The organism is Actinosynnema sp. NPDC049800, assembly GCF_040656635.1.
GTDB lineage: Bacteria > Actinomycetota > Actinomycetes > Mycobacteriales > Pseudonocardiaceae > Actinosynnema.
This window is the reverse complement of sequence record NZ_JBFAMT010000008.1, coordinates 169278-226485: the sequence shown is the minus strand read 5'-3', so window position 1 is coordinate 226485 and position 57208 is coordinate 169278. Positions and strand designations below refer to the sequence as shown.

Annotated in this window: 49 protein-coding genes, 1 pseudogene and 1 riboswitch (2 of these 51 only partly in view); of the genes and pseudogenes, 30 read left to right on the top strand and 20 right to left on the bottom strand. The window is 73.5% G+C overall.

Features of this window, described 5'->3' with window-relative positions:
• Positions 1–450 carry the 3' portion of a neutral/alkaline ceramidase gene (locus AB0I91_RS13185; protein ID WP_499618003.1) on the top strand. It extends 1557 nt beyond the left edge of the window, so only the last 450 of its 2007 coding nucleotides appear in the window; its start codon lies off the left edge, out of view; it ends in the stop codon at positions 448–450.
• Here AB0I91_RS13185 and AB0I91_RS13180 read toward each other — a convergent pair.
• Positions 447–884 carry a DUF6098 family protein gene (locus tag AB0I91_RS13180; RefSeq protein ID WP_499636884.1) on the bottom strand — a complete coding sequence of 146 codons (438 nt, stop codon included), beginning with the start codon at positions 882–884 and terminating at the stop codon, positions 447–449. The two genes, AB0I91_RS13185 and AB0I91_RS13180, sit on opposite strands and share 4 nt — an antisense overlap.
• 61 nt (positions 885–945) lie before the next feature.
• Between AB0I91_RS13180 and AB0I91_RS13175 the strand changes: the two genes are divergently transcribed.
• From AB0I91_RS13175 to AB0I91_RS13165, 3 genes are read left to right on the top strand one after another with little or no spacing between them, the layout of a single operon-like run.
• The gene (locus AB0I91_RS13175; protein ID WP_498779006.1) at positions 946–2454 is read left to right on the top strand and encodes an FAD-dependent oxidoreductase; all 1509 of its coding nucleotides are present in this window, start codon (positions 946–948) and stop codon (positions 2452–2454) included.
• The gene (locus AB0I91_RS13170; protein ID WP_499636882.1) at positions 2454–3527 is read left to right on the top strand and encodes a carboxylate-amine ligase; all 1074 of its coding nucleotides are present in this window, start codon (positions 2454–2456) and stop codon (positions 3525–3527) included. Before AB0I91_RS13175 ends, AB0I91_RS13170 begins: the two co-directional genes overlap by 1 nt.
• Positions 3524–4522, top strand: coding sequence for an iron-containing redox enzyme family protein (locus AB0I91_RS13165; protein WP_499636880.1), 999 nt, complete (start codon positions 3524–3526; stop codon positions 4520–4522). The genes AB0I91_RS13170 and AB0I91_RS13165 overlap by 4 nt, the downstream gene beginning before the upstream one ends.
• Before the next feature lie 10 nt (positions 4523–4532).
• Here AB0I91_RS13165 and AB0I91_RS13160 read toward each other — a convergent pair whose 3' ends face one another.
• Positions 4533–4724, bottom strand: coding sequence for a CDGSH iron-sulfur domain-containing protein (locus AB0I91_RS13160; RefSeq protein ID WP_498779001.1), 192 nt, complete (start codon positions 4722–4724; stop codon positions 4533–4535).
• Positions 4708–5355, bottom strand: a complete 648-nt coding sequence (locus tag AB0I91_RS13155) for a HemK2/MTQ2 family protein methyltransferase (RefSeq protein WP_499636878.1) — start codon at positions 5353–5355, stop codon at positions 4708–4710. Before AB0I91_RS13155 ends, AB0I91_RS13160 begins: the two co-directional genes overlap by 17 nt.
• 98 nt (positions 5356–5453) lie before the next feature.
• On the opposite strand from AB0I91_RS13155, the gene AB0I91_RS13150 reads away from it, so the two are divergent.
• The 4 genes from AB0I91_RS13150 to AB0I91_RS13135 all read left to right on the top strand — a co-directional run bounded on the left by AB0I91_RS13150 (position 5454) and on the right by AB0I91_RS13135 (position 9191).
• Positions 5454–6215: an alpha/beta fold hydrolase gene (locus AB0I91_RS13150; protein WP_499618006.1), complete on the top strand. Its 762-nt coding sequence runs from the start codon at positions 5454–5456 to the stop codon at positions 6213–6215.
• A gap of 169 nt (positions 6216–6384) precedes the next feature.
• Positions 6385–6837, top strand: a complete 453-nt coding sequence (locus tag AB0I91_RS13145; RefSeq protein WP_499618007.1) for a hemerythrin domain-containing protein — start codon at positions 6385–6387, stop codon at positions 6835–6837.
• Positions 6838–6983: 146 nt separating this feature from the next.
• Positions 6984–8159, top strand: a complete 1176-nt coding sequence (locus AB0I91_RS13140) for an endonuclease (RefSeq protein ID WP_499636876.1) — start codon at positions 6984–6986, stop codon at positions 8157–8159.
• Positions 8160–8315: 156 nt separating this feature from the next.
• Complete coding sequence (locus AB0I91_RS13135; RefSeq protein ID WP_498778995.1) at positions 8316–9191, top strand: LLM class flavin-dependent oxidoreductase; 876 nt, start codon at positions 8316–8318, stop codon at positions 9189–9191.
• 724 nt (positions 9192–9915) lie between these two features.
• Here the strand turns inward: AB0I91_RS13135 and AB0I91_RS13130 are convergent.
• Complete coding sequence (locus tag AB0I91_RS13130; RefSeq protein ID WP_499636874.1) at positions 9916–11331, bottom strand: pyridoxal phosphate-dependent decarboxylase family protein; 1416 nt, start codon at positions 11329–11331, stop codon at positions 9916–9918.
• Between the two features lie 636 nt (positions 11332–11967).
• Here AB0I91_RS13130 and AB0I91_RS13125 point away from each other — a divergent pair.
• From AB0I91_RS13125 to AB0I91_RS13115, 3 genes are all read left to right on the top strand, one after another.
• Positions 11968–12273: a hypothetical protein gene (locus AB0I91_RS13125; protein WP_498778992.1), complete on the top strand. Its 306-nt coding sequence runs from the start codon at positions 11968–11970 to the stop codon at positions 12271–12273.
• A gap of 42 nt (positions 12274–12315) precedes the next feature.
• Positions 12316–13563, top strand: a complete 1248-nt coding sequence (locus AB0I91_RS13120) for a nucleotide sugar dehydrogenase (protein WP_499636872.1) — start codon at positions 12316–12318, stop codon at positions 13561–13563.
• Between the two features lie 78 nt (positions 13564–13641).
• Positions 13642–14184, top strand: a complete 543-nt coding sequence (locus AB0I91_RS13115) for an EF-hand domain-containing protein (protein WP_499618010.1) — start codon at positions 13642–13644, stop codon at positions 14182–14184.
• Between the two features lie 55 nt (positions 14185–14239).
• Here the strand turns inward: AB0I91_RS13115 and AB0I91_RS13110 are convergent, their stop codons facing one another.
• The 6 genes from AB0I91_RS13110 to AB0I91_RS13085 form a co-directional block, all read right to left on the bottom strand.
• Positions 14240–14659: a DUF6917 domain-containing protein gene (locus AB0I91_RS13110; RefSeq protein WP_498778988.1), complete on the bottom strand. Its 420-nt coding sequence runs from the start codon at positions 14657–14659 to the stop codon at positions 14240–14242.
• On the bottom strand, positions 14659–15690 hold the full coding sequence (locus tag AB0I91_RS13105; protein ID WP_499636870.1) for a Gfo/Idh/MocA family protein: 1032 nt from the start codon (positions 15688–15690) through the stop codon (positions 14659–14661). The genes AB0I91_RS13110 and AB0I91_RS13105 overlap by 1 nt, the downstream gene beginning before the upstream one ends.
• The gene (locus AB0I91_RS13100) at positions 15687–16739 is read right to left on the bottom strand and encodes an Ldh family oxidoreductase (protein WP_499610271.1); all 1053 of its coding nucleotides are present in this window, start codon (positions 16737–16739) and stop codon (positions 15687–15689) included. Before AB0I91_RS13100 ends, AB0I91_RS13105 begins: the two co-directional genes overlap by 4 nt.
• Before the next feature lie 99 nt (positions 16740–16838).
• A complete protein-coding gene (locus AB0I91_RS13095) occupies positions 16839–18077 on the bottom strand; it encodes a M20/M25/M40 family metallo-hydrolase (RefSeq protein WP_499610274.1) in 1239 nt (412 codons plus the stop codon).
• A 31-nt stretch (positions 18078–18108) separates the two neighbouring features.
• Positions 18109–18927: a sugar phosphate isomerase/epimerase family protein gene (locus tag AB0I91_RS13090; protein ID WP_498778981.1), complete on the bottom strand. Its 819-nt coding sequence runs from the start codon at positions 18925–18927 to the stop codon at positions 18109–18111.
• On the bottom strand, positions 18917–19939 hold the full coding sequence (locus AB0I91_RS13085; protein WP_498778980.1) for a Gfo/Idh/MocA family protein: 1023 nt from the start codon (positions 19937–19939) through the stop codon (positions 18917–18919). Before AB0I91_RS13085 ends, AB0I91_RS13090 begins: the two co-directional genes overlap by 11 nt.
• A gap of 298 nt (positions 19940–20237) precedes the next feature.
• Here AB0I91_RS13085 and AB0I91_RS13080 point away from each other — a divergent pair, with 298 nt between their 5' ends.
• The 8 genes from AB0I91_RS13080 (at position 20238) to AB0I91_RS13045 (ending at position 29769) form a co-directional block, all read left to right on the top strand.
• On the top strand, positions 20238–21326 hold the full coding sequence (locus tag AB0I91_RS13080) for a DegT/DnrJ/EryC1/StrS family aminotransferase (RefSeq protein ID WP_499636896.1): 1089 nt from the start codon (positions 20238–20240) through the stop codon (positions 21324–21326).
• Positions 21323–22450 carry a DegT/DnrJ/EryC1/StrS family aminotransferase gene (locus AB0I91_RS13075; RefSeq protein WP_499636868.1) on the top strand — a complete coding sequence of 376 codons (1128 nt, stop codon included), beginning with the start codon at positions 21323–21325 and terminating at the stop codon, positions 22448–22450. Before AB0I91_RS13080 ends, AB0I91_RS13075 begins: the two co-directional genes overlap by 4 nt.
• A gap of 11 nt (positions 22451–22461) precedes the next feature.
• Positions 22462–23385 carry a UbiA family prenyltransferase gene (locus AB0I91_RS13070; protein ID WP_499636866.1) on the top strand — a complete coding sequence of 308 codons (924 nt, stop codon included), beginning with the start codon at positions 22462–22464 and terminating at the stop codon, positions 23383–23385.
• Positions 23385–24704, top strand: coding sequence for a protoporphyrinogen/coproporphyrinogen oxidase (locus AB0I91_RS13065; RefSeq protein ID WP_499636864.1), 1320 nt, complete (start codon positions 23385–23387; stop codon positions 24702–24704). The genes AB0I91_RS13070 and AB0I91_RS13065 overlap by 1 nt, the downstream gene beginning before the upstream one ends.
• Positions 24701–26254, top strand: coding sequence for a class I adenylate-forming enzyme family protein (locus tag AB0I91_RS13060; RefSeq protein WP_499636862.1), 1554 nt, complete (start codon positions 24701–24703; stop codon positions 26252–26254). Before AB0I91_RS13065 ends, AB0I91_RS13060 begins: the two co-directional genes overlap by 4 nt.
• 130 nt (positions 26255–26384) lie before the next feature.
• The gene (locus AB0I91_RS13055) at positions 26385–27776 is read left to right on the top strand and encodes a CoA transferase (protein WP_498778973.1); all 1392 of its coding nucleotides are present in this window, start codon (positions 26385–26387) and stop codon (positions 27774–27776) included.
• Positions 27773–29290, top strand: a complete 1518-nt coding sequence (locus AB0I91_RS13050; protein ID WP_499636860.1) for a class I adenylate-forming enzyme family protein — start codon at positions 27773–27775, stop codon at positions 29288–29290. The genes AB0I91_RS13055 and AB0I91_RS13050 overlap by 4 nt, the downstream gene beginning before the upstream one ends.
• Before the next feature lie 71 nt (positions 29291–29361).
• The gene (locus AB0I91_RS13045) at positions 29362–29769 is read left to right on the top strand and encodes a carboxymuconolactone decarboxylase family protein (RefSeq protein WP_499636858.1); all 408 of its coding nucleotides are present in this window, start codon (positions 29362–29364) and stop codon (positions 29767–29769) included.
• Between the two features lie 174 nt (positions 29770–29943).
• Here AB0I91_RS13045 and AB0I91_RS13040 read toward each other — a convergent pair whose 3' ends face one another.
• Positions 29944–31746, bottom strand: coding sequence for an outer membrane protein assembly factor BamB family protein (locus AB0I91_RS13040; RefSeq protein ID WP_499636856.1), 1803 nt, complete (start codon positions 31744–31746; stop codon positions 29944–29946).
• A 170-nt stretch (positions 31747–31916) separates the two neighbouring features.
• Here AB0I91_RS13040 and AB0I91_RS13035 point away from each other — a divergent pair, with 170 nt between their 5' ends.
• A complete protein-coding gene (locus AB0I91_RS13035) occupies positions 31917–33140 on the top strand; it encodes an FAD-binding protein (protein ID WP_499636854.1) in 1224 nt (407 codons plus the stop codon).
• Between the two features lie 7 nt (positions 33141–33147).
• On the opposite strand, the gene AB0I91_RS13030 is transcribed toward AB0I91_RS13035, so the two are convergent.
• Complete coding sequence (locus AB0I91_RS13030; RefSeq protein WP_499610305.1) at positions 33148–34950, bottom strand: Crp/Fnr family transcriptional regulator; 1803 nt, start codon at positions 34948–34950, stop codon at positions 33148–33150.
• A gap of 384 nt (positions 34951–35334) precedes the next feature.
• Here AB0I91_RS13030 and AB0I91_RS13025 point away from each other — a divergent pair, with 384 nt between their 5' ends.
• Positions 35335–38418 carry an ATP-binding protein gene (locus AB0I91_RS13025; RefSeq protein ID WP_499610308.1) on the top strand — a complete coding sequence of 1028 codons (3084 nt, stop codon included), beginning with the start codon at positions 35335–35337 and terminating at the stop codon, positions 38416–38418.
• Between the two features lie 144 nt (positions 38419–38562).
• Here the strand turns inward: AB0I91_RS13025 and AB0I91_RS13020 are convergent, their stop codons facing one another.
• Both AB0I91_RS13020 and AB0I91_RS13015 read right to left on the bottom strand, forming a co-directional pair.
• Positions 38563–39375, bottom strand: a complete 813-nt coding sequence (locus tag AB0I91_RS13020) for an ABC transporter permease (protein ID WP_499636852.1) — start codon at positions 39373–39375, stop codon at positions 38563–38565.
• Positions 39372–40316, bottom strand: a complete 945-nt coding sequence (locus AB0I91_RS13015) for an ATP-binding cassette domain-containing protein (protein WP_499636850.1) — start codon at positions 40314–40316, stop codon at positions 39372–39374. Before AB0I91_RS13015 ends, AB0I91_RS13020 begins: the two co-directional genes overlap by 4 nt.
• Positions 40317–40714: 398 nt before the next feature.
• On the opposite strand from AB0I91_RS13015, the gene AB0I91_RS13010 reads away from it, so the two are divergent.
• The 6 genes from AB0I91_RS13010 (at position 40715) to AB0I91_RS12985 (ending at position 47440) form a co-directional block, all read left to right on the top strand.
• Positions 40715–41782, top strand: a complete 1068-nt coding sequence (locus AB0I91_RS13010) for an acyl-CoA reductase (RefSeq protein ID WP_499636848.1) — start codon at positions 40715–40717, stop codon at positions 41780–41782.
• Positions 41779–43155, top strand: coding sequence for an acyl-CoA reductase (locus tag AB0I91_RS13005; protein WP_499636846.1), 1377 nt, complete (start codon positions 41779–41781; stop codon positions 43153–43155). Before AB0I91_RS13010 ends, AB0I91_RS13005 begins: the two co-directional genes overlap by 4 nt.
• A gap of 73 nt (positions 43156–43228) precedes the next feature.
• A complete protein-coding gene (locus AB0I91_RS13000; RefSeq protein ID WP_499636844.1) occupies positions 43229–44848 on the top strand; it encodes a methyltransferase in 1620 nt (539 codons plus the stop codon).
• 127 nt (positions 44849–44975) lie between these two features.
• Positions 44976–46112: a sugar efflux transporter gene (locus AB0I91_RS12995; protein WP_499610510.1), complete on the top strand. Its 1137-nt coding sequence runs from the start codon at positions 44976–44978 to the stop codon at positions 46110–46112.
• Positions 46109–46675 (top strand): hypothetical protein, encoded by a 567-nt coding sequence (locus tag AB0I91_RS12990; protein WP_499636842.1) that lies wholly within the window; start codon positions 46109–46111, stop codon positions 46673–46675. The genes AB0I91_RS12995 and AB0I91_RS12990 overlap by 4 nt, the downstream gene beginning before the upstream one ends.
• 99 nt (positions 46676–46774) lie before the next feature.
• Positions 46775–47440 carry a hypothetical protein gene (locus AB0I91_RS12985; RefSeq protein WP_498778953.1) on the top strand — a complete coding sequence of 222 codons (666 nt, stop codon included), beginning with the start codon at positions 46775–46777 and terminating at the stop codon, positions 47438–47440.
• Here the strand turns inward: AB0I91_RS12985 and AB0I91_RS12980 are convergent.
• The 5 genes from AB0I91_RS12980 to AB0I91_RS12960 are packed head-to-tail and all read right to left on the bottom strand — an operon-like array spanning position 47385 to position 53049.
• Positions 47385–48218, bottom strand: coding sequence for an ECF transporter S component (locus AB0I91_RS12980; protein ID WP_498778952.1), 834 nt, complete (start codon positions 48216–48218; stop codon positions 47385–47387). The two genes, AB0I91_RS12985 and AB0I91_RS12980, sit on opposite strands and share 56 nt — an antisense overlap.
• Positions 48215–49816 (bottom strand): ABC transporter ATP-binding protein, encoded by a 1602-nt coding sequence (locus AB0I91_RS12975; RefSeq protein ID WP_499636840.1) that lies wholly within the window; start codon positions 49814–49816, stop codon positions 48215–48217. Before AB0I91_RS12975 ends, AB0I91_RS12980 begins: the two co-directional genes overlap by 4 nt.
• Entirely contained in the window at positions 49813–50889 is a 1077-nt protein-coding gene (locus AB0I91_RS12970; RefSeq protein ID WP_498778950.1) for a CbiQ family ECF transporter T component, read from the bottom strand. The genes AB0I91_RS12975 and AB0I91_RS12970 overlap by 4 nt, the downstream gene beginning before the upstream one ends.
• Positions 50886–51710: a hypothetical protein gene (locus tag AB0I91_RS12965; protein WP_499610320.1), complete on the bottom strand. Its 825-nt coding sequence runs from the start codon at positions 51708–51710 to the stop codon at positions 50886–50888. The genes AB0I91_RS12970 and AB0I91_RS12965 overlap by 4 nt, the downstream gene beginning before the upstream one ends.
• A 37-nt stretch (positions 51711–51747) precedes the next feature.
• Positions 51748–53049, bottom strand: a complete 1302-nt coding sequence (locus AB0I91_RS12960) for a peptidase (protein ID WP_499610322.1) — start codon at positions 53047–53049, stop codon at positions 51748–51750.
• 91 nt (positions 53050–53140) lie between these two features.
• Positions 53141–53253, bottom strand: a riboswitch (cobalamin riboswitch).
• Positions 53254–53356: 103 nt separating this feature from the next.
• Between AB0I91_RS12960 and AB0I91_RS12955 the strand changes: the two genes are divergently transcribed.
• From AB0I91_RS12955 to AB0I91_RS12945, 3 genes and pseudogenes are all read left to right on the top strand, one after another.
• Entirely contained in the window at positions 53357–54616 is a 1260-nt protein-coding gene (locus AB0I91_RS12955; protein ID WP_498778946.1) for a cytochrome P450, read from the top strand.
• A gap of 162 nt (positions 54617–54778) precedes the next feature.
• Positions 54779–55727 (top strand): annotated as a pseudogene (locus AB0I91_RS12950) (DMT family transporter).
• A 114-nt stretch (positions 55728–55841) separates the two neighbouring features.
• Positions 55842–57023, top strand: coding sequence for a S8 family peptidase (locus tag AB0I91_RS12945; RefSeq protein ID WP_498778942.1), 1182 nt, complete (start codon positions 55842–55844; stop codon positions 57021–57023).
• Positions 57024–57075: 52 nt separating this feature from the next.
• Here the strand turns inward: AB0I91_RS12945 and AB0I91_RS12940 are convergent, their stop codons facing one another.
• A protein-coding gene (locus AB0I91_RS12940; RefSeq protein ID WP_499636838.1) for a type I polyketide synthase crosses the window boundary here: on the bottom strand, positions 57076–57208 show its 3' portion. The gene runs 5960 nt beyond the window's last position; 133 of the gene's 6093 nt are visible here — the last part of the coding sequence; its start codon lies off the right edge, out of view — the gene reads right to left on this strand; its stop codon occupies positions 57076–57078.

Sequence of the window (57208 nt, the reverse complement as noted above, 5' to 3'; positions counted from 1 at the left end):
CCGCTCGCGCCCGGCCCCACGCCCACCAAGCCGCCGTTCACCGAGCTCAACCTCCAGACCGGAGTGGTGTTCGACGACAAGGCCCCGTGGCACTCCTTCGGCCAGGTGCTGACCCAACCCGCCACCGCCTACGCCCCCGGCCAGACCGCCACGGCGGTGTTCGTGACCGGGCACCCGAAGAACAACCTCCGCCGCAACGGCACGTTCCTGGAGGTGCAGCGCCTCGTCGACGGCACCTGGACCAGGCACGCGGACGACGGCGACTGGTCCACCCGCTACCGCTGGCAGCGTGACGGCGTGGCCAACTCGAACGCCACGGTCACGTGGACGATCCCGGCCGACACCCCCTCGGGCACTTACCGCATCGTCCACCACGGCGACTGGAAGAGCGGCTGGACCGGCGCGATCACCCCGTTCAGCGGCGCCACGAGGACGTTCACCGTCAGCTAGCCCTCGCGGTCCAGGGGGCCCCACGTCGTGGCGGCATGCTCCTCGACCAGGCGCTCGCACTCCGTGAGCACGTCATCCGTGATCCACCCGATCGGGTGGCGGCATTCCACCAGGGGCTCGTTGTCCGGGCCGCGACCGACCTCGGTGCCCTCCAGGATCCACGGTCGGGTGCCCGGCCCGCGGCGTTCCCGCAGGTGGCGGTAGTCGTGCAGGCGCCGGGCCACCCAGAGCCGCAGGGGTCTGTCGCCCCACCAGGGTTCGACCGCCAGCGCGTTGGCGGACAGGCCGGGCAGCCGCACGCCGCTCAACCCGTCCCGGCTGCGCCGGTCGCTGTCCGCCTCCGGGCCGCGCGACCAGCGCACGTACAGCTCGCGGGCGGGCGCGCGGTCCTCGACCAGGGCGACCAGGTCGGCGAGATCGGTGAAGGTGCGCATGCGCCGGGGTTACCGCGGGGACGGAGGTTCGAACACGGAATGCCCGGGTATCAGCTAGAGCATGACGGAAGCGACCACGACCGCCCGCCACTCGCTGTGGTCCGAGGCGATACCGCACGGCCGGTTCCCGGCGCTCACCGGCGAGACGGCGGTGGACGTGGCGGTGGTCGGCGGTGGCATCACGGGTATCACCACGGCGTTGCTGCTCAAGCGCGCGGGCCTGCGGGTCGTGGTGGTGGAGGCCGACCGGGTCGGCAGCGGCGTCAGCGGCAACAACACCGCCAAGGTGACCGCCCTGCAGTCCACTGTGTACTCGACCATCGAGCGCAAGCACAACGCCGAGGCCGCGGCCGACTACGCCTCCGGCAACGCCGCCGCCGTCGACCGGGTCGCCGCGCTGGTGTCCGAGGTGGGGATCGACTGCGACCTGCGCCGGATGCCCGCCTACACGTTCGCGTTCGACGAGCAGGGCCTCGACGCGGTCGAGAAGGAGGCCGAGGCCGCCGTGAAGGCGGGATTGCCGGTGTCGCGCGACCGCGGCGAGCTGATGGGCGTGCCGTTCCCGGTCGCGGGCGCGGTGCGGCTGGACGACCAGCTGGCGATCCACCCGGTGAAGTACGTGCGCGGCCTCGCGAAGGCCGTGGACGGCGACGGGTCGCGGGTCTACGAGGCGAGCCGGGTGCTCCGCATCGAGGACGGCACGCCGTGCCGCGTCCACACCGAGGAGGGCACCGTCGTCGCCGAGCGCGTGGTGATCGCCACGCACTACCCGATCCTGGACCGCGGCCTGTACTTCGCGCGGCTGGAGCCGGTGCGCTCCTACTGCGTCGCGATCCGGTTGGCGTCGGGCACACCGCCGACGGGCCTGGGCATCAGCGCGGGCGGCACCACGTGGTCGCTGGCGAGGTCCGGCGACCTGCTGATCGTCGCCGGGCGCAGCCACGCCGCCGGGACGTCGCCGGGCGAGCCGTACGAGGAGCTGACCAAGTTCGCCGCCGAGCACTGGGACATCGCCGAGGTCACCCACCGCTGGTCCGCGCAGGACCCGACGTCCTACGACAACCTGCCGATGATCGGCCCCTACGTCCCGGGCTCGTCCACCTTGTACGGCGCGACCGGGTTCATGAAGTGGGGCCTGAGCAACGGCACCATGGCCGCGGAACTGCTGACCGACCTGATCGTGGGCCGGGAGAACCCGCTGGCGTCGCGGTTCAGCCCGCACCGGCTGACCCTGGGCGCCACGCCGAAGCTGGCGGCGCTGAACGCGAAGGTGGCCGTCGACCTGGTCGGCGACCGGCTGAAGTCCGCCGAGGTCGACTCGGTCGCGGACGTGCCGGTCGGCGAGGCGCGGGTGGTGCGCGACGGCACGGGCAAGGCCGGGGTGTACCGCGACGAGGCGGGCGGCGTGCACGGCGTGTCCCTGCGCTGCACGCACCTGGGCTGCCTGGTGCGGTTCAACCCCGCCGAACGCAGCTGGGACTGCCCGTGCCACGGGTCCCGGTTCGACGTGGACGGCGCCGTGCTGGAAGGCCCGGCGACCAAGCCGCTGCCGCGCCGCGATCCCGCCTGATGACGGTGGGCGTCGAGGAGGAGTTCCTCCTCGTGGACCCGTCGACGCGCCGTCCCGCGGCACGGGCGGCGGACGTGCTGGCACGCGTGCGCGACCTGCCGCCGGGCGCGAAGGCCCACCTGGAACTCAGCGCCGTGCAGGTGGAGTTCGCCACCGGTGTGTGCGGCGACCTGGACGAGCTGCGCGAGCAGCTGGCGGCCGGTCGGCGTGAGTTGGCCGACGCGGCTCACGCCGAGGGGTTGTGGCTGGTCGCGTCGGGGTCGCCGCCGTTGGCCGACCCACGGCCGGCGTTGAGCGCGGGGGAGAGGTTCGAGCGGGTCGGGTCGACCTACCGCGCCCAGGTGGAGGGCTACCAGTGCTGCGGCTGTCACGTGCACGTCGGCGTGCCGGACCGGGAAACGGCCGTGCACGTGGTCAACCACCTGCGGCGATGGCTGCCGACGCTGCTGGCGCTCGGCGGCAACTCGCCGTTCGACCGGGATCGCGACACCGGCTACGCGAGTTGGCGGATGATGGACCAGGCGCGGTTCCCCGGCTCGGGCGTGCCGCCGTTCTGCCGCACGGCCGCCGAGCACGACGCGAGCGTGGCCCGACTGGTGGCCAGTGGCGCGCTGGTGGACGCGAGCCAGACGTTCTGGCTGGCCAGGCCGTCACCGCGGTACCCGACCGTCGAGGTCCGGGCCGCCGACACCGCGGCCACGGTGGACGACGCCGTGCTCCAAGCGGGCCTGACCAGGGCACTCGTCGACACGGCCCGCACCGCGGGAGCCGCGCCCGAGCTGGACGACCAGGTGCTGGCGGCGGCCGTGTGGTCGGCGGCGCGGCACGGGCTGTCCGGCCCGGGGGTCGACCCGGTCACCGCACGTCAGGTGCCCGCCGTCGAGCTGGTGGAGGCGTTGCTGGAGCACGTGTCCGACGCGCTGGGCGACGACCGCGACCTCGTCCGCGCACTGGTGCGCGACGTGCTCGACCGGGGAACGGGCGCGCAACGGCAGCTGAGGGCGGGATCACCCGAGGCCGCCGTGGAGATGCTCGCGTGCACCCCGACCGGAGCGGGTAGTCCACGGTCATGACCACTGTGGACCCTGCCCTCGACCGAGCGGTGCTGCCCGCGCCGCGCGGCCCCCTGTCCGCCGCCGTCCTGGACGCCCTGCGCGGCGACCCGCCGGCGGCCGGCCTGCCGTCGCGCGTGTCGGCCGAACCGTACGGCGAAGACCTGCAACTGGCCCTGCACGTGTGCTACGAGCTGCACTACCAGGGCTTCGCGGACGTGTCGGACGCCTGGGAGTGGGACCCGGGGCTGTTGGGCTTCCGCGCCGTGTTGGAACAGGTGTTCCTGGATGCGCTGCGGGCCGACGTGCCCGGTGGCGAGGACATCGGCGGTGTGCTGGACGAGCTGCTGGTGGAGCCGGTCGACGGCGCGGGCGTGAGCCACTTCCTCAAGGACGAGGGGGAGTGGTGGCACATGCGCGAGTACCTGGCGTTGCGCTCGATCTACCACCTGAAGGAGGCGGACCCGCACGCGTGGGTGATCCCGCGCCTGCGCGGTGCGGCGAAGGCGGCGCTGGTGGCCGTCGAGTTCGACGAGTTCGGTGGCGGGCGCGGCGACCGCATGCACTCGCGGTTGTTCGCCGACCTGCTCGCGGGCGCCGGGCTGGACAACGGCTACCTGCGGTACCTGGAGCACGCTCCCGCGGTGATGCTGGCGACGGTCAACCTGATGTCGTTGTGCGGGCTGCACCGGTCGTTGCGCGGCGCGCTGGTGGGGCACTTCGCCGCCGCCGAGATCACCACCGCGCCCAGCGCCACCCGCATGGCGAAGGCGTTGGCACGGCTGGACGCGCACCCGGACTGCGTGGAGTTCTTCACCGAGCACATCGAGGCGGACGCGGTGCACGAGCAGGTGATGCGGCGGGACGTGATCGGCGACCTGCTGGCCCGCGAGCCCGAGCTGACCGCGTCGGTGGTGTTCGGCGTGCAGGCCACGGAACTGCTCGAACAACGGCTCGGCGACCACCTGCTCGGCGCGTGGGAAGAGGGGCAGACGGCGTTGCGCCTGCCCCTCTGAAGCACCTCGGTCAACGTCGTTTGCGGTGGCTCGTGTCGCACAGCGGGTAACGCTTGCTGCGGCGGCACGCGCACACCGCGACGACGAACCGGTCCGAGCACACCACCTCGCCGTCCTCCAGCCGCAGTTCGACCGGTCCCTCCACCAGGATCGGCCCACCGGGCACGACCGTCACCACCCGGGCGTCACGCGGCGTCGGCACGGATCACCACCAGTTCCTCGTGCTCCTGGCCGTGGTCGATGAGCCCGCGCCGGGCCAACCACTCCGCCCGCCCGCGCATCACCGGCCCGAACGCGACCGTGCGGCGGGCCACCACCGACGCCTTCAGGCCACCGCCGCGCAACTGCCTCAGGGTGACGTCCGGATCGCACAGCCCGGAGTGCACCACGAGCCCCATGCCCTTGTCCGCCAACAACAACGGCATCACCGCGCACAGCCGGTCGAGCACGGAACGGCCGTTCGCACCGGCGTCCCAGGCACGCGCGGGCCCGCGGTCCGGCAAGCCCTCGCTGGGGACGTACGGCGGGTTGGCCGTGATCACGTCGTACTCGCCGTGCCCGACCAGGTCGCCGAAGTCGCCGTGCCGCACGCGCACCGACGTGCCGCGCAACCGGGCGTTGACCCAGGCGGCGAGCAAGGCGCGTCTGCTCACGTCCACCACCGTGATCTCACGTGCGCCCGCCAGTTTCGACGCGACCGCGAGCGCGCCGGTGCCGGTGCACACGTCGAGCACCCGGCCGCCACTCGGTATGCCGGCCTCCGCCAAGGCCTCGGCCATCAACCACGTGTCTTCCTGGGGCCGGTAGACGCCCGGCGGCCTCAACAACCACATAGGACTGTTATTCCCGGCCCCTGCGTCGACAAACGGGGAGGTATGGACCGCTCGAAACGGGGAATCCCAGTGACCCGGCGACGACGCAGGGAGGTCGGATGGGCGCGGTGAAGGTGACCCGTGCGGTGGCCCGCGAACAGGTGCTCGTGGCGCTGCTCGGCATCCCGCGCCTGCTGGCCCACCCGGCGTGGCGCGCCGTCGACCGCGACGAGGGACGCGGGCTCGGCGTGCTGCTCGTGCCGGGCTTCGGCTTCGGCGACTGGAGCCTGCGACTGGCCAGGACCTGGCTGAGCAAGCGGGGTTACGCGCCGATCGGCGCCCGGATCGGGATGAACGTCGGCTGCACGTCGGAGTTGGTCGACCGGTTGGAGCGCAGGCTGGAGAAGCACGCCGAGGCGACCGGCGGGCGGGTGGTGCTGCTCGGGCAGAGCCGCGGCGGTGGCCTGGCCAGGCTGGTGTCGGTGCGCAGGCCGGAACTCGTGCGCGGGCTCGTCATGCTCGCCAGCCCGGTGCTGGACCAACTCGGCGCGCACCCCAGCGTGATGCGGGTGGCGCGGACGATGGCGCGGTTGTCGAGTGCCGGCGTTCCGGGCCTGCTGGACCAGGACTGCTTCGCGGGCACGTGCTACGACACCAACTCCGCGGCCATGGCGCAGCCGTTGAAGGTGCCCGCCATCGCCGTGTTCTCCCGCAACGACCTCATCGCGCCCTGGGAGCTGTGCGCCGACCCGTGCGCGGACTGCGTCGAGGTGAACAGCACGCACACCGGCATGGGCCTCGACCCCGAGGTGTACCGGCTCCTCGCGCCGCGACTGGCCGAGTGGGCGCGGAGCCGGGAGCGGGTGTCGGCGGCGAGCTGACCGCGAACCCCCGCCCGGCGATCGGGTGCGCCGGGGACCGTGAGAAGATCGAAAAGGCGGGTGGGGGTGACGGCGGCGCGGTTCTCCGGCGGAGACGGTCTGGTGGTCCCGGTGCCCGCGATCATGGTCCCCGTCCGAAGGTGAGCACGTCATCGAACCGTCGTCGCGCTTGGAGGCGTTCGGGAACCAGCTCGTGCAGGCGCACATCGCGCTGCGCGAGCGGCTGGAGGCGTTGAGCAACGGCCTGGCCGACGGCGCGCAGGTCACCGACCTGTGGTCGCACTGCCTGTCGTTCTGCGCCGCGCTGGAGCGGCACCACACCGCGGAGGACGACGGCGTGTTCCCCGTGCTGGCCCGGGAGCACCCGGAGCTGCGGCCGGTGCTCGACGAGCTGGGCCGCGACCACCGGATCGTGTCGGACGCGTTGGCCGCGCTGGGGAAGCTCGGCGACGTCGAGCCCGAGGTGTTGCAGCGCGAGCTGGCCGGCGTGGCCGCGTTGATGGAAACGCACTTCACCTACGAAGAGCGCAAGATCGCGGACGTGCTGTCGGCGTTGACCGGGCGGCTCGGTGAGGCCGACGCGGAGCTGATCACGCGCGCCACCACCGGCTATGACGCGTAAGTGCCCTTAATAGCTTCAGTGTTGACTGAAAGGTCACTCGTCCCGTGACGAATGTTTCGTGATCATTCACTCGGACGTGTGATCTTTCGTGCGATCCTGCCTGCGCGCGGCAACCCTGCGCCGCGCTCGGGAGGAGACATCCAATCGTGCGACCACGACCCCTGCTGAACCCCCTCGCCGTTGTCGTTTCCGTCGTCGCCGTCGCGGCGGCCCTGCTGATTCCCACCGCTGCCGCTGGCGCCACGCCGATCACCGTCGCCCAGGCCGTCGGCCGGCAGGACGGCGCCTCCGCGACCGTGCGCGGCTACGTCGTCGGGCAGCCCACCGCCACCAACACCGTGGTGCGGTCGAACTTCCCGTCCGACTACGCGTTGGCGCTGGCCGACTCGCCGACCCAGACGAGCACGAGCCAGATGCTGTACGTGCAGATCACGTCGGCGTTCCGGGCCCAGTGGGGCCTGCGGACCAACCCCGGCCTGCTCGGCGCGCGGATCGACGTCACCGGTCCGCTGACCGCGTACTTCTCGCACGCGGGCCTCACGTCGCCGACCGCGTTCGCCCACGCCGGCACCTCGCCGACGTCCACCACCACCCAGCCGACCACCACGTCCACGACGGCTCCCGGCGGCGGCTACGACGACACGTACTACCGCAACGCGCTCGGCAAGACCGGCTCGTCGTTGAAGACGGCGTTGAACGGGATCATCCGGACCAACACCAAGCTGTCCTACGACCAGGTGTGGGAGGCGTTGAAGGTCACCGACCAGGACCCCGGCAACAGCGCCAACGTGATCCTGCTCTACACCGGGCGTTCGCAGAGCAAGACCGCCAACGGCGGTGACCCCGACGACTGGAACCGCGAGCACGTCTGGGCCAAGTCCCACGGCGACTTCGGCACCGCGACCGGTCCGGGCACCGACATCCACCACCTGCGGCCGACGGACGTGTCGGTGAACGCCGAGCGGGGCAACAAGGACTTCGACCTGGGCGGTTCGGCGGTCGGCGAGGCTCCCGGCAACTACACCGACGCCGACTCGTGGGAGCCGCGCAACGCGGTGAAGGGCGACGTCGCGCGGATGTTGTTCTACATGGCGGTGCGGTACGAGGGCGGCGACGGCTACCCGAACCTGGAGATGAACGACAACGTCAACAACGGCACCGCGCCGTACCACGGCAGGTTGTCGGTCCTCCTGCGGTGGCACGCGCAGGACCCGCCGGACGCGTTCGAGAAGCGTCGCAACCAGGTGATCTACGACCGCTACCAGCGCAACCGCAACCCGTTCATCGACCACCCCGAGTGGGCGACGTCGATCTGGGGCTAGGTCCGCGCCCGATGAACGCCCGGTCCCGACTCCTCGGTGGAGGTCGGGGCCGGGCGTTCGCGCGTCGGCGGCCGGTAGATCACCCGATCCGGTGTTGACCACTCACGCCTCCTCTGTTCGAATGAACGCATCGCTTGTTCGATCAGAGGGGGAGTCATGCGTGCCGGGATCACGATCCTGCCGGAGTACCGCTGGGCCGAGGCGAAGCCGCGGTGGTTGGCGGCGGAGGCGTACGGGTTCGCCCACGCGTGGACGTTCGACCACCTGGGCTGGGGTCCGCTGGTCGACCACACGTGGTTCGGCTCGGTGCCCACGTTGAGCGCGGCGGCGGTGGCGACGTCGCGGATCGAGCTGGGGTTCATGGTCGCGTCGCCGAACTTCCGCCACCCGCTGCCGTTCGCGCGTGACGTGATGGCGTTGGACGACCTGTCGGACGGCAGGCTCGCCGTGGGCGTCGGCGCGGGCGGGGTGGGCGGCTACGACGTCGAGGTGTTCGGCGGCACGACCAAGGCCGCGAGCCCGGCGCGCCGGTACGAGGAGTTCGTCGAGTTGTTGGACGCCTTGCTGACCAAGGATCGGGTCGACTACTCGGGCGAGTACTACAGGGCCGTGGGTGCCCGGAACGCTCCCGGCTGCGTGCAACGGCCTCGTACGCCGTTCATCCTGGCGGCGAACGGTCCGAGAGCGCTGGCGTTGGCCGCGAAGCACGGCGAGGGGTGGGTGACCGTGGGTTCGGCTCGGGATTCGCTGGACTCGTGGTGGAAGTCGTTGGCCGAGCTGTCGGCGCGGTTCGACGAGGCGCTGGCCGCCGAGTCGCGGGACCGGGCGTCGGTCCGCCGCTTCCTCCAGACCGACGCCGCGCCGGTGTTCTCGCTGTCGAGCGTCGAGTGCTACCGCGACTTCCTGGGCCGTGCGGACGACCTGGGCTTCACCGACGTGCTGGTGCCGTGGCCGAGAGCGGACGGCCCGTTCGCCGGCGACGAGGCGATCGTGGAAACGGTGGCCGCCGAGGTGCTGCCGACGTTGTCCTGACGGGCCGGCGGGTCGGACTCTCGCTCGGCGCGGAAGCCGCCAGTTCGCGGGAGCTGTGACCCTCGTCGGCGATGCTCGGCAGCCCTGGCCGTCCGTCGGCAGCTCGGTTCCGCCTAACCGGGCTTCGCCGATGTGCTGGCGCCGTGGCCGGAAGCGGACGGCCGTTCTCCAGTCAGGATCCTGGACACCGTGGCCGCCGACGTGCTGCCCACGTTGTCCCGACGTGCCAGCCGGCGGGATCGGAGTCGCGTTCGGTGCGGAAGCCGCCAGTTCGCGGGAGCTGTGACCGCGTTGGCGACGATCAGCAGCCCTGGCCGTCGGTCGACAGGTCGGTTCCGCCTAACCGGGCTTCACCGATGTGTTGGTGCCGACGTTGTCCTGACGTGCTGGCAGGTGGGATCGGAGCCTGGTTCGGTGCGGAAGCCCGCCAGTTCGTGGGAGCCGTGGCCTTGGCGATGATCAGCAGCCTTGGTCGTCCGTCGACAGCTCGGTTCCGCCGCCCCGAACCGCAGCACCCGCTCGACCACCGGCGTCACTGTCGAAGGCGGCGACAGTCCCCGGCCAACCAGGCGAGTGCCGCGTCTGAACGCCGAGCCAAAAGGTCGTGCCCGAAGCCTCCGGGCAGCCGGAGCGAAGTCGAGGACCCTGCGGTAGCAGGTGTGCGTGCCTTCGAGTCGGCCTGCCGCAGAGGTCGGCTGCGTTGTCCGGGCCGTGGGCAAGCCGTTCAGAGGTCCGTGCACGCGTCGGCGATCGCGGTGTGGATCGTGGTCAGGTCGGACGGCTCCGTGCGCCAGTTGCTGAAGGCCGCACGGAGGGCGGGCTGTCCCTTGTAGACGGTGGGGGTGAGGAAGGTCGCGCCGCTCGACGCGATGCGGCGGGCGACTTCGGCGACGCGGTCCGGGGTCGGTGAGTCGGTGAGAGTGAAGCACACGACGTTGAGCCGGACCGGCGCCAGGAGGCGTACGCCGGGGGTGTCCGCGAGCAGGTCGCCGAGGCGGTGGGCGAGGTCGACGGTGCGTTCGACGATCCGGCGGTGGCCGTCCTGCCCGTAGGCGGTGAGGGTGAACCAGGTCGCCAGGGCGCGCAGGCGGCGGGAGTTCTCCGGGGTGAGGTGGACGAAGTCCGGGTCCTCCGTCGGCAGGCCGAGGTACGCGGCGGAGTTGCGGAAGACCTCGACCTGGAGGTCGCGGCGGCGGGTGAACTGGACGGCCGCGTCGTAGGGCACGTTGAGCCACTTGTGGAGGTCGACGCAGATCGAGTCGGCGTCGGCGAGGCCGTCGACGAGGTGGGTGAAGGCGGGGGAGAGGGCCGCGAAGCCGCCGAACGCGGCGTCGACGTGCAGCCAGAACGGTGTGCGCGACCGCAGTTCGACCAGTGCGCGGAGGTCGTCGAAGTCGGCGGTGTTCACGGTTCCGGCGTTCGCGACCACGATGGCGGGCGTGCCGTCGAGTTCGGCGGCCAGCTGCGCGACGTCGATCGCCTCGCGGTCGGGCAGGGTGGGGATCAGGCGCAGGCTGTCCCGGCCCAGTCCGAGCATCGACAGCGCCTTGTAGGTGCTGGAGTGCGGCGCACCCGAGTACACCTTGACGGGGCCGAGCGCGGTGACGCCCGACTCGGCCACCGACACCCCGGCCCGCTCACCCAGCCATTCCCGACCGAGGGCGAGCCCGACGAAGTTCGACATCGTCGCCCCGGTGACGAAAGCCCCGGTGTGGACGTCGCCGAGCCCGAACATCGACGCCAACCACCGCACGGTCTCCCGTTCCAACGCGGACGCGGAGGACCCGTCCGACGCGGCCGGGTTCTGGTCGAACACCGCCGCCAACCAGTCACCCGCGATGCCCGCCGGCGTACTGCCGCCAGTGACGAACCCCAGGTAACGGGGCCCGGCGGACGCGGAGAACCCGGGCGCCCACCGGCGGGCGAACAGGTCCAGCGCGCCCGCGAACCCCGTCCCCGACACCGGCAGCGGATCGCTCGCGGGCGTCACCTCGCCTACGGGCACGACGGGTCGGTCGGGCAGGGCGGCCAGGATCGACGCCGCGTAACGGGTCGTCGCGTCGAGCACGTCCGCCGTGACCGCCGCGTCCGGCAGGTCGGCCGGCTCCGGTGATCCGGGCCCGGCCGTCACGTCCTCCACCACGCAAACCTCCAGTCGACGAAAGGGGCAGCCCGAAGCTTAAGGACCGGCCACCGCCGACGTCCCAGTCCACTTCGCCGAAACTGGACGTCCCGCCCGGTCGCGAAGCGCTTCCGTCGAGCCGTCAGCCGTGGGACTCGCCAGGTCACGGTCCCGTCGGCCCGTTCGCCATCCCTGACCCCACCCTGAAGCCGTCCCCTGGGTGGCTGGTCCGGTTACTCGCCGTAGGTCCACTGTGGACCGCACTCAGGCGCCACCCCGGCAGCATCTCACCGTCCGTAGTCGGCTGTCTGTTGCCGTTCGAGCTCCGCCGGATCTGCCGTCGGCGGGCGCGGGCGGGCGCTCGTCCGTGCGGTGGTGTGCCTGCCGTGGCCGCCCTGTTGCGGGTTCGTCACGGACTGCGTCTGAAATTTCTCTTAACTCATAGGAAAGTCCGGTGAGCGTCGCTCGAACTCGTGAATTCGGACGGTGGTCGGATCACCGACACCCACTCGTTCCGCCCGTCCGATGACCGTCCGGATGAACTACCGCCGAAGATCGCAACCTGCCCGAGTGGTGTTCGGTTCAACTACTGCTCGGTGCTCTGGGTGACTGTTAGCTTCCGGACAGCGATTACGTCTAGTGAGGAGGCAATGGGTGAAGCGCTTGTTCGGCGTGGTGCTCAGCGCGCTCGCCGCGGCCGTCGTGCTGGTCCCGGTGAGCCCGGCCGCGCAGGCGGCCACCGGTCGGGTGGTCGTGTTCTCCGTCGAGGTCACTCCACTGAAGACCTACGACGACCCCGAAGGCTGCCAGTCGCTGCCGGCAGGAGCGCACGTGCTCGCCAACCTGACCGACGGCGCCGTCACGATCTACGGCGATCCGACGTGCTTCGCGCCCCTGGTCACGGTGGAAAAGGGTTACGGCACGCACGTGCCCGTGCACGGCGCGAGCTTCAAGGCCTGACCGCCGTGGTGGTCAACCCCAACCGATGTGGAGAGGGCGCAGGTGTCCTTCGATCTGGTCGTGGTCGGAGTCGGCTACGTAGGGCTGCCGCTGGCGGCGGCGGCGACCGCCGCGGGTCTGACGGTGGCGGGCTACGACACCGACCCGGACGTGGTGCGCACGCTCACCGAGGGCCGTTCGCACGTGCTGGACGTGTCGCACACCGAGTTGGGCGCCATGCGCGCCGGCGGCTTCACCCCCACCACCGATCCGGCCGTGATCACGGGCGCCGACACCGTGGTGATCTGCGTGCCCACCGGTCTGGCGCCTGACGGGCGACCCGACCTCGACGCGGTCCGCGCCGCCGCCGAGACCGTCTCCGACCACCTGCGCCCCGGCACCCTCGTGATCCTGGAGTCCACGAGCTTCCCCGGCACCACCGACGAGGTGGTGCGGCCGATCCTGGAGCGGCACGGCCTCGTGGCCGGTGAGGACTTCCCGCTCGGCTACTCGCCGGAACGCATCGACCCCGGCAACCGCACGTTCGGCATCAGCAACACGCCCAAGGTCGTCAGCGGTCACACCCCGTTGTGCACCAAGCACTGCGCCACCTTCTACAGCCGGTTCGTCGACTCCGTCGTGGTGGCCCGCGGCACCCGCGAGGCCGAGATGGCGAAGCTGCTGGAGAACACCTACCGGTACGTGAACATCGCGCTGGTCAACGAGATCGCGGTGTTCTGCGACCAGCTCGGGGTGGACGTGTGGGACGTGCTGCACTGCGCGGCCACCAAGCCGTTCGGCTTCCAGCCGTTCACCCCCGGACCTGGCGTCGGCGGTCACTGCATCCCCGTCGACCCCCGCTACCTGCTGGACAAGGCCCGTCGTGAGGGCGCGCGGCTGGGCGTGGTGGAAGCGGCCCGGCGGGTCGACTCGGCGATGCCGTCCTACGTCGTCGAACGGGCGGTGCGGCTGCTGAACCGCGCGGGCGTGCCCGTCGCCGGTGCGCGGATACTCCTGCTGGGCGTGTCGTACAAGGCGGACGTGCCGGACACCAGGGAGTCCGCCGCGTTCCGGATCGCCGACGAGCTCAGGGCGCTCGGCGTCGACGTGACCTACCACGACCCGGTCGCGGGTGAGGTGCCCGCGCTCGGGCCGTCCGCCGCCGACCTGGACTCCGCGCTGCGCGCGAGCGACGCCACCGTGCTGCTCGTCGCGCACAGCGGTTACGACCTCGGCCACCTGGCCAGGAACTCGCGGCGGCTGCTGGACGTCACGGGCAGCGTGCCGGGAGGGGAGGTCATGCGCCTTTGAGCGCCCCGTGATCGGGGAGCCGGTCCGCGGACCGGGAGCAGCACGTCAGGTTTCGCAGAATCTTTGAGGAGTGTCCGAATGGTCATGTCCACGGCGGTCAAGAGCGATCGGCTCAAGAAGCGCTTCGAGAAGTGGGACGTCAACGGCAACGGCAGCATCGAGAAGTCCGATTACGAGGCCGAGGCCAGTCGCATCATCGAGGCGTTCGGCGAGGACAAGTCGTCACCGCAGGCGCGGGCGCTGATCGACGCCTACATCTCCATGTACGAGTTCCTGGCTACCAAGGCCGGTGTGGGCGCGGACGGCTCGATGACCGAGGAGCAGTTCCTCAGCGTGGTCGAGGCGCAGGTGTTCGCCGAGGGTGACGCCGGGTTCAACCGGGTGATCCGGCCGACGGTCGCGGCCATGGTGGGCCTGTGCGACACCGACGGCGACGGCGAGGTGAGCCCGCCGGAGTTCCACAAGTGGCTGGACGCCATCGGGGTGGACCCCGCGTCGGCGGTCGAGGCCTTCCGGACCATCGACTCCAACGGCAACGGGACGCTGACCGTGGACGAGCTGGTGGCCGCGGTGCGCGCCTACCACTTCGGCACCTTGGACGTGCCGCTCCTCGGTCACTGAGCCGACGAGCACGACGGCGCCCCGGGAGGATCTCCCGGGGCGCCGTCGTCGTCGGTCAGAACGCGGGGACCGCGACGACCGCCGGGCTGAACAGGACGTCCACCTCGGGGCGCAGGCCGAGTTCCGGCCCGGTGCGCGGCACGGGGGTGGTGATGAGGATGTTGTAGTGGTTCGGGTGGTGGCAGGCGTCGAAACCGAGCACCTCGCCGACGAGCTCGCCGTCGCACCACACCTCGTCGCCGCGGTCGATCACGCCCGCGTTGACGATCTCCACGAACCCGAGGAAGGCCACCCGGTCGATCCGCGCGCCCGCCGCCGTGTCCTCGTGGTCGGTGGTCACCAGCTCGTGCACCTCGCCCCGGCGCACGCAGCGGCTCGCGAACGGCTCCAGGCTCATCCCGCGGTCGTCGCGGCGGTGCGCCAGCACCTTGACGACCCGGCTGCCGACCGCCCGCTTCTCGCCGTCCTCCAGCATCACTCACCCTCTCGTCGGTACACTTCGTCCACCAGGTCCAGCGCGGCCAACCCGCCGTCGCGCCACGCCGACCGCGCCGCCACGGCCGACGCGAAGTCACGCAGCACGGCCTCGTACTCGTGCCACAGCGAGCCCTTGAACTCCTCGAAGCCCTCGAGCACGTCCGCCCGCAGCACGGTCCCGTCGGCGAGCCTCGCGGTCACGTCCTTGGTCTCGCCGGGGTGCGACCAGTCCAACTCCACCACCGCCGGCGCGGAGCCCCGCACGTGCAGCACCGCCTGCCGGTCGATGCCGTCCACCCGGGTGACCCGCGCGGACTCCAGGGTCAGCTCGCCGAGGAACAGCCGTGCCAGGTCCAGCGCGTTGGGCCCGTTGTCGGCCACGCACCCGCCGCCGGACCGCGCCGGGTCCAGGTACCAGCGGTCCTCGCCCACGTGCTCCTCGATCCGCTCCAGGTAGCGCACGGTGAGCTCCACGATCGGGGCGGCGCCCGTGAGCTTGTCGCGCAACGCCAGCACGTTCGCGTTGTACCGGCGGTGGAAGGCGGTGAACAACGCCACTCCGCGCGCCCGTGCCGCCTCGGCCACCGCCAACCCGTCACGCAGCGTCGTGGCCAGCGGTTTCTCCACGCACACCGGCAGGCCACGCTCGACGGCGTCCGACGCGACCGCGGCGTGCACGTCGTTGGGCGCCGTCACCACCACCGCGTCCAACCCGCCCGCGTCGAGCATCGCCCGGTGGGACCGGTAGGCGGGCACGTGGTGACCCGCCAACGCCCGCTCGTCGAGGTCGCACACGGCGGCCAGCTCGAAGCGCGGCGAGGCCGCGATCGCGGCCAGGTAGAACCGCGAGATCACCCCCAACCCGACCACACCGACCCGAATCGCCGCCCGCTCACCCTCCGGCGAACCGCCTGATCCCGGCTCACCCTCCTGCGAACCGCCCGCCGCCCCCTCGGCCGCCCTCGAACCGCTCGATCCCGGCTCGTCCGCCCGCGAACCGCTCGACTCCGGCGCCTGTGGCCCGGTCATCCGGCGGCCCGCAGGGCAGGTGCGATCGAGCGCAGCTCCTCGTACAGCTCGTCCGGCAGGGGGACGCCGTGCACCTGCCGCCACCGGGCGCGCTCGCCCTCGTGCCAACCGGGGTAGCTGACCGGCTTGCGCGGATCGACCGGTTTGGCGCCCGCGACCGCGCCGAACAACGCCGCCGCGTCCTCCCAGAACCCCGGCCGCAGCGCCGACGGCGCGAACACCAGCGCCATCACGCCGATGTCGTCATCCCGCGACACCGACGACAACGGCCCCATGGCCGCACCCGGCACCAGCGCCGCCAGCACCTCCACCAGCAGACCCAGCCCGAAACCCTTGTACGCGCCCGTCTCCGGCGTCCCGCCCAGCCACAGCAGGCGCCCGTCACCCCGGTCGAACGCCGCCGGGTCGGTCACCGACGTGCCGTCGTCCGCCGCCAGCCACCCCGGCGGGATCGGCTCACCGGCCCTCGCCGCCGCCCGCACCCGGCCCGTCGGCACCACGGTCGTGCTCATGTCCAGCACGAACGGCGGCCGGTCGCCCGCCGGGCAGGCCAGCGCCAGCGGGTTCGTGCCCAGCAACGGCTCCCGGCCGTCCGGCGCGGGTGCGATGCGCTGCCCACCGCAGTTCGACGCGATCAGCCCCACCATGCCGTGCGCCGCCGCACGTGCCGCGTGGTACCCGGCGCAGCCGATGTGCGTCGCACCGCGCAACGTCACCATCCCGATCCCGTACCGCGCCGCCCGCGCCGAGGCCAGCTCCACCGCCTGGGACGCCGACCACAACCCGAGCGCCCGACGCGCGTCGGCCAGCACGGACGCGCCGAGGTCGGCGATCACCGCCATGTCGGCCGCCGGTTCCGTCCGCCCGGAGTCGAACAGCGGCAGGTACAGCCGGGTCAGGTTCACCAGCCCGTGCGTGCTCGACCCGGTCAGGTCGCCGTGGCACAGCGCCTCCGCCGCGACCGCCGCCCGGTCCGGCGGCACACCCCGCGCCCGGAAGACACCCGTGACGGTGTCGAGCAGGGTCGGATACGGCACCAGGACGGTCATGTTCCAGCTTCCTGTTCCTTGTTCGGAGTTGACGGGGTTCGCGTGGCCCTCACTGCGGAGCGGTGACCGCGCCACCGGACGACGGCCGGCGAACGGGCACTAGGCCGCTCCTGCGTTCCGCGCGAACCTCACGACGATGTCCCGCACCACGTCGGCGAACCGGTCGAGGTCGGCGACGTCGGCGTGCTCGCCGCGCGCGTGGGCCTGGTTGCCCTCCAGCGTTCCGGGGCCGAGGACGGCGGTGTGCGCGCCCGGCACGTCGGCCAGCCAGATCGCGTCGCAGGTGAACGCGGGCTCGTGCGCGGGCCAGCGCGGCACGATGCCGTCCAGCAGCGGCAGGTCCTGCGGCGGCAGCGCGGGCAGCCCGCGCTTGCGCCACACCAGCCGGGTGATCAGGGCCGCGTCGACGGCCGTGCGGTGGAACGGCGGCACGCCGCGGAAGCGGGCGGTGAACTCGGCCAGCCCTTCCCGCAGCGCGGCGTCCAGCGCCACGGCCAGCACCCGCGCGGACGCCGTGCTGCCGTAGGAGAGGTTCAGCAGCAGCTCGCCGCCGCCGTACACGCGGTTGTGCATCCGGCCCGTGTGCAGCCCGGCCACGCACACCTGGCCGTCCGGCACCCGCCCGGCCAGCGCGCCCGCCAGGTGCTGGGCGAGGAACCCGAGCAGCACGGACGCGTTGTGCCCCGCCTGCGGCTGGTCGTCGATCGCGTCCTCGCCGCGCACCTGCACGCACGCCGTCATCGCGGCCGTCGAGCGGGGCAGGTAGCGCAGGCCGGTCGGCTCGCAGAACACGTTCAGGCTGCCGTGGTACCCGGCCTCGACCAGCGGACGGGTGCCGAACACGCCCATCGCGCCGCCCTCCTCGCCGGACACCGCCTGGATCAGCACGCTCACGTCCCGCCCGACCGCCGGATCGGTCATCGCGGCACGGACACCGGCCAGCAGCGCCACCGCGGGCCCCTTGGCGTCGATCGCGCCGCGGCCGTGGAACCGGACGCCGTCGAACCCGGCCGGCTCGAACGGCGCGACCGTGTCCAGGTGCACGTTGAACATCACCACCGGCTCGGCCTGGCCGACCCGCAGCACCAGGTTCGGCTGCCGCGCCAGGAAGTCCGGGTCCTCGGCGATCGCCTCCCGCACCACGGAGGGCACGTCGTGCCGCAGCACGTCGGCCTCCCGCGCCGGACCCAGGTGCACGGTGCGCATCCCGAAGCACTCGGCCGCCTCCGAGTACGCGTGCACCGCGTCCCACAGGCACACCTCGTCGGTGGTCTCCAGCGGACCCGCGGTCGGCATCGCCAGCAGCCGCAGCAACAGGTCGCGGTCCTCGCCGATCACCGCACGGCTCCCCTCGCCGCCCAGGGTCCGATCACCGCACCAGCCCGGCCATCGCCCGACCGGCCGCCACGAACGCGGGCGCCGCGTCCGGTGCGAGCGCGCCCGACTCGTGCGGGCGCAGCGAGACGTGCGGCTCCAACGACCACGCGCCCCGATAACCACTGGCGCGCAACAACTCCACGCAGTCGGCCACCCGAGCGTCACCCGAACCGGGTAGCACGAACCGGTCACCCGACGCGTCCTTCACGTGCACGTGCTCGACGTGCGCGACCACCTCGCACAACATCGCGTACCCGTCGTAGCCGTGCGCGACGCCGTTGCCCGTGTCGAACAGCAGCCTCAACGCGGGGTTGTCCACCGCGTCGAGCAGGTCCAGCGCCCGCGCCGCGCTCGCGCCCGCCCAGCCGGAGCAGTTCTCGTGCAGCAGCACGACCCCCGCCGCCCCGGCGAGCTCGGCGAGCATCGACACCCGCGTGATCACCCGGTCGCGCCACCGCCGCTCGGACAGGCCCGCGTTCGGGTAGGACATGATCCGCACGTACCGGGTGCCCAGCGCGGCGCAGCGGCGCAGCAGCACGTCCAGCTCGGCCAGGTCGTCCTCGAACGGCGTGCTGATCGGCCGCGCCCACCCGCCGATCCGCGAGGCCAGGCACACCACCCCCACACCCCGCGCCGCCAGCTCCTTCGCCACCACCGCGAACTCGTCGTCGTCCAGGTCCGCCACCGCCCGCCCGTCCACGGTGCGCAGCTCCAGGTGCGTCCAGCCCAGCTCGGCGAGCACCGCCAACTGGCCCGCCAGGTCCGGCGCGGCCTCGTCCGCGATGCCCGCCAGCACCGGCTCAGCGGACATGCGCGGCCACCGGGCCGGGTGAGACCTCGCCGCGCGCGGCGGGGATCACCGGCTCGGCGCAGATGTTCTTGGCCACCGACAGCAGCTGCACCACGTCCGTGGCGAACGAGAACCCCCGCGCGTGCTGGTCGCCCGCCGCGTGGAACAGCCGGTAGGCGCGCAGCACCCACTCGGTGAGCGAGTCGTCGCGCAGCACCTCGTGCTCGCGCCGCCCGTTGAGCGTGACGGTGAGCTGCGCGTGGTCGTCGTCGTCGCTCACCGCGTAGTGGCCGACCGCGCTGCCCTTCTCGAACTCCACCGTGATGCGGCGCTCCCGCACCGGCGAGGTGAGGTCCGAGCTGATCTCCGTGCGCACGCCGCTGTTGTGCCGCAGCCCTATCCGGGCGCCGCCCATCCGCGGCACCACCACGTCGCCCACGGTCAGGTCGTAGCCGGCCGCGTGCGTGACCCGCGCGCTGCCCGCCAGCCGCAGCGCCAGGGCCACGCCGTGCGGCAGCTCCACGTCGAACGCGGTCAGGTGGCTCGGCCTGGTCAGCGACCGGCGGAAGCGCGGCTTGTTCTGCACGATCGAGATCGACTTCGGCTCGCCGAGCGTGCCGCCGCGCACCAGCTCCATCAGCCGCGAGGTCAGCGAGCTGGTCAGCCACGGCTCGACCACGGCGATCCGCAGGCCGTACTTGCGGCGCAGCCGGATCACCCTGGCCAGGTCGTCGGTGTCGGCGGCGAGCGGCTTCTCCGCGACGAGGTTGCGGAACCCGCGTTCGGCGAGCTCGGTCATCACCTCGGCGCGCACGGACGGCGGTGTGCACACGTGCGCCACCGTGTCGCCCGGGTCCAGCAGGGTGGCGGCCTCGGCCAGGCTGCCCACCATCGCCAGGCCGGGTCGTTCCGCGGGCAGCCGCCGCGGGTCGCACGCCACGATGGGTCGGTCGTCGAACAGCTGTCGGACCGAGGTCCGCGCCCTGGCCAGCACCGGCAGGTGCAGTTCCGCACCGGCTCGGCCCAGTCCCACGACGAGTGTGCGCACTATTGAGCCCCGTCTTGTCTCGTCCGGTCTCGAAGGCATCGGGAATGAGCGATGTCAGCTCGCAATTGATGGCCCCGACGTTGTCCCAATCGCGAAGGTATGTCAACTCCACGAGGGCGAGTTGACCAGGAAGAGTGAACTGGCCGGTGGTCGGCCGCCGGCCCGGTGACCTGCCATACGCTCACCCCCGGAAGCGGTGACCGCGGAGGTGAGTGCGCTGACCGTGCCATTCTTCACGCAATCGGCGACATTTTCCGGATTGTGGCCGATAACGCGACGGCACATTGTGGAAGTCATCAGTAACGGCAAGTACTCGCACGGGCGGAAAGTGCTGGAGCTGGAAAGGGCGCTGGCCGCGTACACCGGGGCCGCGCACGTCGTCGGCGTGAACAGCGGCACGGACGCGCTGGTGTTGTTGTTGAGGGCGTGCGGGCTGCGTCCCGGCGACGAGGTGGTCGTGCCCGCGTTCTCGTTCATCGCGTCGGCGTCCTCAGTGGTGCTCGCGGGCGGCGAACCCGTGTTCGCCGACATCGAGCCGGACGGCTACGGGCTCGACCCGGCGTCGGTCGCCGCCGTCGCCGGTCCGCGCGCCCGGTTCGTCATGCCGGTGCACCTGTTCCACCACCTCGCCGACCTGACCGGTCTGGCCGAGGTGGCCCGCCGGCTGGACCTCACCGTCGTGGAGGACAGCGCCGAGGCGATCGGCATGCGTCACGACGGGGTGCACGCGGGCCTGTTCGGCGCCGGGGGAGTGCTGTCGTTCTTCCCGACCAAGACCCTCGGGGCGCTCGGCGACGCGGGCGCGGTGATCACCAACGACCCGGTGGTCGCCGAGACCGCGGGCGCCCTGCGCCACCACGGCCGGTTCGGCCGCACGATCGACAACTTCCCCGGCATCTCCACCGGCGCCGGCGCGGTCGGGGTGAACAGCAAGATGGACGACGTCCAGGCCGCCGTGCTGCTGGCCAAGCTGGACCGGCTGGAAGCCGACATCCGCCGCCGCGCGGTGCTGGCGCGCCGGTACGCCGACGGCCTGGCCGGCGTGCCGGGCGTGCGGAAGCTGCCGTCCGTGCTGCCGCGGCGGGGGAGCGTGCGCGGCGTCTTCTACGTGTACGCGGTCGAGGTGGACCGGCGCGACGAACTGGCCGCGCACCTGGCCGGGCGCGGCATCGGCACGGAGACCTACTACCCGACGCCGCTGCACCTGCAACCGTGCTTCGCGCACCTCGGCCACCGGCCCGGCGACTTCCCCCGCGCGGAGGAGGCCTGCCGCCGCACCCTCGCGCTGCCGCTGTACCCGGACCTGCCGCTCGGCGACGTCGACCGGGTGTGCGCCGCGATCCGCTCCTTCTACCTCGGGGAGCGCGCGTGACGATCCCGTTCTTCCCGCCCGACCTGTTCGACGGCGACCTGCTGCTGGAGGTGGTGGAGGAAGTCGGCCTCACGCCGGACCAGCGGTTCATCCTCGGCACGCGCACCGCGGAGTTCGAGGCGGTGCTGCGCGACTCGCTCGGCGTCGCCGACGCGGTGGCGTGCGGCAGCGGCACGGCGGCGTTGACGCTGGTGCTGCACGCGATGGGCGTCGGTCCGGGCGACGAGGTGATCGTGCCCGCCTACGGGTGCGCGCCGCTGGCGTCCGCGCCGTCGGTCCTGGGCGCGACGCCGGTCTACGCCGACGTCGACCCGTGGACGATGGTCGTCGACCCGGCCGAGGTGGACAAGCTCGTCACCGGGCGCACCAAGGTGATCATGCCCGCGCACGTGTTCTCGGTGATGGCGGACATGCCCGCGTTGCGGCGGATCGCCACCGACGCGGGCGCGCGGCTGCTGGAGGACTCCGCGGTCGGGCAGGGCGGTGTGCTCGCCGGCCGCGCCGCCGGCACCTGGGGCGACGCGGGCGTGTTCTCGTTCGTGCAGGTCAAGACGTTCGGGATGCCCGGCGAGGGCGGGATGGTCGTCACCGGCGACCCGGCGCTGGCCCGCGAGGTCCGGATGCTGCGCAACCACGGCCAGGACGGCACGCACCGGTTCGTGCACCACCGGATCGGCTACAACAGCCGGTTCGACGAGGTGATGGCCGCCTTCCAGCTGCGCCGCCTCGCCACCCTGCCCGACCGGCTGGCACGGCGGGCGCGGATCGGCGAGTACTACACCTCGCGGTTCGCCGACCTCGCCGGCCGCGGCGTGCTCGCCCCTCCGCCGGGACGGGACGGGCGCTGCTTCTACGTCTACTCGCTGCTGGCCGACCGGCGTGACGCGCTGCGCGACCACCTGGCCGCGCACGGCATCGGCTCGCACGTCTACTACCCGGCGCCGCTGCCGCGCCAGCCCGCGTTCGCCGGGCACGCCCAGCCGGGCCGCGACTGGCCCGCCGCCGCGTCCGCCGCACGACGCCAACTGGCCATCCCCATCCACCCCCACCTGACCGACGCGCAGGTGGAACACATCGCCGACGAGGTGTGCCGGTTCGCGGCCGCGTCCGGCGCACACGGCTGAGGAGACCTCGAATGACCACCGCCATCGCGCCCGGGTCCAGGGGCGCGTACGTGAAGCTGGCCAAGCTCGACATCGTCGACTACTACCTCGGCGTCCTGGTGGTGTGGGCGCTGCTCGCGCCCGCGCTGCGGCTGGACGTCGGCGTGCTCACCACCATGGGCGTGTTCCTGGTCGGCGAGGTGTTCGTGATCGTCGCGATGGTCGCGCTGGACGACCTCACCGGCTACCGCGACGGCAGCGACACCGCCAACTACGCGCCGGACGCGCCGGCCCGCAAGCTCGACCGCAAACCGCTGGTCGCGGGCACGCTCACCGAACCGCAGGTGCTGCGGTTCGCGCTGATCACCGCCGCGGTCGGCGCGGCGGTGTGGCTCGGCGCCCTGGCCCTCGCGCCGCACCGTCCGGTGTGGACGGTCGTGCTGGTGGCGGTCACCTACTTCTTCGCCCTGCAGTACTCGTGGGGCGTGAAGCTGAGCTACCACGGCTTCCAGGAGTTCTTCCTGGCCGCGCTGGGGTGGGCCCTGGTGCTCGCGCCGTACGGCCTGGTCACCGGGCGGATCGACGGCGTGGTGGTCGTGCAGGCCCTGATCTTCGGCCTCGGGCCGCTGCTGTTCGGCGTCTACTCCAACACCAACGACGTGGCGGGCGACCGGCGGGTCGGCCGGCCCACGGTGGCGGCGCTGACCTCGCCCGCCGGCAACCGGCGCTTCGTCCGCGCGGTCTCGGCGTGCGAGTTCCTGCTGGTCCTGGCCCTGCCGCTGGTCGGCGGCCCGTGGTGGTTCCCGCTCGCGCTGCTGCCCACGATCCTGCTGCGCGCCAGGCAGCTGCGCGTCGGGTTCGGCGAGGGCGACATCCTGCGCGCCCGGCGGATCGGCATCGACGTGCACCGGGTCACCGTGGTGACGCTCGTCGTGGTGAACCTGGTGGTGCGGTGATGGACCTCGACGTGGCGGTGATCGGCGCGGGGATCGCCGGGCTGGCCGCGGCGCACGAGCTGGCGCGGGCGGGGCGCGAGGTGCGGGTGTTCGAGGCCGCCGACCACGTCGGCGGCCGGATGGCCACGCGCCACGAGTCCGGGTTCGTGGTCGACACCGGCGCCGAGCAGATCTCCGCCCGCGGCTACCCGCACACGTGGGAGCTGTTGCGGCGGTTGGGCCTCGACGACGTGCCCAGGATCGGACGGCAGCTCGGCGTGTGGCGCGGCGGGCGGGTGCGGCGGGGGTTGGCGCACCCGTCGGGCCTGGTCACCGGGGCGGGGCTGTCCGTGCGGGCCCGGCTGGACTTCGCGCGCGCCACGCGCGGCCTGGCGAAGAGGAGCGGGCTCGACACCGAACGGCCCGAGGCGTCCCGGGTGGGCACGGCCACCGTCGCCGAGTTCTGCGCGCCCCAGCACCCCGACGTGCTGGAGTACCTGTGCCAGCCGGTGGTGTCGGGGTTCTTCGGGTGGCAGCCGGAACGCTCGGCCGCCGCGCCGTTCCTGGCCCTGCTCGGCGCGATCGGCCCCGCCACGGCGTGGCGCACCTACGACGGCGGCATGGACGTGGTGGCCCGCGCGCTGGCCGCACCGCTCGACGTGACCACGTCGTTCCCGGTGCGGGAGGTCCTGGCCGGCCCGGGGTACGCCCGGATCACCGGCGACGGCGCCGAGTGGCGGGCCCGCTCGGTGGTGCTGGCCGTGCCCGCGCCCGTCGCCCGCCGGCTCTACGTCAACCCGCCGGAGCACGAGCGGTCGTTCCTGGACGCCTGCACGTTCACCCCGATGGTGAAGCTGCACCTGATGCTCGACCGCCGCCTGGAGTCGGAGGTGTACCTCCTGGCCGTGCCGCGGTCGGAGAGCACGTCGGTGTCGGTGGTGCTGTTCGACCACCTCAAGCACCCCGACCGCGCGCCCGAGGGCCGCGGCCTGGTCACCGTGATCGCCGCCCCGGCCGTCGCACCGGCGCTGCTGGACGCGACCGACGACGACGTGGTGTCCGCGCTCGCCGCCGAGGCCGAGCGGTTCGTGCCCGGCCTGCGTGCCGCCGTGACCGGGTCGGTCGTCCACCGGTTCCGCCACGGCCTGCCCGAAGCCACACCGCACGCCCTGGCGCTGCGCGGCGAGTTCGCGTCCCGTCTCGGCGGGGTCGTGGACCACGCGGGCGACTGGGTGACCCTGACCCCGTGCAGCGAGGCGGCGGTGCGAGCCGGCCGCCGTGCCGCGGCACGGGTCCACGCCGCGTCCCCGGGGACCGGCACGAGGAGGCAACCCGCATGAAGCCGCACGACATGGGCACGCTGTTCGACGAGGTCGCGGCGCGCGGCACGCACACCACCGTGCACCTGGACCGGCCGTTCGACATCCTCCCCGCCGGGTACGGGCCGGGGGTCGACTACACCGTGCCGCAGCTGGCCGGGCTGGTCCGCGAGGCCGCCGCCTGGCTGTACGAGGCGGGCGCGCGGCGCGGCGACCGGGTCGCGGTGGTGAAGCGCAACCACTACGACTACGACCTGCTCGCGTGCGCGGCGGTGCGGATCGGCGCGGTGCCCGCGCTGCTGTCCGGCCACCTCCCCGACGACGTGCTGGAGATCCTGCTCAAGCGGCTCGACCCGGCGGTGCTGGTCACCGACCGCGTGCCGCCGGTCGGACTGGCGCGGCGGGTGCTGTCGCTGGGCTCGCCCGTGCCGGGCGCGTTGACGTTGGACGACGTGCGTGGCGCGCGCGTGCCCGCACCCCGCCGCAGGCACGACGACGACCCGTTGATCATCAACCACACCTCGGGCACGACCGGTGTGCCCAAGCTCGTGGTGCACACGACCCGCACGATCGTGCACCGGCTGGCCCGGTTCGAGGCGGTGCGCTGGCCCGTGATCGGCGTGCGCCGTGACGACGTGGTCGCCAACGCGAGCTCCTACGCGCACGGCCGCACGTTCTGCTGGACGGCCAGTGTGTTCTGCCTCGCGCCGCGCAAGGTCGTGCTGCTCAGCGACCCCGAGTCGGCCGCACCGGTGCTGGCCCGGCACCGGCCGACGACCGTGGAGGCGCTGCCGTCGGCCTACGTGCGGTGGCAGCCGCCGGCCGCGCGACCGGACAACCCGTTCCGCGACGTGCGGCTGTTCGTCAGCACCTACGACGCCATGCACCCGCCGGTGATCCGGGCGATGCTGCACGCCTCCCGGCGCAGGCGTCCACTGTGGATGCAGGGCTGGGGCCAGACCGAGACGGGTCCGCTGACGTTCCGCTTCCTCACCCGCCGCGCGCTCGACCGCTCGCCCGACGCCCGCGACCTGGGACGTCCGGTGCCCGGCCGGACCCGGCTGCGGGTGGTGGACCCGGTGACGCTCACGCCCGTGCCGCGCGGGCACAGCGGCCTGGTGCTGGCCCGCACGGCGGCCCGTTGCGCCGGGTACGTCGGCGAGCAGGACCGGTGGCACGCCAAGAACACCGGGCCGTGGTGGAACACCGGCGACCTCGGGGTGCTGACCCGCGGCGGCGCGGTGCGGCTGCTGGACCGCGAGGTGGACGCCGTGCCGGGGCTGAGCTGCCTGCGGGTGGAGGACCTGGTCGAGGACCGGCTGCCCGAGGTGGTCGAGTGCGTGGTGCTCGGCACGCCCGGCAGGCCGCCGATCCCGGTGCTGGTGACGTCCGGTCCGCTGGACCCGGTGGCGTGGCGGCGGGCGGTGGCCGACCTGCCGCCGATGGCCGACCCGCACGTGCTGGCCTGGGACGAGGTGCCGCGCACCGGCACCGGCAAGGTGCGCAGGCTCGACCTGCTCACCCGGCTGGCCGGCACCGCCGAGACCCACGGCAGCGGGCGGTGGACGTGACCACCTCCGCGTTCGGCCACGCGCACGTCACCGAGGTGTCCCCGGTCCACGAGCCCGGTGACCTCCACCGGTGGCGGGCGTCGGGGTTCCCGCCCACGGCGGTCGTCCGCGCCGTTCCCGGGCGGTCGGCATGACGTCGACGTTGACGGCGGTGCCGTGGTCCGGGCCGGTGGACCTGCCGCTGGGCGGTGAGCTGGACGTGCAGGCGGCGTGCGGGATCATGCACGTGCACGGCAGGCGGTTCGGGCGGCCGACGGCGCTCGGCCTGGACTACGCCTCGATCGTGGCCGCCGAACTCGACGCGATCGGGGTGTCGGCGCTGGACGTGGCGCGGTCGCGCGGTGTCCCGCTGGAGGCGGTGTCCACGTCGGTCGCGCAGGCGGCGCTGCTGGCGGTGTCGCAGTACCTGGCGGCGGCCACCGCAGACGAGCCGGACCCGGTGCCGGCGGGTGTCGGCGGGCCGCCGTTCCTGTCCGCGGACGGGGTGGCGTTCGAGGTCGAGGCGCTGGACGCCGAGGTGTGGCGGCGGTTCTGGGCGGCGTTGGACGCCGACGCGGGCGTGGTGGCGTCGGCGTGGCGGCCCTTCCAGCACCGGTTCGCCACGGCGACGTGCCCGTTGCCGCCGGAGCTGACCGGGCTGACCGCGCGGCTGCCGATCGTGCGGCTGGAACGGGTCGCCGCGTCGACCGGGATGACGTTGGTGCGGGTCGCGCACCGGGCGGTCGACGACGTGCCGCCGTACGTCGTGCGGCCGTTGGGCGCGGGTGCGGGGCCGGTCGGGTCGCCGCGCGCGGGCGCGTTGCCGTTGTCGGGGATGGTGGTGCTGGAGTCGTGCCGCCGGGTGCAGGGGCCGATGGCCGGGCACCTGCTGTGGCAGCTGGGCGCGTCCGTGGTGCGGGTCGAGCCGCCGGGCGGGGACCCGCTGCGCGGGGTGCCGCCGATGGCCGGTGACGTGTCCGCCCGGTTCCACGCGCTGAACCGCGGCAAACGGGTCGTGACCGTGGACCTCGCGACCGTGGCCGGGCGGCGTGAGCTGCTGGAGCTGGCCTCGGGCGCGGACGTGTTCCTGCACAACTGGGGGCCGGGGAAGGCCGCCGCCTGGTCGTTGCGGGCCCGGGACGTGGCCAGGGTGCGGCCCGGGATCGTGTACGCGCACGCGTCCGGCTGGGGTGAGGCCCTGGGCCCGCGACCGCCGTTGGGCACGGACTTCGTGGTGCAGGCCCACGCCGGGGTGCCGCCGTCGTTGATGACGATCGTGGACGTGTTCGGCGGCGTGGTGTGCGCCCGCGGTGTCGTGGACGCCCTCGCGGGGCGGATCCGGTCGGGGACGGGGCAGTCGGTGGCGTCGTCGCTGCTGTCGGCGGCCTCTCGGCTGAACGCGCGGGCGACGCGGCGGTGCACGGCGCCGTTGAGCGTGCCGGTGTGCACGGACCTGGCGGGGTTGGCGCGGGACCGGCGGTTCTCGCGGGCCCTGGTGGCGGACGGGTGCGTGGTGCCGAGGTCGGCTTGGGAGTTCGGATGACGTGGACGTCGTCGACCGGGGTGGTGGTGCGGGACCTGGTGCCCGCCGCGCTGCGCCGGTCCTGGGTGGCGGCCGGTCACTGCCCGGACCGGGACCTGTACTCGTTGTTCCGGGAGCGGGTGGCCGCGCACCCCCGGCGGACGGCGGTGATCGACTCCGCCGGCTCGTTGGACTACGCGTCGTTGGACCGGGCGGTGAGGTGGCAGGCGAGGTTACTCCGTGGTTATGGCCCGTCCGACATCATCGGTGTCGACGTGCCGAACGGGAGAGAGGGGGTGGTGGCGGAACTGGCGGTGGCGGCGGTCGGCGGTGTGGCGGTGCACCTGCCCGACGGGGTGTCGCCGGTGGCGGGCACGGGTTCGCCGGTGGTGAGCACGGTGATCACGGACGTGTCGGAGGCTCTGCTGGCGGCTTCCGACCCGGTCCGGGAGGCGCCGCCGTGGTCGCCGGTGGCGGTCGACCCGGAGGCTCCGGCGCGGATCCTGGTGTCGTCGGGGTCGGAGTCCGCGCCGAAGCTGGTCGCCTACTCGCACAACGCGTTCGCCGGTGGTCGGGGCAACTACGTGCGGGCGGTGCACGGCGCCACGGCGGTGCCGCGCGACCTGGTGCTGGTGCCGTTGGCGTCGGCGTTCGGGTCGTTCGGGGCGGCGATCACGCTGTGCCGGTTGGGCGGGACGGTGCTGCTCGTGCGGCGGTTCGACGCGGCGTCGGCGTTGCGCGTGGTGGCGGAGCACCGGCCGACGCATGTGTTCGGCGTGCCCACGATGCTGCGGCGGATGGCGGCGCTGGCGTCCACTGTGGACACGACGTCGGTGCGGGCGGTGGTGTCGAGCGGCGACGTGCTGACGCCGGGGACGGCGGCGGCGGTGCGGTCGGCGTTCGGCTGCCCGGTGATCAACATCTACGGGTCGTCGGACGGCGTGAACTGCCACACGGCGACGCCGGAGCACGGGGTGGGCAGGCCCGACCCGGCGGTCACCGACATCCGCGTGGTGGACGGCGAGATCTGCGCGCTGGGGCCGATGACGCCGCTGTGCTACGTCGACGCGCCCGAGCTGGACCGGCGGCACCGCCTGCCGGGCGGCTGGGTGCGGACCGGCGACGCCGGGTTCATCGACGCCGACGGCACCCTGCACGTGGTGCGCCGGCTGAAGCGGGTGGTGATCCGCGGCGGGTACACCATCAGCCCGGCCGAGGTGGAACGGGCGCTGGACGGGCACCCCGAGGTGGCCGAGGTGGCGTGCGTGCCCGTGCCGGACGCCGACCTCGGTGAGCGGCTGTGCGCGTGCGTGGCCGTGCGCCCCGGCCGACCCGCGCCGTCGCTCGGGCAGCTGACCGCGTTCCTGCTCGACCGCGGCCTGAGCCGCCGCAAGCTGCCCGAACGCCTGGTGGTGGTGCCGGAACTGCCGCTGGGCCGGACGGGGAAGGTCTGCCTCGCCACCGTCACCCGGCTGGCGGCCGAACGGCACGGTGCAGAACGGCCGGGGGTCGAGGCGCTGGGCCTTCCGGGTTGACGTGGCCGGCGGTCGGTCGGCACGCGGCCGGGGTGAGGGATGTTCCGGGATTCTCTTGAAAGGTGGTGTCGATGAGACTTGATCCGTTCGCCGGGCCGGGGTTCGCGGCGTTGGGCGCGTTGACCAAGGCCGTGGACGACGTGGACCTGCCGGTCGGGTTCGTCGAACTGCTGCGGTTGCGGTGCTCGCAGCTCAACGGGTGCACCTACTGCATCCGGCTGCACGGCGACGCGGCCGTGGCGGCGGGGGAGACGCGTGACGTCTCCTCGTGGCGGACCGACCCGGCGTTCACGGAGCCGGAACGGGCGATGGTGGCGTTGGCCGAGGCGGTGACCCTGGTGCACGACGGGCGCGTGCCGGACTCCGTCCTCGACGCGGCCATCCACGCCGTGGGCGAGGTGCGAACACAGCAAGTCGTATGGGTGGCGACCGTCGTCAACGCCTACAACCGGCTGGCGATCAGCGCCCGGCTCGGGTGACGGTGGTCAGCCCTTCAGACCGTCCATCGGGCCGGGCGTGCTGCTGAACGTGCGGGGAGGGTGTGCCGCCGACCGTCGTGCGGGGTGGGCGTGCCGCTGACGGTCGTGTGGGTCGCGGCGGTGGTCGGCGTCTGCAATCGGCTGGCGATCAGCGGTGGGCTCGCGTGATGGTGGTCAGCCCCTCAGGCCGACCACAGGGGCGGGCGTGCCGCCGAACGTCGTGCGGGTGACCACGATCGCGCCGGGGGCGGAGACGAGCCGGACGTCCCGGCGGCCACGCGAGCCCGAGCCGTCGAGGCGGACCGGCGTGGACGTGGGCGGCGAGCCGTCCAACGGCTGCGTCACCACGGTCAGCTCACGGCCGTTGTCCTCGCACGCGCGCACGTAGGTGGTGCGCGTGGTGAGGTCCGCCGTGCGCCGGGGACAGGCCTCGATCGACAGCGGTGTGGTCGCGCCGGTGGTCGGGTCGAGCGCGAGGAGGTCGGTGACCTGACCGGCTTCCGCTTGCTCCACCAAGGGCGTGACTCCGGCATCGGCGCGCACGGTCCACGGTCGTTCCGGCCGGGTCAGCACCCGTCCGGTCTCGGTGTCGAGCAGTCCGTTCGGCACCGCGTCCGGCGTGTCCCGCGCGCCGAACGTCTGGAAGAGCACGACGGCGCCGTCCGGCGTGGCCCGCAGCCGGATGTCCTGCCGCTCGCCGTTCGCGTCACCGCGCCGGACCTCGTGCCGCCACCGCTCCCGACCGGTCGCCTCGTCCAGGGCGGTGACACCCAACGTGTCCGCGCACTCCACCGGCACCAGGACGGTCGTGCGGCCCCACGCCACCTGCCCGAACCACGACGTGCAACCGGCGGGCGGCGACCAGTGCCACCGAGACCCGCCGTCGCCGAGGTCGTAGCCGGTGATCACCTCCTGGTCGCGCACCGTCAACATCCGCGTGCCGGGCATCACCTGGTCGGTCTCCACCAGCACCGACCGGACCACCATCTCGAACCGGGGTGCGCCGGTGTCCGCGTCCAGCACCACCACCGACTGCGCCCTCGTGTCGTGCACGGACCGGAAGGACACCACGACGCTCCGCCGGTCGATCGACGCCACCAACGAGCCGATCGGCGCGCCGGGCCGCGCGTACCGCCACTCCACCCGCCCGTCGGCGCCGTTCAACGCCACCACGGCCCCGTCCCGGGTGGCCACAACGACCCCGTGCAGGACCGGCACGACCTCGACCACGTCGGCGGGCGGCTGCCAAGCCCACTGCCGCCCACCGGGCTGCTCCACCAAGGGCTCGGCCGGAAACCCCCGAGCATCCCGCGTCTCGGACCGAACGATCACCGCCTGCGCCCCCACCGGCGCCAGGAACGCCGCCACCACGACGACAACCACCGCGAGCACCCCGACGGGCCGAACCCGCCACCCACCGGACCGGGCCTGCCGGGGCACGTGATCGCCGGACGCCACCGGCTCGCCCTCGGTCGATTGCGCTGCATCGTCTTCGGCCGGCTGCGCCTGCGGTCCTGGCCTGGTTCCGGCTGATCCGGCTGGGTGCTCTGCGGCATCCGCGACCGGCGCTTGGTGTTCCGCTGAACTCCGGATCGGCGGGGCAGGTTGCCCTGAGCCGACCGGCGCCGGCTGGTTCACCGGGCCGTCGACCGGCTGCGGGCGCTGTCCTGCCAACCCGATCGCGCCGACCGCCACCGCGAGCGAACCCACCGCCAACACCGGCAGGTCGTCGCCGGTCAAGCCGATCAGCAGATCCGACACCAGGAGCCACCACACCGCGCCCGCCGACCCGGCACCCGCCACCGCCGCGAACACCCGGGCCGACCGTCCGCCGCCCACCGCCAACGCGGCCGCGAGCACGACGCCCACCGCCAACCCGATCACCGTCACGTCCGCCTCCGGCCGGGGCACCCCGCCCGACCGGAACGGCGCCCACGCGGCGCACAACGCACCCACGACCGTCAGGTAGCGCAGCATCTCGGCACCTCCCCGCGTGGGACGGCGAGCACCCGGATTCCGTTCCGCCCCGCCCGGTAATCGGGACGGTGGGCGGTGATCGCGGGCGGTGGCTGCGGGCGGAGGGAGTCGGGCGAGGTGGAGTTGGTCGACCGGCGGCGTCCCGGTGGCGATGGGGCAGAATCTGCCCGGTGAGCACCAACTGGGCAGGCAACTTCACCTTTTCCGCCGCGCGCACCGCGCACCCCACGTCCGTCGACGAACTCCAGGACGTGGTCAGGTCGGCCGGGGCGGCACGCGTGGTCGGCGCGGGGCACTCGTTCAGCACGATCGCCGACACCGACGGCACGCTGATCAGCCTCGACCGGATGCCCGAGGTGTTCGAGGTCGGCGACGGGGCGGTGCGGGTGGGCGCCGGCACGCGGTTGGCCCGCCTCGCCGAACGGCTGCACGCCGCCGGCCTCGCCCTGCCCGCCATGCCGTCGTTGCCGCACATCACGATCATCGGCGCGTGCGCCACCGCCACCCACGGCTCGGGCAACGACATCCCCTCGCTCGCCGGCCTGGTCCGCTCGCTCGACCTCGTCGCGGCCGACGGCACCATCCACACCCTGACCAGGGGAGACGCCGGTTTCGACGGCGCCGTGGTGGCGTTCGGCTCGCTCGGCGTCGTGGTGGCCGTCGAGCTGGACGTCGTGCCGACCTTCGACGTCGAGCAGCGGGTGTACCGGGACATGCCGTTCGACGCCCTGGTCGAGAACGTGGACGCCGTGTTCGGCAGCGCCTATAGCGTCAGCGCCTTCACCACGTGGCAGGGCGTGGCCCACGTGTTCGCCAAGCACCGCACGACCGACACCAGGCACGACCTGACCTGGACGGGCGCGACGCCCGCCACCGAGCCGGTGCACCCGGTGCCCGGCCAGCCCGCCCTGCACTGCACGACCCAGCTCGGCGTCCCCGGCCCGTGGCACGAACGGCTGCCGCACTTCCGCGCCGACTTCACCCCGAGCGTCGGCCGCGAGCTGCAGTCGGAGTACTTCGTGGCCCGCGAGCACGCGGCCGACGCGCTGCGGGCGCTCAACGACCTGTCCGCCGAGATCGCGCCCGTGCTGCTGACCTCCGAGGTCCGCACGATCGCCGCCGACACCCAGTGGCTCAGCCCGGTGCACGAGCGGCCGAGCGTGGCGTTCCACTTCACCTGGCACCCGGACGACGCGGCCGTGCGCGCCGTGCTCCGCAAGATCGAGGCGGCGCTGAGCCCGTGGCGCCCCCGCCCGCACTGGGGCAAGCTGTTCGAGCTGGCCGACCCCGGCGAGCGGTACCCGCAGTGGGCGCGGTTCGCGCGGCTGCGCGACGAGCTCGACCCCACCCGCACCTTCCGCAACCCCTTGATCGACGGCTGGTTCACCGCGTAAGCGCCGCTCACAACCGCGCGAACCGCCGCAGCCCTTCCAGGTCGGGCACGACCACGTCGCGCCGCAGGTGGCTGACCACCACACCGGCCTTGCGCAGGTCGGCGAACGCCTTCTCGGCCGTGCGCGGCTTCATCCCGGCGATCGAGGCCAGCTCCACCTTGGTCAACGGGATGCCGAGCACCCACCCGCCGACCTCCTGGCGGCCGTGCGCGCCGACCAGCTCGGCCAGCACGCGGGCCACCCGCTCGGCGGCGGTGTGCGACAGGAAGTCGCGCCGCCGCCGGTTGGCCCACCGCAGCTGGTCGTCGATGACGCCGATCAGCTCGACGAACCCGTCGTTGCGGCGGTGCAGGAACCCGTGCAGCTCGGCGCTCGTGATCAGCTTCGCCGACACGTCACCGCACGTCACGACGGTCGCCGACCGCGGCTTGTGGTCCAGGGCGGCCAGCTCGCCCACCAGGTCGCCCGCGACCCGCACGGTGAGCACCGCGGTGTCCCCGCTCGCGTCGTTGACCAGCACCTTCACCACGCCTTCGAGCAGCAGGAACACGTGCGTGTCGGTGGCGTCCTGGACGATGAGCTCCCGGTCGGCGGCGTAGCGGACCGTGGTGCCCAGCGACATCAGCTCCTGGCGGCTGCTCTCCCGCAGCCGCGCCAGCAACGTGCCCGGCGGCCACTCCGGCGTCGCCACGTGCTGCCGCGCCGCGGGCGTGCTCGGCTTCGCGGTGGCCAGCGACCGGCCCGCGTCCGCGAACGAGGCGTACCCCCGCTCGAACGACGGATCGGGCCCCACCCCGGACAGCAACGCCTCGCACGCCCGCCGCTGCTCGTCCAGCGCCCGCACGGCCGGGTGGTCCGCGCCCAGCGCCGACACCGCCCGCATCGACGCGTCGCGCACCACGTCCAGCAGCCGCTGCGACTGGCCGCGGGTGCCGTCGAGGTGGGCGAGCTCCAGCTCGGCCGAGGCCAGGTTCGACGTCGCGATCACCGAGTGCGGGTGGTCGGCGCCGAGCCGGGTGGCGGTGCGGTCCGCGGCCGACCGCAGGCTGGGCAGGGCGAGCCGGGCCCGTTCGGCGGACCGCCGCACCCTGGCCAGCTCGAACTCCGCCGACGCCAGGTTCGCCTGCGCCACCAGCGCCCGCGGGTGGTGCGCGCCCAGCGCGTTCAACGCCCGGTCGGTCGCGTCGCGCAGGTCCGTCAACGACTCGGCGACCTCCTCGGCGTCACCGTGGTCGCGGGCGATCCGGAACCGCGCGCACATCAGGTTCAGCCGCAGCACGCACGTCTGCGGGTGGTTCGACCCGAGCACCGCCGCGTTGCGCTGTAACGCCAGCTCCAGCGCGCCCGTCTCGCTCGGTTTCGCCCGCTCCACGGCCACCGCCACCGACCCCACCGGGACCGGGTCGGCCACCGGCAGCGGGTCGAGGAAGTCGCCGACCACCTGGCGCAGCGGCGCGCCGCGGCCGAACGCCGTCGTCGGGGGCCTGCGGCGCACCTGGCGCGGCGCGGTCGTGCCCGGCTCGCGCCGACCGCGGGCCACCGACGCCAACGCCTGCAGGTCGCGCACCCGTGACGCCTCCGGCCCGGTCGGGTCGACCAGCGCCAGCATGGCGATCAGCAACGCGTCCGCGGCGTCGGCGGAGCCGATCCGGGTCAGCGCGGCGGCGCAGCGCAGCAGGCGGTCCACGTCGCGGCGCGCGCTGAGCGCGTCCAGCGACCGCGCCAGGTCCACCGCGAGGCGGCGGGCCGCCTGCCGGTCCGGCGCGGACCGGGCCAGTACTGCTTCGAGTTCGACCATTCGGCTGTTCATCCGGCACCCCAGGTGGTTGCTCGGTCCGCGGTGGCGCGGTTCCTGCGTTCGGACGCCGTGTTCCGGCGTTCGGCCGCGGGGACTCGTGCCGCCGGAGTGGAATCCTCGTCCATAGCGGCGATATCGGTTGCTCCGGGCATTCGTTAGCGCATCCCTGACATTGTTACGGTACGAATGGTCGGATGTCCGAGTGTTATCCGCACTATTGCGGAAAACCGTGCAAGTTTTTTGTCGTAGTGAACCCCGAGCGACCGGTCTTGGGCGAGATCGACCCTCCCTACGGGAGGACCGCTCGGATTTCCGGCCGTGCCGACGCGCGTCCGGCGGCCGGGAATGGCCGTGGGGTGCGGCGCCGCGCGCCGGCCGCCGTGGCACAGTGATCGCATGCGGGTGGGGGTGTTGGGGCCGCTGGAGGTCACGGCGGACGGCACGGCGATCGAGGTCGGCGGCGCCAGGGTGCGCGCGCTGCTGGTCCGGCTCGCGGTGGCCGCCGGCCGGGTCGTCACCACCGAGGAACTCGCCGACGCGCTGTGGCCGGACGACCGCCCGGCCGACGAGGTGGCCGCGGTCCGGTCGCTGGTGTCCCGGCTGCGCCGTGCCCTGCCCTCCGACGTGCTGCGGTCCGCGCACGGCGGCTACCGGCTCGACCTGCCCGCCGACGCCGTCGACGCGCTCCGGTTCGACCGGCTCGCCCGCGAGGCCAGGGCCGCGCTCGCCGCGGGCGACCCGTCCACCGCGCGCCGGCTGGCTGCGGAGGCGGTGGCGCTGTGGCGCGGACCGGCGTTGGCCGACGCGGCGGGCGCGCCGTTCGCGGTCGGCTACGTCGCGGGCCTCGACGAGACGCGGCTGGCCGTCGTGGAGGACCGGGCCGCGGCCGACCTGGCGTGCGGCCGGGCCGAGCACCTGGTCGCCGAGCTCACCGACCTCGCCGCCCGCCACCCGCTGCGCGAACGGCTGCAAGCCCTGCTGCTGCGCGCCCTCGTCGCGACCGGCCGCCCGGCCGAGGCCCTGGCCGCCTACGAGGAGGTCCGCCGCCGGATCGCCGACGAACTGGGCGCCGACCCCGGCCCCGAACTGCGCGAGACGCACCAGGAGATCCTCCGCGCCGAACCCGCCGACCAGCCGCGCGCCGGCAACCTGCGGCTGCCGCTGACCAGCCTGGTCGGCCGGTCCGCCGACGTCGAACGGGTCGCCGGGCAGCTCGCGGGCCACCGGCTGGTCACCCTCGTCGGACCGGGCGGCGCGGGCAAGACCCGCCTCGCCACCACGGTCGCGGCCCGGCTGCCCGGCGGCGCGTGGCTGGTCGAGCTGGCCCCGGTGACCGACCCGGACGACGTGGCGCCCGCCGTGCTCGGCGCGCTCGGCCTGCGCGACCAGCGCGCCGTCGACCGGCCCGTGGCGCCGGTCGACACCATGACCCGCCTGGTGGACGTGCTGTCGCGCACCGAGGCCGTGATCGTGCTGGACAACTGCGAGCACCTGGTCGACGCGGCGGCCCGGTTCGCCGAGGAGCTGCTCGGCCGGTGCCCGAGGCTGCGCGTGCTGGCCACCAGCCGCGAACCCCTCGGCGTGTACGGGGAGGTGGTCAGCCCGGTGCCGCCGCTGGACGGTGACGCGGCCGTGCGGCTGCTCGCCGAACGCGCGGCGGCCGTGCGGCCCGGCTTCGCCGTGACCCCGGACAACGCCGGGACCGTCGCGGAGGTGTGCCGGCGGCTGGACGGGCTCCCGCTGGCGATCGAACTGGCCGCCGCCCGGCTCAGGTCGCTGTCGGTCGAGCAGCTGGCCGCCCGCCTGGACGACCGGTTCCGCCTGCTCACCGGCGGCAGCCGCACCGCCATGCCCCGGCACCAGACGCTGCGCGCGGTGGTGGCGTGGAGCTGGGACCTGCTGTCGGAGCCGGAACGGGACTTCGCCGGGCGGCTGGCCGTGTTCCCGGCGGGGCTCGACCTGGAGGCCGCCGAACGGCTCGCCGGCGCCGACGCGTTCGACCTGCTCGCGGCCCTGGTCGACAAGTCGCTGGTGCAGGTCGTGGACGGCGCCCGCTACCGGATGCTGGAGACGATCCGCGAGTACTGCCTGGAACGGTTGGCCGAGGGCGGTCGGGTCGCCGCGGCGCGGGCCGAGCACGCCGAGTACTTCCGCGACCTGGCCGAGACCGCCGAACCGCACCTGCGCGGCAAGGAGCAGCTGACCTGGATCGCCCGGCTGGAAGCCGAGCGGGACAACCTGATCGCCGCGCTGCACTTCGCCGCCGACAGCGGCGACGCGGACACGGCCGTGCGGCTCGCCGCCGCGATGGGCATGTTCTGGACCATGCGCGGCAACCGGGCCGAGTCGGTGCCGTGGCTGCGCCTCGCGCTGTCCGTGCCGGGCGACGCGCCCGCGCCGGCGCGGCAGGTCGCGTCCGCGTTCCTGCTGGTCAACAACGCGGTCACGGGCGGGTTCACGGACATCGACCACCACATCGCCCGGCTCGCCGAGCTGGTCGCCGAGTCCACCGGCGAGGAACACCCGGTGCTCGTGCTGCTGGAGCCGATGCTCGGGCTGTTCCTCGACGACGCGGAACGGGCGTTGGCGGCGGTGGACCGGCGGCTGGAGGTGCCCGACCCGTGGGCGCGGGCCGTGCTGTGGATGGTGCGCAGCGCGGTGCGGGAGAACGAGGGCGACCTGCGCGGCGCGCGGGAGGACGTCACCACCGCGATCACCGGGCTGCGCGAGGTGGGCGACCGGTTCGCGCTGGCGCAGGCGTTGACCGGCGCGGCCGAGGCGCACCTGGGCTTCGGCGAGCCCGAGGAGGCGATCGCGGCGCTGGAGGAGTCGATCCGGCTGCTGTCCGAACTGGACGCCGACGACGACGCGGCCCACGAACGGATCCTGCTGGCCACCGCGCGCGTGCAGCTGGGCGACGTGGCGCGGGCCCGGGCCGAGTGCCTGGCGTTGACCAAGCCGACGTCGCGGCCGTGGTCGGCGCGCGGTGTCGCGTTCGCCTGGCTCGTGCTCGGCGACCTGGCCCGGTACGAGGGCGACCTGGCCGACGCGGAACGGCAGTACGACGCCGCGCGGGAGTCGCTGCGGGGCGAGCCGTTGGTGGTACCGCAGTTCCACGCGCGGATCCTGACATCCCGCGCGCACCTCGCCGTGGAACGCGGTGACCGCGAGGCGGCCGTGGTGGCCGTCCGCGAGGCGTTCGAGCAGGCGATGTCGGCCAAGGACATGCCGGTCCTGGCCAGGGTCGCGGTCGCCCAAGCGGCCGTGCAAGCCCACTTCGGCAACCCGACCGACGCGGCCAGGGCGCTGGGCGCGGCCGAGCAGCTGCGCGGCGCGCCTGACGCCCGCAACCCCGAGGTGGCCCGCCTCGTCGCCCGCCTGCGCGCCGACGTGGGCGACGCCGCCTACGACCTCGCCCACGCCACCGGCGCGGCCCTCGACCGCGCCGACGCCATCGCCCTGATCCAACCCGACACCTGACCACCTCACGGGCGCACGCGGGCGCCGGACGCGGACCACGAAAGCCCACACCCACCGCCCGCGTGCCAACCTCCGGAACGGGTGTGCCCTGCGTTCGGAACACCCGGGTCGAACGCTCAGGACGCCCGAGACGGGGACTGCGGGTCAGGCGCGACGGCGGTAAGCCTGCACGGCCAGTGGCGCGAACACGGCGACGAACAGCGCCGACCAGGCCACCGTCCACGCCACCGGACCGGCCACCGGGCCACCCACCATCAGGCCGCGCGCCGCGTCCATCACGTGCGTCACCGGGTTGATCTCGACCCACGACCGCAACCACCCCGGCAACGTCTCCGCCGGCGCGATCATGCTCGTGCCGAACGTCAGCGGGAACATCACCAGGAACCCGATGCCCTGGACCGCGCCCGAGGTCCGCACCAGCATCCCCACCAGCACGAACGCCCAGCTCACCGAGAACGCGAACAGGATCGCCAGCAGGCACGCCGCCAGCGCGGGCAGCACGCCGGTCTCCACCCGGAACCCCATCAGCGTGCCGAACGCCAGCAGCGACACCACCGCCACGACGTACCGGATCAGGTCACCCAGCACCGACCCGATCAACGGCGCGGACCGGCCGATCGGCAGGCTCCGGAACCGGTCGAACACGCCCTTGCCGATGTCGGTGTTCAGGTTCACCCCGGTCGCCATCCCGCCGAACATGGTCGTCTGCACCATGATCGCGGGCAGCAGCAGCTGCAGGTACTCGTGCGTGGACCCGGACACCGCGCCGCCCAGCAGGTACACGAACAGCACCACGAAGATCACCGGCTGCAACGTCACGTCCAGCAGCTGCTCCGGCGACCGCATCGTCTTGATCAGACTCCGCCGGGCCAACGCCGCGCTGTGCCGCACGAGGGCGAACGGCCGCGGCGCCTCCGCCGGACGAGCCGCCACCGGTGAAGTCGTCACCGTCGTCATGCCGCCACCTCCGTGTGCTCACCGGTCAACGTGAAGAACACCTCGTCCAGGCTCGGCAGCCGCAACGACAGCTCCGTCACCGAGATCCGCCGCTGGTCCAGCCGCCGCACGACCTCAGTGAACGCCGCGTCGCCGTCCACCGGCACGGTCACCACACCCCGCGCGGTCGACTCCGGCTGGTGCCCGGACACCTCGGCCAGCACCGCGGCGGCGTCCGCCAGCCGGGCCGGGTCCGCGGGCCGCACCAGCACGGTCTGCCCGCCGACGATCCGCTTGAGCGCCGCGGGCGTGCCGTGCGCGATCACCCGCCCGTGGTCGATGACCGAGATCTCGTCGGCCAACAGGTCCGCCTCCTCTAGGTACTGCGTGGTCAGCAGCACGGTCGCGCCATCGGCCACGAGCGTGCGCACCACGTTCCAGATGTCGTCCCGCTTGGCCGGGTCGAGCCCGGTGGTCGGCTCGTCGAGGTAGATCACGTCGGGTCGGCCGACGAGGCTCGCGGCCAGGTCCAGCCGCCGCCGCATGCCGCCGGAGTAGGTCTTGACCGGCCGCCCGCCCGCCTCGACGAGCTCGAAGTCGCGCAGCAGCTCGGCGGCCCGCGCCTTGGCCTGCGACGTCCGAAGGTTGAGCAGCTGCCCGATCAGCACGAGGTTCTGCACACCGGTCAGGTCCTCGTCCACCGAGGCGTACTGCCCGGTCAACCCGATCAGCCGGCGCACCCGCGCCGCGTCCGACACCACGTCCAGCCCGCCGACGGCGGCACGTCCGCCGTCCGGCCGCAGCAGCGTGGCCAGGATCCGCACGGCGGTCGTCTTGCCCGCGCCGTTCGGCCCGAGCACCCCCAGCACGGTCCCGGGTCGCGCGGCGAGGTCGACGCCGGCCAGCGCGGTCGTCTTGCCGTACCGCTTGACCAGGCCTTCCGCCTCGAATGCGTACTCCATGTCCGTTCCCTTTCCCTGTTGTCCGGGGACGACGGTCCGGGACGGACATGTCATCGGGCGTGCAGACGCGTGTCACGACGCATGTCACGGACGTGCCGGCCGGCGGTGGTCGCACGCCGGTCCGGCACGCCGGTCGGGCGGCACCGGGGCGTTCACAGACGTTCGCAGGCGTTCCGGGCCGTTCCGCCTCCGCCCGCCGGCACCGACAGGACCGGTCGACGTTCCACTTCCCGTAGCGGAACGCGCTCGTTCGGTTCTGCGCAGGCCGTCGCTGGGTCATCCTGTGCCCCTCGAAACCCCCGGTCAGCGGTGATCCGTTCCGGGGACCGACCTTGTCGACGCGCCCGTCCGCTGCTGACCTGTCCCGAGCCCGATCTTCACCGCAGGAGGACTCCTCGATGACCGTTGCCCACGACGATCCCCACGTCGCGCGGCTCTTCGAACAGATGGCACGGCTCGTCCAGGACGGTGTCGGCGACCCGCTCGACCTCCACGAGCAGCTGGTCGAGCTGGCCGTGGCGAACTCGCCGGACGTCGCCCGGTACTGGAAGCAGGTGGGCGTGGGCGTCGGCGTGCCCGACACCGCGTACAAGGACGGAGGTCCGCACCTGTTCCCGGACGCGCCGGCGGTCCGGGTGTTCCGCACCAGCGGAACGACCGGGAGCACCCGCGGCACCGTCCGCTACTCCGCGCTCGGCCTGGAGCTGAAGGGGCTCGCCGTCGAGGCCAACGCCCGGCGGCACCTGCGGCCCGTCGACGGCGTGCGCCCGGTGGTCCTGGCGTTCGTGCCGTCCGAGGAGGCCGCGCCGGAGATGGCGATCGCGTTCGACATGGTGCGGATGGCCCGGACGTGCGGCGACCCCCGGCTCAGCACGGCCGTGATCGGCGGGAACGGGGTGGACTTCGACCTGCTGGCGCGGCGCCTGGACGCCGCGGTGGCCGAAGGCCTGCCGGTGGTGCTCATCGGCGGCACCTTCGCGTTCGTCAACGTGTGCGACGCGCTGGAGGCGCAGGGCAGGCGCTGGGAACTGCCACCCGGCTCGCAGATGTGGGACGGCGGCGGGTTCAAGGGCCGCTCGCGGGTCATGCGCGTGGACGAGCTGCACGCGGCCGTGCGCCGGGTCTTCGGCATCGAGCGGCACGGCAACATCTTCGGCATGACCGAGCTGGCCAACCAGCTCTTCGACGCCTCCGACACCCCGGTCGGTCCGCTCGGCGAACGCCCCAAGGGCAGCCACCCGGCGGGCGGTCCCAAGGTCCGCGACCCCCGCACGCGCGAGCACCTCGCGGAGGGCCGCGGCCTGCTGGAGATCACCGACCTGTCCTTGCTCGACCGGCCGCACGTGCTGCTCACCGGCGACGTCGGCATCGCCGGGCCGGAGGGCGTGGCGATCGCGGGCCGGATCGCGGGCAGCAGCCGCGGGTGCTCGCTGACCCTGGACGAGATGACGGGAGGCGCGGCATGAGCGTGTCGTGGACGCCGGGGTGGCTGACGGCCGGCGGTGTGCCGTTCACCCTCACGTCGGACCCGCACGAGTGGCGCGGCGTGCGACCCGCCGACTGGGCCGCGGTCGGCGACGGGCTCCGGACCGCGCACGAGGAGCTGCGGCGGCTGCCCGTGCGGCGGATCGTCGAGGCCGTCGACGCGGTCGCGGACCTGTGGGCCAAGCGCGACTTCACCGCCCGTCGCGCCGCGGTCCGCAACGCGGCCCTGGTCACCGGCATGTCGGAGGAGACGATCGACCGCGCGCTGGACGCCGAGCTGGGCACCCTGCGCGCCGACTCGCTGCTGGCCGCGCTCACCCGGGAGCTGGGCGACCCGGAGGTGCTCGACGGCTTCCGCGGCGGCACCACGGCGATCGGGCCGCGCACCGTGCTGGCGGTGTTCTCCGGCAACGTGCCGGGCCTGCCCGCGCGGTCGCTGGTGCGCGCCCTGCTGGTGAAGGCCTCGGTGATCGCCAAGGTCCCGGCCAAGGAGCCGCACTTCACCGCCGCGTTCCTGCGCACCCTGCACGACGTGGAGCCGGTGCTGGCCGACGCGGTCGTGGCCACCTACTGGGACCGCGCCGACGAGGCCACGCTGGAGGCGGCGCTCGGCCAGGCCGACGCCGTGATCGCCTACGGCGGCGACCAGGCGTGCGCGGCCATCCGGGCCAAGGTCGGGCCGCACCAGCTCTACGAGGAGCACGGGCACAAGCTGTCGTTCGGCATCGTCGGCGCCGAGTACGCGGCACGGCTCGGCGCCGCCGAGGTGGCGCGCCGGATCGCCGTCGACTGCAGCGACTTCGACCAGCACGCGTGCCTCTCGCCGCAGGTCTACCTGGTGCAGCGGGAGCACGCCCGCGCGATCGCCGAGCACCTGGCCGCGGCCATGCGGCGGGAGGCGCGGGACAGCCCACCCGGGACGATCGACGCCCAGGACGCCACCGTGCTGCAGCACCGCAGGCTCGTCGCCGAGTGGCGCGCGGCCACCTCGGACGACAGCGAGGTGTGGGCGCCCGAGGGTCTGGAGTGGACGGTGGTGCTGGACGACGCGCTGCGGCCGCTCAGCGGCGCGGGCAACCGGGTCGCGCGGATCGTGTCCGTGCCGGACGTGGCCTCGGCGGTCGACGCGATGCGCCCGTTCGCCGGGCACTTCCAGAACGTCGGCCTCGGCGCGGTCGGCGAGGAGTTCCGGCGGACCGCGCGCGAACTCGCCGTGCTCGGCGCGAGCCGGGTGACCGCGCCCGGCGAGATGACCAAGCCGTCCATGGTGTGGCGGCACGACGGGCAGCCGCGCATCGCCGGCCTCGTGCGCTGGTGCGACGTCGAGCTCCACCCGGAGCTCGGCAGACCTTAGCCCCGCCCGGGGTGACGAATCCGCCGTGCCCCGCTCGCGGGTGGGCTGCGGCCATCCTCTGGGAGGATCAGCAATGTCGGTGACGGTGGGCGGCGCGCCCGGCGCGCTGGGGGAGAGAGACCTCCGCAGGTTGGCGGAAACCGTGGCTTTCGTGCGGGACCGGAGCACCGGCGACGCGCTGGCCGCGGTGTTGGGCGGCGATCCACCCGCGTCCGTCTTGCGCCACTTGGAGTTCGCGCACGCCGCGGTGCTCGTCGCCGTGGCGGAGCCGTCGGACGTGGTCGGGGCGCTGGCCGAGCTCGGCGTGGACGCGCGGGAGCCGTGCCCGAGCGTGGTGGTGCGCGACCGCCTGCGCGTCCGGACCGGGCGGGATCTCGACCTGCTGATCGTGCGCGGAGCCGTCGCCGGCAGCGCGCGCGAGGTGGAGCTGTTCGTGGTGCCCGGGGGATCGGCGTTGTCCGAGGCCGACCGGGAGGCCGAGTCGCACGTGGCGTTCCGCGTGACCGGCGACGACGACGTGCTGCTGCGCGGGGTGTGCGGGACGTTGCAGGACGCGGGCCTCACCGCGGACGGCGGCGGCTACAACGACCACGAGCACGCGACGATGCTCTACTTCCGCGGCCCGACCTCGGCGCGGCTGGAGCTGAGGGTCCCCGGCCGGCGCACCGCGCTGCTGGAGCGCCACGTCGGGCGGCCCGACCAGCCGCGGCGCTCGATGCTCGACCTGATGACGGGCGCGTGGCGCACCCGTGCGGTGGCCGTGGTCGCCGAGCTCGGGATCGCCGACCTGCTCGCCGACGGTCCGCTCGGCACCGCCGAGCTGGCCGCGCGCACCGGCTGCCGTGCCGACAAGCTCCGCCGCGTGCTCGCCTTCCTCGCCGCGTTGGGCGTGTTCCGCCGGGCCGGCGAGCAGTGGTCGTTGACCGAGGTGGGCACGATGCTGCGCGCCGACGCGCCCGGCTCGCAACGGGACCTCGCGCGCATCTACGGCGGCCTGTTCTACCGGTCGTTCAGCGGGCTGGAGCACACCGTCCGCACCGGTGAGAGCGGGTTCAGCCACGTGTACGGCGCGCAGCCCTTCGAGCACTTCGCCGCCCACCCGGCCGACGCGCGGCTGTTCGAGGGCGCGATGGCGGCGGGCACGACCTTCCTGGAACTGGTGCCCGGCCTGCTGGACCTGCCCGCCACCGGCACGGTGGTCGACGTGGCGGGCGGCGACGGCAGGCTGCTCGACCTGGTGCTGACCGCCGCGCCCGGCCTGCGCGGGGTGCTGTTCGACCGGCCGCACGTGGTCGGCGCCGCGGCCGACGTGCTGGCCGGCCACGGCGCACGGGCGTCGGTCGTCGCGGGCGACTTCTTCCACGACCCCGTGCCGCCGGGCGGCGACCTCTACCTGCTGTCCCGGATCCTGCACGACTGGGACGACGAGCGGTGCTCGGTGATCCTGCGCAACGTGCGCGCGGCGATGCCGGAGGGCGCGACGCTGGCCGTGGTGGAGCGGCCGATCCGGGACGACCCGCGCACGCTGCTGCCGCTGGCGTTCAACGTGCACATGATGGTCAACACCGTGCAGGGCGGCGAGCGGACCACCGAGGAGCACCGGAGGCTGTTGGCCGCCAACGGCTTCGCGCTGGAGGACATCCGCGAACTGCCGCTGGACATGGCGGTGCTGGTCGCGCGCGCCACGGTGTGAGCGCTCTCACGGGTCCGCATGCTGGAAATCGGCTTCCTCGTCGCCCACCCCGGCGACGAGGATCGCCGCCGTGCCCGCGCTGAGTGAAACCCCGGTCCGACCCAGGTCCCGACCCTTCGTGCCGCTGATGTCGGTGAGCCTGCTGACGGGCATCGGGTACGCGCTGGCGGGCCCGTTCCTGTCGTTGTTCCTGATCAAGGAGGTCCGGGCGGGCCCGGTCGCCGTCGGGGCGTTCCTGCTGATCGCCTCACTGGTGTCGATGGTGGTGAGCACGCTGCTCGGGCGGTTGTCCGACTCGCGGGCGATCCGCCGCGCGCTGCTGGTGGCGGCCGGGGTGTCGGGCGGGCTGGCGTGGGTGCTGTTCGCCGTGCTGCGGGACTACTGGCTGCTGCTGGTCGTCGCGGTCACGGTGTGGGCGGTGGCGTCCGCGCAGATCCCGCAGATGTACGCCTACGCGCGGCAGCTGCTCGAACGCAGTGGCTCGACCAAGGCGCCGTTGGTGATGAGCGGCCTGCGGACGACCATGTCGATCGCGTGGGTCGGCGGTCCGCCGCTGGGCGCGCTGGTGCTCGCGGGCAGCGGGTTCACCGGCCTGTTCGCCGTCAGCGCCGCGGTGTACGTGGTCGCCGTCGTCGTGATCCTGGTGTGGCTGCCGGAGCTGGGGCCGTCCGCGCCGCCGTCGCCCGAGGTGGCACGGCAGTCGGGGCTGCGGCGGGAGGTCGTGCTCGCGGCGGCGGCGTTCGTGCTGCTGCAGTGCGCGACATCGCTCGGCGTGACGGCGATGCCCTTGTTCGTGACCGAGAGCCTGGGCGGCACGACCCGGGACGCGGGCCTGGTGCTCGGGCTGTGCGCGGCCCTGGAGATCCCGCTGATGCTCGGCTTCGGCGCGTTGGCGATGCGGCACAACCTCAGGCTGCTCGTGCTCGGGGGCGGCGCGGTCGCGCTGGTGTACTACACGATCATGCTCCTCACCGAGGCGACCTGGCAGGTCATGGCCGCGCAGGTGCTGCACGCCGTGGTCATCTCGGCGGTGATGGGCCTGGGCATCTCCTACTTCCAGGACCTCGCGCCCGACCGGCCCGGGTACGCCAGCACGCTGTTCACCAACACCTACAAGACCAGCGCGATGCTCGTCGGGCCGTTGCTCGGCCTCGCCCAGCACCTCGGCTACCGCACCGCCTACGGCATGGGGCTGGCGATGTCGGTGCTGGGGTTGGCGATGCTGCTCGCCGCACGTCCCAAGTCGGCGATACTGGCCACGTGATCGACGAGTTGCTGCGGCGCCAGGACGACTTGCAGGCGCAGGCGGACGCCGTGGTGGCCGACCTCGGGCTGCCCCTGCTGCTGTCGGCGCTGGGGGAGCCGGTCCGGACGGGCAGTTCCGCGTTGGGCCTGATGGTGGTGCCCGACATCGACATCACGGTCGCGTGCCCGTCGCTGGACCGGGACGTCGTCGTGGGGGTCGCCGCCCGGCTCGCGCGGCACGAGCGGGTGCGCGTGGTGCAGTTCCGCAAGGACGACCGCCACTGGAACGCCGAACCGGACGCCTACCCCGACGGGCTGTACGTGGGCGTGAAGTACCGGGACGGCGCCGGGCCCGAGTGGAACGCGGACATCTGGTTCGTGGACGAGCCGGAGCGCCAGCCCGACCTCGGGCACGTGCGCACCCTGCCCGACCGGATCACGCCGGCGGCCCGGGCGGCGATCCTGCTGATCAAGCACTCGCGTCCGGACTACCGCAGCTTCGACCTCTACCGAGCGGTGCTGGACGACGGCGTGCGGACACCCGGGGACTACGACCGGTGGCGGGTCACGCACGGTCAGTGAACCGACCGTTTGGTTTGCGCTCTTCGAGCGGTTCTCCGCGAAATTCGGGTCTCGGGGCCCTCGGCGTTGCTAGACCTTCCTCAGGGGGAGGAGGTCACGGTGCCAAAGGGTTTCTACACCGACGACCGCGGCCGGGTCCGGCCGGTCGCCGGCGGGGGCGGGCGGAGCAGGTCGGTGCTGCTGGCCGGCTTGATCGCGCTGAGCGCGGTCGGGTACGGGGGAGCGGTCGGCCTCAGCGCGGGCGGCTCCGGTGGCGGTGGCGGTCCGGGGCCGAGCGTCGAGGAGCGCAAGGCCGAGGGCGGCGACCTCGCCCGGCGGGGTGACGCCGACGGCGCGTGGCGGCGGATGGGGCTGCACGGGCTCAAGCGGACGGAGAAGCAGCAGGCCGCGTGCGTGGACGCGGCGTTCGGCGCGGTGCGGGAGTTCCTGCGGAGGACCGGGTGCACGTCGATGGACCGGGTGCTGTTCACCGTGGGGGACGACGTGGGCAACTCGGCGGTGATCGCGGTGGCCTGGGTCGCGTTCGGCTCGCGCGGCGACGCGCAGGAGTTCCAGGCCCTCATGGACGCGCCCGGGACCGGTGACGTGAAGGCGCTGGGCGCGGCCCAGGTCGGGCTCGCCGACGTGGCGTTCACCGGCGCCAACTACGGCTCGGACCGCGACCGGACCACGGTCACCGTCGCCGAGGCCGAGATCGCGACCGGCTACGTCACGCCGGAGGTGCTGGACGCGTTGGCGGAGGTGGCGGCGCAACTGCCCCGGTGAACCGGGGATCGCCGAACGACGCCCGGCGCGCGGCCCGGCGCAACGTGCGCAGCAGCACCGGACCGGTCACGAGCACCAGGATCGTGGTGGTGACCGCGCGGCCGACGTCCCAGCCCAGGGACGTGGCCAGGCTGAACGCCACCACGCGCACCAGGTTGTCCAGGATCGGCGCGCCGGGTTGGAAGGACAGCGTGGTGCTGCCCGCGCTCAACGCGAAGGGCCAGAACGACAGGTTCAGCAGCAGCCCGTAGACCAGGGACGCGATGCCGCTGTACGCGGCGAGCAGCGCGAGCTCGGCCTTGCCGCGCGCCGACGGCAGCAGACCCGCCCCCAACGCCACCCAGGCCGCGCCGAGCATCTGGTACGGCAACCACGGCCCCACACCGCCCGTGAGCAGGGCGGAGGCGAACAGCATGGTGTTGCCGAGCACGAACCCGAACCCGGGCCCGAACACCCGGCCGCCGAGGATCAGCAGGAAGAACACCGTCTCGATCCCCGCCGTGCCCGCGCCGAGCGGGCGGATCGCCGCGCCCAACGCGGACAGCACGCCCAGCATCGCCACGGCCTTCGCGTCCAGGCCGCCCTCGCTGATCTCGGCCAGCACGACGGCCAGCACGAGCGGCAGGAGGAGGGCGAACGTCCACGGTGCCGTCGCGCCCTGCGCGATGCCGGCGTCCGCGGAGACCAGCAAGGGCCACCCGAAGGCGACCACGCTGATCGCCGCCGCCACGGCCAGGGCGAGGGTGGCGCGTGGCCGGATCCGAACCGGGGGGTTCACCGGGCCGCCAAGGCCGCGCGGACGTCCGCCACCGTCAGCCACGGCAGCGGGGCGAGCACCTTCGCCACCTGCGGCGAGAAGACCGGGGACGCGGTGACCACCTCGGCGGTCGGTCCGTCGGCCACCACCTCGCCGTCGGCCAGCACCACGACCCGGCTCGCGTACTCCGCCACGAACTCCACGTCGTGCGTCGCCAGCACGACCGCGTGGCCGTCGTCGGCGAGCTCGCGCAACGCCGCCGCGAGCCGCGTCTTCGCCGGGTAGTCCAAGCCACGCGTCGGCTCGTCCAGCAGGACCGCCCGCGGCGACGGGGTGAGCGCCACGGCCAGCACCAGGGCGAGCCGCTGCCCCTCCGACAGGTCACGCGGGTGCCGGTCGTCCGGGATGCCCGGCGCCAGCCGGTCCAGGAACTCGCGGCACGTGCCCTGAGCCTTGCCCGACTCGCGGTCCGCCTGCGCGCACTCGCCGCCGACGGTGTGCAGGTACAGCAGGTCACCGGGCTGCTGCGGCACCAGGCCGATGGCCTTGCGCCGCGGACCCGGCTTGAGCGTCGCCGGGTCCACGCCGTCCACCGCGACCTCGCCGCCGGACCGCTTGCCCGTGCCCTGCACCGCCCACAGCAGGCTCGACTTCCCCGACCCGTTGCGACCCATCACCGCCACCCGCTCACCCGCGCCGACGCGCAACGACACACCGCGCAGGGCGTCCACAGCGGAGTAGCGCACGCGCAGGTCACGCGCGTGCACCAACTCCGCCGACCGCGGCGGTGACGCCACCGGCGGCCGGGGCAGGCGGTCCCGCAGCGGACCGGCCAACCGCCGCGCGTCGCGGATCGACACCGGCACCGACTCCCACCCGGCCAGCTGGCCCAACCGCACCACGGGCGGCGCGACCGGGGCGTCCGCCAGCACCGGGCCGGGCTCGCCCGCGACCGGCGGCAGACCACCGCCGGGCAGCCACACCACGCGGTCGGCGTACTGCGCGACCCGTTCCAACCGGTGCTCCGCGATCAGCACGGTCATGCCCAGGTCGTGCACCAGCCGGTGCAGCGCGGCCAGCACGTCCTCCGCCGCACCGGGATCCAGCGCCGAGGTCGGCTCGTCCAGCACCAGCACGCGGGGGTGGGCGGTCAGGGCGGCCCCGACGGCCACGCGTTGCTGCTGCCCGCCCGACAACGTCGCCAGCGGCCGGTGCCGCAGGTCCGCCAGGCCCAACAGGTCCAACGTCTCCTCGACCCGCTTGCGCATCACCGGCTGCGACAGCGCCAGCGACTCCATCGAGTACGCCAGCTCCTCCTCGACCGAATCGGTGACGAACCCGGCCTGCGGGTCCTGCGCCACCAGGCCCACCACGTCGGCCAGTTCGCGCGGCGGGTGGGTGCGGGTGTCACGGCCCGCCACCAGCACCCGGCCGGTGAGCGTGCCGCCGGTGAAGTGCGGCACCAGGCCGTTGACCGCGCGCAGCAGCGTCGACTTGCCCGACCCCGTCCGCCCGACCACCAGGCAGAACTCGCCTTCCGGCACGTGCAGGTCCACCGCGGCCAACGCGGGCGCGTCGGCGTCGCGGTAGGTGACGGAGACGTTCTCGAACCGGATCACGTGTTCACCTTGCTCCTGGCGCCGACGTTCCTGGCGATGATGACGGGCGCGAGCGCGCACAGCAGACCGGCCGCGGGCAGCAGCGGCAGTTCGGGCACGGTCAGCGGCACGGTGCTCGGCGTCAACGCGCCGCCGCCCAGGTCCTGCGGCGCGAGGTACGTCGCCAGCGCCGCGACCAGACCCGACCCGATGATCACCAGCTCGCGCGGGCCCCACCGGTCCGGCCGGTACCGGCTGCGCCGCACCCGCCGCGACCCCGTCCACAAGCCCGTGATCGCCAGCGCCGAGCCCACCACCAGCATCGGCGTGCCGACCACGCCCGGCGCGCCGCCGCCGAGCAGCCCGTAGGCGCCGACGCACAGCCCCAGCAACCCGCCGAGCACCAGCGCACCGGTCACCACCCTGGTCCGCCTCGGCAGCCCCGCCGTCCGGCCGTACCCGCGCGAGTCCATCGCCGCGGCCAGCACCAGCGACCGCTCGAACGCGTCCTCCAACACCGGCACCATCAGCACCCGCATCGCCTTCACGCCGCGCACCACGTCACCCCGCAACGCCCGCGCCCGCCGCACCGACCGCGCGCTGGCCACCAACTGCGGCGCCACCGTCAACGCCACCACCACCGCCACGCTCACCTCGTACAACGCGGCCGGCAACGACCGCAGCAGCCGCTTGGCGTTGGCCAACGCGTTCGCCGCGCCGACGCAGCACAGCAACGTCGCCAGCTGGAGCCCTTGGTACAACGCGAACGCGAGCCCCTCGGCGCTGACCGGGCCGCCCAGCCTGATGCCCTTCGTCCACTCCGGCAACGGGATCTCCGGCAACGTCACCAGCACCGTCGGCCCGCTCACCCCGCCCAGCAGCACGTGCAGCACGACCCGGATGGCGAGCACCACCAACGCGAACTTCAGGAACACCCCGTAGGCGCCGGCCCACGGGGTGTCCTCCCGGCAGGACACGGCCACGTACCCCGCGACCGCGATCACCAGCGCCAACAGCACCGGGTTGGTGGTGCGGCCCGCCACGGCGGCGAGGCACAGCGCCCAGAGCCACCACGCGCCGGGGTGCAGGCTCACTCCGTCGCCTTGGCGCGCCGGCGCGCGGTCCACAGCCCCAGACCGGCCAACGCGGCGATCACCACGATCCCGACCACCAGGCCGACCGTGCCGCCGGACGACGTGCCCGCCGTCGGCTCCACGGCCACCGACGTCTCGCCCGTCGGCGCGGTGGAACCCGACGTCGTGCTGCCGGACGTCGTCACCGACGAGGGCGGCGGAGTCGTCGTCCCGGCCGTGGTCGACGCGGACGTCTCGGACTGCTGGGTGGTCTGCTGCGTCGGCTGACCCGGTTGTGGTGGCGCGGGTTGCGCCGGCTGCCCGGGTTGCGCGGGCTGACCGGTCTGACCCGGCGCGGGTTGTTGCGGCGCGGGCTGGGTCGGTTGCGGCGCGGGCGCGGGGGCCGGCGGTGCGATGCCCGGCGGCTCACCCGCGCCGAACGACCAGCCCTCGACGCTTCCCGGAGCGGGGTCGTACGCGCCGGCGCTCGTGCTGCCGTACACCCACGAACCGCCGGGTCGGCCGTGCCAGTAACCCCAGTACGCGGTGGTCGGGGACGTGTTCACGCACGGGTCGCTGCTCGGCTTGCCGTTGATCCGGCACACGAAACCGGGCTGCCGGGACGCGAACGTGTAGCCGAACCCGGCAGCGGTCAGCGCGGCCGTGCCCGAGGCGGGATCGCCCGGCGCGCAGCCCGTCTGCACGCCACCGCCCAGGGAGCGGAAGTCCACGACCACCGTGACGCCCGAGCAGTCGGCCGCCCACGCGGTCGGCGGTGCGGACGTCAGGACGAGCCCCACGGCGGCCAGCGCCGTCAGGCCGCGCCGCAACCGGCCGGTCATCGTGTCACGAGCGCGGCCGTGCCGCGATCACGTGCCGTCACTTCCGCGCCTCCGCGTACCGCCGACGCGCCAGGACGACCGCGAGCACGCCGGCCACCAGCAGCAGCGCGCCGATCCACAGCATCGGACCGACCTCCGCGCCCGTGCGGGCGAGGTTGCCGCGGTTGCCCGCCACGGTCACCACGGGGGCCGTCGTCGTGCTGGTGGCAGCGGGGTCCGAGGTGGTGGTGGCGTCCGTGGTGGTCGTCGTGGTGTCCGGAGTGGACGACGAGGTCGACGTCGGCGTCGTGGTGGTGACCGGGCAGTCGAGCACCGGAGCGTCCGGCGTGCCGCCTTCCGCCTTGAGGTCCGCGAAGTTCACGCCCACCAGGCCGAGCACGCCCTGTGCGCTCGCGCGCAACGAGGTGGCGTGCGTGAACCCGGTCTGGTCGAACGCGATCGCGCCCCGCCCCGCCTCCGCGGCCGTGCAGCCGACCTGCAACGACGTCAGGAACCTCGCGGCCAGGTCCGCCGCGGCCGTCCGACCGCCCGCGCGCAACGCCTGCGCGGCCAGCCCGGTGCTGTTGGCGTTGCCCTCGCCGGCCTGGCCCGCGTCGCGGAACCCGCCGCCGGGCTGCTGCACGCCGGTCAGCCAGTCGAGCGCCGTGCCGGCCTCGGCGGTCCGGTCGACCGCCAGCAGCGCCTGCACGACCATCGCGGTCGCGTCCACGTGCGACTCGCAGGCCTCGGCCTCCAGCACCAGCGGGAACCCGCCGTCCGGGCACCGCGTGCCGACGAGGTAGTCGACGGCGGCCTGCGGCGCGCCCTCCCAGCGGTCCAGCGCGAGCACCGCGAACGCCTGGGTGAAGCCGTTGGAGTAGTCGCCCCACTGCGACTTGTCCTGGAACCGGCCGGACGGCGCCTGGAGCGCGGTGAGACCGGCGATCAGGTCCTCGCCGCCGAAGGCCGTCGGGTCCTGGCCGCGCACCTGGGCCGCCAACGCCAGCTTGGCGTGCGCGCCCGCGTACGACTCGGCGGGGTCGCCGGAGTGCAGGTAGTTGGCGATGATCGCGGGCTCGGCGAGCCACGCGGTGGCCTTGTCCGAGCTCGCGGACGCCACGCCGGCCGCGGTGAACGCGAACACCGCGTCCAGCGTGAGGCCCTGGTCGGGGTATGCGACACCGTCGAAGACGTTCTCGAAGTGGTCGCCGTCGACGAGCTGCCGGGCGAGCCAGCCGGCGGCGGCGTCGCTCACGTCCGCGGTGGGCGCGACCCGTTCCTGGCTCCAGGCTGCGGGAGCGGCCGCGAGCGCGGCGACCGCGGCGGTGGCGATGACGGCGGCGGTCCGTCTCAACGACATGTTCGGCCTTTCCGGGGGCAAGGCGTGAGCGGACCCCGGACAGCCGTGACCGACTTCCCCCGGGCTCCGACCCGTGGACCTCGACGGTGTCAGGAGCGTGGCACGCGCGACGGGTGTTCGGGCTCGTCCCGGGTGGGACCTACCGTTGCGGGTCAGCGCCGGATTTCGACCGGCTTCCCCCGTATCGCGCGCGATTGCCGATCGTCTGTCACGGACCTTGGCGTGTCAATCCGCCTCTAGCGCGATGCTGCTCACCCCTACGTACGGTTACCGTCGGGCGATCCAGTCTGGGGAAGAGGGGTGTTCGATGACGACTCTGGCGTCCGTGCGCGACGGTTTGGTGGCGTGGGTCGCACGGCGTTCGGCGACGCGGTGGGTGTTGGGCAAGATCGGTTCACGGGCGTTTGCGCTGCTCCCGGACCGCGCGCTGGTTCCGCTGAAGCGGGACGGGGTGGTGCCGGTGCCCGAGTTGGAGCGGATGCGGGAGTCCGGCGCGGTGCACCGGATCCCGGTGCCGTTCGGCTTGCGGGTGTGGTTGGTCACCGGTCAGGACGAGGCGAAGAACGTGCTTTCCGACACAGGGGCGTTCAGTAACGATTACGCGCGGCTCGGCGCCGCCGTCGGTCGGTTGGAGCAGTCGCCCGGTGGCCTCGGCTTCGCCGACCCGCCCGACCACACCCGGCTGCGCAAGCTGCTCACGCCGGAGTTCACCATGCGCAGGCTGTCGCGGCTCGTGCCGCGCATCGACGCGATCGTCACCGAGCGACTGGACGCGATGGAGGCCGCGGACGGGCCGGTCGACCTGGTGCGGGAGTTCGCGCTGCCGGTCCCGTCGCTGACCATCTGCGAGCTGCTCGGCGTGCCCTACGAGGACCGCGACCGGTTCCAGGAGCTGGCGGCGGCCCGGTTCGACGTGTTCAGCGGCGCGGGGCAGGCGTTGGGGGCGATCTCCGAGTCGCTGTCCTACATGGAGGAGATCGTGCGTCGCGAGCGCCGGTCCCCGGGCGACGGCCTGATCGGCTCGATCATCCGGCAGCACGGCGACGACGTGAGCGACGTCGAGCTGGCCGGACTCGCCGACGGCGTGCTGACCGGCGGGTTCGACACCACGGCGTCGATGCTCGCGTTGGGCGCGATCGTGCTGCTGAAGGACGACGCCGCGCGTTCGGCGATGCGTGACGACGACGCGGCGGCCGCGCCGTTGGTCGAGGAGTTGCTGCGGCACCTGAGCGTGGTGCAGGTGGCGTTCCCGCGGTTCGCGCGGCACGCGCTGCGGGTCGGCGACCAGCAGATCGAGGAAGGCGACGTGGTCGTGGTGTCGCTGTCGGCGGCGAACCGCGAGGGCGCCTCGGAGTTCGACGCGGGCCGTTCGTCGTCGTCGCACCTGGCGTTCGGGTACGGCGCGCACCGGTGCGTCGGCGCGGAGTTGGCGCGGCTGGAGCTGCGCGCCGCCTACCCGGCCCTGCTGCGCCGCTTCCCGAACCTGCGCCTGGCCGACGAGCGGCCGGCGTTCCGGACCGCGTCGATCGTGCACGGCGTCGAGTCGCTGTACGTGCACACCCGCTGACCTGAGCGTCGAACTCGGGTGTCCCGAACGCAGGACGCGGTCGTTCGGGTACCCGAGTTCTCCGTTCGGGCGGCGGACGTGCCCGCGACGTTGTAGCTCTGCTTAACGTGGCGTCACGATGTTTCACTTTTCTTGAAGGCGGTCGTGGGGGACGGTGGTCCCATGACCGGACGTGGTGTGCTGCGGTTGGGTGTGCTGGCCCTGTTGTGGGGCTCGGGGTTCCTGTGGATCAAGGTGGCCCTGACCGGGTTGTCGCCGGTGCAGATCACGGTGATCCGGTGCGCGCTCGGCGCGGCGGTGCTGGTGGTCATGGCGCGGGTCGGGCGGCAGAGGTTCCCGGCGAGGTTGTGGGGCCACCTGGTGGTCGCGGCGTTCTTCTGCAACGCCTTGCCTTTCCTGCTCTTCGCGATCGGCGAGCAGACCGTCGACTCGGGCGTGGCGGGCGTCCTCAACGCGACCACCCCGCTGTTCTCGCTCCTCATCGGACTGGCGATCGGCACCGGACCGCGGCGTCACGCCGGTCCGGGTGGCCGGGCTCGTCCTGGGCTTCGCCGGCGTCCTGCTGATCTTCGCGCCCTGGCAGCGGCACGGCCTGGCCGGCGTCGGCGCCCTCGTCCTGCTCGGCGCGGCGGCCGGCTACGCCGTCGCGTTCGCCTACATGGGGCGCAAGCTGGTCGGCCAGGGCGGCCCGATCGCGGTGTCCGCCGCCCAGCTCACCGCCGCCACCGGGCTGGCCGCCGTCATGCTCCCGTTCGACCACACCCCGGCCACGCCCAACGCCACCGCGATCGTCGCCGTGGTGGTGCTCGGCGTCTTCGGCACCGGCATCACGTTCGTCCTCAACTACCGGATCATCGAGGACGAAGGCCCGACCAGCGCCGCCACGGTCGGCTACCTGCTGCCCGTCGTGTCCGTCGCGCTGGGCTCGATCGTGCTGGACGAGCCGCTGACGGCGCGGATCGTGGCCGGGATGGCCGTGGTGCTGGTCGGTGTCGCCCTGACCCGGTTGGCCCCGGCCAAGCGGCCGGGAGAGCGAACCGGGCGTTACCAGTTGTCGGTTATCTCCACCGAGCGTGACGGGGGCGGCGGCCGTTCGGCCGACCTCCGTTGACCATGGCATAAGCGCTGGTCAGGCTGCTGGTCTGGACCTCGGACGAGTGACCGTTCGCTCCGTCAACCCTGCGTCGGGGCGCACTCGCCCGGGTTCACCAGAAGGAGCCAACCCGTGCGTCCTTTCCGTCGAACGCTCACCGTCCTGGCCGTCGCGACCACCGCCGTCGGCCTCACCGCCACCACCGCCTCGGCCGAACCCCTGCACGAGGCCGACATCGTCACCGCGACGGCGTCCGCGACCGTCCACCCGATCAAGGACTCCTACATCGTCACCCTCGGCGCGACGGCCCGCGGCGGCGCGGGCGTGGCCGCCGCGGCGGGCGTGACGCCGACCCACGTCTGGGACGCGGCGTTCCACGGCTTCGCCGCCAAGCTCACCCCGGCGCAGCTGCGCAAGCTCAGCCGCGACCCCGCGGTCACCACGATCGAGCAGGACGTGCTGGTCACCGACGCGCTCGACGCCACCCAGGCCAACCCGCCGTCGTGGGGCATCGACCGGGTCGACCAGCGCAACCTGCCGCTGTCCAGCAGCTACACCTACAACTACACCGGCGCGGGCGTGCACGCCTACATCATCGACACCGGCATCACGCCGGGCCACGCGGACTACGGCGGCCGGGCCACGTTCGACTACAACGGCATCGACACCAACAACACCGACTGCCACGGCCACGGCACGCACGTCGCCGGCACCATCGGCTCGAACACCTACGGCATCGCCAAGGGCGTGCGGCTGCACGGCGTGAAGATGATGAACTGCTCCGGCGGCGCGACCACCACGTCGGCGCTCAACGCGATCAACTGGGTCACCGCCAACCACACGAAGCCGGCCGTGGCCAACACGTCGTGGAACTTCACCGCGTCGGCCAGCCTGGAGACCGCGATCCGCAACATGATCGCCGCGGGCGTCTTCCTGGCCACCTCGGCGGGCAACACCGGCGGCAACTCGTGCGACCGCCTGCCGCGCAAGGTGGAGACGGCCAGCGTGGTGGCGTCCTCCACGAACACCGACGCCCGGTCGTCGTTCTCCAGCACGGGCGCGTGCGTCGACCTCTACGCGCCGGGGAGCTCGATCGTCTCCACCGTCCGCACCGGCGGCTCGGGCACGATGAGCGGCACGTCGATGGCGACGCCGCACGTGGCCGGCGTGGCCGCGCTCTACAAGCAGCGGTTCGGCGACCAGTCCTCGGCCACCGTGCACAACTGGCTGAACTCCGCCGCCACGCCGAACGTCGTCAGCGGCGGCGGCACCGGCGGCACGGTCAACCGCCTGCTGTTCACCAACGGCCTGTGAACCTCCCCGGCGCGCGGGGGTTTCGCGCCCTCACCCCGCGCGCCGGGGAACCCTACGCGTCCAACACGGACGACAGGTGCCGCGCCACCGCGGAAACGTGCGGCAGGTCCACCATCGAGAGGTGGTCGCCGGGCACCGGCACGACCTCCAACGAGCCGCACGCGTCGGCCCACCCGAGGTCGTCG

Excerpts from the sequence above, each read along its gene's own strand:
- AB0I91_RS13150 (WP_499618006.1), top strand. The coding sequence starts at position 5,454 with ATGGGCGCGGTGAAGGTGACCCGTGCGGTGGCCCGCGAACAGGTGCTC.
- AB0I91_RS13175 (WP_498779006.1), top strand. The coding sequence starts at position 946 with ATGACGGAAGCGACCACGACCGCCCGCCACTCGCTGTGGTCCGAGGCG.
- AB0I91_RS13155 (WP_499636878.1), bottom strand. The coding sequence starts at position 5,355 with ATGTGGTTGTTGAGGCCGCCGGGCGTCTACCGGCCCCAGGAAGACACG.
- AB0I91_RS13165 (WP_499636880.1), top strand. The coding sequence starts at position 3,524 with ATGACCACTGTGGACCCTGCCCTCGACCGAGCGGTGCTGCCCGCGCCG.
- AB0I91_RS13015 (WP_499636850.1), bottom strand. The coding sequence starts at position 40,316 with ATGGAGTACGCATTCGAGGCGGAAGGCCTGGTCAAGCGGTACGGCAAG.
- AB0I91_RS13025 (WP_499610308.1), top strand. The coding sequence starts at position 35,335 with ATGCGGGTGGGGGTGTTGGGGCCGCTGGAGGTCACGGCGGACGGCACG.
- AB0I91_RS13045 (WP_499636858.1), top strand. The coding sequence starts at position 29,362 with ATGAGACTTGATCCGTTCGCCGGGCCGGGGTTCGCGGCGTTGGGCGCG.
- AB0I91_RS13115 (WP_499618010.1), top strand. The coding sequence starts at position 13,642 with ATGGTCATGTCCACGGCGGTCAAGAGCGATCGGCTCAAGAAGCGCTTC.
- AB0I91_RS13065 (WP_499636864.1), top strand. The coding sequence starts at position 23,385 with ATGGACCTCGACGTGGCGGTGATCGGCGCGGGGATCGCCGGGCTGGCC.
- AB0I91_RS13170 (WP_499636882.1), top strand. The coding sequence starts at position 2,454 with ATGACGGTGGGCGTCGAGGAGGAGTTCCTCCTCGTGGACCCGTCGACG.
- AB0I91_RS13055 (WP_498778973.1), top strand. The coding sequence starts at position 26,385 with ATGACGTCGACGTTGACGGCGGTGCCGTGGTCCGGGCCGGTGGACCTG.
- AB0I91_RS13000 (WP_499636844.1), top strand. The coding sequence starts at position 43,229 with ATGTCGGTGACGGTGGGCGGCGCGCCCGGCGCGCTGGGGGAGAGAGAC.
- AB0I91_RS13135 (WP_498778995.1), top strand. The coding sequence starts at position 8,316 with ATGCGTGCCGGGATCACGATCCTGCCGGAGTACCGCTGGGCCGAGGCG.
- AB0I91_RS13070 (WP_499636866.1), top strand. The coding sequence starts at position 22,462 with ATGACCACCGCCATCGCGCCCGGGTCCAGGGGCGCGTACGTGAAGCTG.
- AB0I91_RS12965 (WP_499610320.1), bottom strand. The coding sequence starts at position 51,710 with ATGACCGGCCGGTTGCGGCGCGGCCTGACGGCGCTGGCCGCCGTGGGG.
- AB0I91_RS13090 (WP_498778981.1), bottom strand. The coding sequence starts at position 18,927 with ATGTCCGCTGAGCCGGTGCTGGCGGGCATCGCGGACGAGGCCGCGCCG.
- AB0I91_RS13010 (WP_499636848.1), top strand. The coding sequence starts at position 40,715 with ATGACCGTTGCCCACGACGATCCCCACGTCGCGCGGCTCTTCGAACAG.
- AB0I91_RS13110 (WP_498778988.1), bottom strand. The coding sequence starts at position 14,659 with ATGCTGGAGGACGGCGAGAAGCGGGCGGTCGGCAGCCGGGTCGTCAAG.
- AB0I91_RS13040 (WP_499636856.1), bottom strand. The coding sequence starts at position 31,746 with ATGCTGCGCTACCTGACGGTCGTGGGTGCGTTGTGCGCCGCGTGGGCG.
- AB0I91_RS13050 (WP_499636860.1), top strand. The coding sequence starts at position 27,773 with ATGACGTGGACGTCGTCGACCGGGGTGGTGGTGCGGGACCTGGTGCCC.
- AB0I91_RS13005 (WP_499636846.1), top strand. The coding sequence starts at position 41,779 with ATGAGCGTGTCGTGGACGCCGGGGTGGCTGACGGCCGGCGGTGTGCCG.
- AB0I91_RS13180 (WP_499636884.1), bottom strand. The coding sequence starts at position 884 with ATGCGCACCTTCACCGATCTCGCCGACCTGGTCGCCCTGGTCGAGGAC.
- AB0I91_RS13020 (WP_499636852.1), bottom strand. The coding sequence starts at position 39,375 with ATGACGACGGTGACGACTTCACCGGTGGCGGCTCGTCCGGCGGAGGCG.
- AB0I91_RS12955 (WP_498778946.1), top strand. The coding sequence starts at position 53,357 with ATGACGACTCTGGCGTCCGTGCGCGACGGTTTGGTGGCGTGGGTCGCA.
- AB0I91_RS12960 (WP_499610322.1), bottom strand. The coding sequence starts at position 53,049 with ATGTCGTTGAGACGGACCGCCGCCGTCATCGCCACCGCCGCGGTCGCC.
- AB0I91_RS13100 (WP_499610271.1), bottom strand. The coding sequence starts at position 16,739 with ATGACCGTCCTGGTGCCGTATCCGACCCTGCTCGACACCGTCACGGGT.
- AB0I91_RS13105 (WP_499636870.1), bottom strand. The coding sequence starts at position 15,690 with ATGACCGGGCCACAGGCGCCGGAGTCGAGCGGTTCGCGGGCGGACGAG.
- AB0I91_RS13030 (WP_499610305.1), bottom strand. The coding sequence starts at position 34,950 with ATGAACAGCCGAATGGTCGAACTCGAAGCAGTACTGGCCCGGTCCGCG.
- AB0I91_RS13060 (WP_499636862.1), top strand. The coding sequence starts at position 24,701 with ATGAAGCCGCACGACATGGGCACGCTGTTCGACGAGGTCGCGGCGCGC.
- AB0I91_RS12995 (WP_499610510.1), top strand. The coding sequence starts at position 44,976 with ATGTCGGTGAGCCTGCTGACGGGCATCGGGTACGCGCTGGCGGGCCCG.